A 57671-nucleotide genomic window follows, 5' to 3' on the forward strand; every position below is an offset into this window, starting at 1 on the left:
ATAGACGCCCCAAAATATGAAATTCCTCGACTAAGCATGTCGATCCAGCCATTTTTACGCATCGCCGCTAGCACGCCCAACGGGATACTCACTAGAATAGATAGCACCATACTGCTCACAGCCAATTCAAAAGTGGCGGGCAGCCGAACTTTGACCTCATCCCATACCGGCTTGTTGGTCAGATACGAAGTACCAAAGTCCAATTGACTGATTCTTTGAAGTGTATGCATATACTGCGTCAGCAAAGGCTGATCCAGCCCGAACTCATGTCTTTTCTGCTCCAGAATCTCTGGGGTAGGATAAATATGAGCAGCCGTCAAATAGGCCTCGGCCGGATCAACTGGTGAAATATGAATCAGTGCAAAGGTAACGAGGGTGGCAAAGAGAACAATAGGAATGACCGCTACCATTCGCTTCCCGATATAGCTGATCATAAGTTGTCCTCCTATCCTGTAAACGAACGTTACCCTTCGGTTTTAACTACTTCCCGATTTCAAGCCCACCAAACGGATTTTCATCCCGGTTGGCCGGGAATACAAAGTTCGTAATCTTTTTCTGATACACTGCCGTTTTCTTAATATACGAAATAGGCACAATGGCAGATTGCTCCTGAAGCGTCTTCAGAATCGAAGCATACAGCTCTTGGCGCTTGGTTTCATCTGTCGATGAGAGCGCCTCGTGTACTTGCTGATCCAGATCTTTCTTCATCGGAAGGGCGCTCAGCGTCTCGGAAATTCCGAAGCTCTTCTTGGCAATGACGTTAATAAAGGAATGCGGATCATAAGGCGCACCATAGTTATACCAGAAGTACAGATCAAACTGGTTGGATCTAAGGCGCTTAATTTGAACCGTCAGCTCCAGTCCGGTCAGGTTCACTTTGACACCCAGTTCTCCCCATTCAGCCTGAATGGTTTCAGCCATCGCCTTTTGGATTGGATCGGTTTTATCAAAAATCAGCTCAAAATCCAGCTGTTGTCCGTCTTTTTCCCGTACTGTACCGCCTGCGGGCAGCTTCCAGCCAGCCTCATCCAGCAACGCTTTGGATTTTTCCACATCATAGCCAACAGGCTGTAGGTTTACATTCGTATACGGATAGTTTTTGGATAAAACCGTATCCGCTTTTTCCTCCAGCCCTGAAGTCACACCTTCCACCATTGCCTGCTTGTTAAAGCCATGCTGGAGCGCCAGACGTACCCGAAGGTCTGCCAGCTTGGGATTGGACGAGTTGAGCAACAGACTTCTTGTTCCGACAGGCTCGGACAGCGTGGTAACATACTGATTCGTGTCGCGAAGCTGTTTGAAGGCATCCAGACTAATGACACCCTCTCCATAAATCAGATCCAGGTCGCCTTTTTCAAAGGCCATCACACGGGTTTCGCCATCGGGAATGATTTTTACCGTAATTTTATCCACCTTCGGTGCAGTACCCCAATAGTTCGGATTACGCTTAAAGGTTGCATACTCATCTTGCTTGTATTCATCCAGCATCCAAGGTCCTGTACCTACAGGTTTCTTGATTCCTTTGGACGTATCTCCATCATCCGGGAACCCGGCTTCACCCAGAAAACGGAACGGGCGAACGACAGACAAATCCTGAAGCACTGGGTAGTATGGCTCTTTGAGCGTCATTCGGAAGGTGCTGTCATCTACGGCTTCAGTTTTGTCGAGAACGCCTACTATACCAAGCCAGCTGTGCGTCTTCTCATTTTTCATGATAGCGTCAAAGTTCTTTTTGACAATGGCCGCATTAAATAGCGTACCATCCGAAAATTTCACATCTTTGCGCAGCTTAAACGTATATGTCTTACCGTCCTTGGAAATAGTCCAGGATTCAGCCAAAGCAGGTTCCAGCTTGCCTCCTTGCTTGTAGCTGACTAACGGCTCATAAACCATGGATTGTGCAAAAAGTTGGGAAGGATTGTATACATGAGGATTCATCGTGCCAATGTCACGCGGCCACGATAGCGTGATCGACTTTTCATTGGCAGCTCCGTCAGTAGAGGTGGATGCAGGTGTGTTCTCCTGCTTTGCGCAGCCCAAAACAACGGATAATAAGAGGAGCGCCACCAACATAAGGGTAGCAGTCTTGCGGTGTCGAACGGACATCAATGTATTTCCCCTTTTCTATATATGTGATAATGATTATCATAATCATATTTAGAATAGGTATCACGCTCAATTTTGTCAACACTATTCGACAAGCAACCCTCTTATTTCTTTTAAATTTGTGAAATGAGGATTTTGAAAAATCCTAAACTTATGGCTTAATTCGCCAACGTTTGAAATAGAGTACGCGTGTACTCATGCTGTAACAATTCTTCATCCCATTCCTTAAATATTTCCACAATCTCCCCCTGAACCATGACGGCAACGCGGTCACAAAACTGACGAGTAGATGGGAGATCGTGAGTGATAAATAGGTAGGACAACTGACGTTCCACCTGCATTCTCTTGAGCATGTCCAATACAGAAGACTGCGTTGTCGTATCCAGATTGGCGATCGATTCATCGAACAAGATAATATTTGGCTCCACCGCCAAAGCTCGGGCAATACATACCCGCTGCTTTTGTCCGCCACTCAGCTGAGCTGGGTATTTTTCCAGACTGTCAGCCTCTAATCCTACCGATTCCAATAGAGACAGACAAATATCCAGCGCCTGCGCTTTTCGCTCAGGGAAATAGTTGTGGATTGGCTCCATTAAAATATCTCGAATGGTCATACGGGGATGTAGCGAGGAGGACGAATCCTGTGCAACCAACTGGATTCGCTTGTACAGCTGAACATCCTTCATCTTTCCGGTGTGAATGGGCTGTTCATCCAGCCAAATCTCTCCTGAGGTCAACAACTCCAGCCCCAGAATACATTGTGCCAGCGTGCTTTTGCCACTTCCACTTCCTCCAACCAGTCCAAGACATTCTCCTTGTCGTAGCTCCAGACTCACCTTCTTCACGGCCTGTTCGCTATCTTGCGTGCTGAACCAACCTTTTCTCCGTTTGCGGACAGGGTATGCTTTGGTCACATTCTTCAATTCCAGCATCACTGGTGCATCCTTCCTTCCGGGCTCATCTCCAACACTCGATCTGCTATGCGACTCATACCCTGGCGATCATGTGAGATCAACACTATGGTGAGATCAAAGTCTTCTCTCAACTGTTGTAGCAATGCCAAGACCTTGTCGCGGTTGATCACATCCAGCGCCGTAGTAGGCTCGTCGGCAATAAAGAGGCTCGGACCGGAGCTTAGCATGGCAGCCAGCAGCACCCTTTGACACATGCCTCCACTTAGTTCAAAAGGATATGACGACAAAATATACTCAGGATCTGCAAACCCCACCTTGCAGAGCAGAGAGCGCAAATAGGCCTCCCGCACTGGATTAGCGCCTCCTCTGGCTATCTCCGAGACACGGCTCAGCATCTGCCGTATCCGTGGCAGCACGCCCAGTGGGTGGACTTGCTGGGGTGCATTGTGGGATGATGCAGCACCAGCGTGCTCCGGCTCCATCTGGTCATGCGGCATCCGACGCCGCCCGTGCAGTCTAAGCGTATCCATCAGCTGGGCGCGGACAGTCCGGATCGGGTTTAACCCGCTCAGCGATTGTTGAATGAGCAGGGCAATATCCTCTCGGCGCAGCCTTTGCCAGCGCCGTTCCTGGAACGGAAGAATGTCTTTCCCGTTATAGTAGATACGCCCATGCGTAACACCGATACCTGGCTCCAGCATGCCTGCGATTGCGTGTGCGGTCAGGCTCTTACCGCATCCGCTCGGTCCGGTCAGGGCCACAATCTCCCCTGAATATATGGAAAAGCTCACATCACACAGCAGTGGTTTGCTCCCGCTTCCGCTTGCTCCTACGCCTGTGCGGCAGATTTCCAAATGTTCCACGTGTAACAACGGTTTTCGCCCTGCCACTTGTTCTATCGTATCCTTGCCCCCAAGGGCTGTTTGATCCTCCACTATTTGGCCGCCTCCTTTTCCGAAAAACGGTCGCCCAAAAGCTGGCAGGCAAGTACGAATAGCATAATCGCCAAGCCTGGGAAAATCATGACATGCGGAGCCACCTGAAAATATGAGGTGGCATCATGCAGCATCACGCCCCATTCTGGCCTGGGCGGCTGTACACCCAGTCCAAGAAAGGACAGCCCAGCGATCATCAGCACCACGCGTCCGATATCCCATACCGCATAAACCAACAACTGCGGCAACGCTTGTGGCAATACATAACGGCTCAGTATACGTACGTGTGAATTGCCGGATAAACGGGCATACCGAACGTAGTCCTCCTGACAGGCTTTTTGAACCAGACTACGGATATACCGGACATAGCCCGCCCACCTTACCGCAATAATCGCAAAGGTCATGTTAACAAAACCTGGGCCCAAAATGCCCACAATCGCCACCGTTAAAATAATATCAGGAAAAGCCAGTACCCCGTCGATTCCTCGCATAACCAGCTGGTCCACGCGTCCGCGCACATAACCAATAAGCAACCCTATAGGCAGACTGAAGCACAACGTAGCTACAGTAATTGCACATGCGATTAGCACGCTCATCCGAATCCCGTAAATGAGCCGTGATAGCACATCCCGGCCCAGATGATCCGTACCGAAAGGGTATTTCCGACTAGGTGGTGCCAGGCGGTTCAAAAGATCCACTTGAAGAGGATCATGAGGAGCGACCCATGGAGCCAATAACCCAAGCAGCACGATCAGACCAAACAGTACGCCTCCTGCCAGCAAGCTTCCTTTAAAGGGAAGCCGTATCTTTTTCATTTTCAGCTTCCTCCTTAACGCAAACGCAGCCTCGGATCTATCGCCGTCTGGACCACATCCACCAAACACTGAACTCCTACAATTAAAAATACGGCAAAAATAACATACCCCTGAATCACCGGATAATCTCGCTGTGTAATCGCATCTATAAAATACTTGCCCAACCCCGGCCATGAAAAAATGGTCTCTACAATCACATTACCTGCCAGCATAAATGATAGATTGGTACCTAGCAGTGTAATTATAGGCAGAACCGCATGCCTAAATATCTCAAAAAACAGGATATGCAAACGTGAAAAGCCTCGAGCCTTCGCTGCTTTCACAAAATTCCGGTCACCCAGCTCCAGCATTTGAGCGCGCAGTACGCGTGCTTGCACAGCTCCCAAACCTGCGCCAAGAGTCAGCGCTGGGAGCACTAGATGTGTCCAGTCCTCCCTTCCCATGGATGGGAGCCAGCCCAAGCGAACGGAGAATAGATAGATCAACAGAAAACCAAACCAAAAAGAGGGGATCGACGATCCCAGCAGGGCGAACAGCCTGCCCAGACGATCCAGTGGGCCGCTGATTTTTAGCGAGGCAGCCAGCCCCAGCCCCAGCGTAAGCACCGTCATGACGGCGAAGCCCGCAGCAGCTAGCTCCACAGTAGCGGGCAGTCTGTTCCACAGTTCGGCTAGCACCGACTCCTTGGATACATACGAAGTGCCCCAATGCCCTGTGGACACATCCCGCAGCCAGTTCACATATTGAATATGAAGCGGTTCGTTTAAGCCCAGTTCCTTTCGTAGCGTCGTCAAGGCTTCCTCAGAGGCAGGGATATTATGCGCGGTGAGCAAAATGGTAGCAGGGTCTCCAGGGGCCAGCCGCATCAGTACAAAAGTCAGCGTGGATACCACGAATACAATGATAAGCAGCTGCGCCACACGTTCCAGTATAAAACGAATCATAGGATACGCAGCTCGTTATTCCGCAATATCGGATTGCGTCGTAATGTAGTAATACTCGATCGGATGGGGTGTAAAACCCTCCACCCCTTTTTTCACGCCAAACACATTATCAGGATGCACAATGAACGACTGTGGCAAATCCGTATTGATGATATCCAGCGCTTGTAGTGTCATGGCATTACGCTGCGCTGTATCCTTCGCCAGCTTCAGGCTGTTCAGAATACTCTCTAGCGGTTTGGAACTATAACGGCTTACATTGGCTTCGCTTTTCGAAGAATAAAACATGTCCATAAAATATTGCGGCTCTCCTGTATGAGCAGTAAGCATACTGTACATAGCAAAATCCCAATCGTTTTTGGTCAACGCCTCGTCGATATTTTCCACCTTGCGAATCTTGACCTGGATTCCCTCTTTCAGCAATTGGCTTTGGATGACCTCAGCCATAACAGAGAGCTCCGGACGCTGAGGGAAAGTCAGCAGCGTAACCTCGAACGGCTTGCCTTGCTTAGTCCATGTCCCTTGGGCGTCCTTCTGCCAGCCATCCTTCGTCAACAGTTGCTCTGCCGTTCCGTCCAGCGCTTTACGCTCAACTTTACCGAAGGGAAGAATGCTCGGGAACGGGCTGCTTGCCTCCGTACCGAAGTCCCTCATGACGGCGCTCACAATCGATGCGCGTGGAATCAGGCTGTCCACCACCTTACGGTTCGCCACATCCTTGAATACTGGCGATTCCATATTGTACACGATCATATGGGTGCGCAAGGACGGAGCTGACAGCACTTGCAGCTTGCCGTTCTTTTTCAGTACCTCTGCGTTATCAACCGGAATATCCGTCGCTACGTCCACCTCGCCGGATTGCAGCGCCATCAGGCGCGAATTCCCGTCCGTAATGAACTTCATCGTCGCTTCAGCCAGTCGTGCCTTCTCGCCCCAATATCCGTCATAACGCTCCACGACCAACGATTGGTCCTTGTTGAACGCTTTGATTTTAAAGGCGCCTGTCATCGCTGGGTAACTCTGTTCATCTTTCATCGATGCCACATCCAGTACAATCGTCGATGGATCAGCTAGATTAGACACCAACGCCGCATTCGGCTGGTTTGTCGTGATCTTCAAGGCCAGCGGGCCGCTTACATCAATGGACTTCACATTCAGTAAATCCTTCGCCAGATGGCTTTTCTCAATAGAGCGTAACAAAGACGCTTTTACACTTGCTGCACCCATACTTTTTCCATTATGAAAAGTGACTTTATCCTGCAAGCTGAACGTCCAAACTGTAGGGCTATCCTGCTTCCACTCCTTTGCCAGCCAAGCCACAGGCTCCAGCTTTTCATTCAAACGTACCAGTGTCTCACCTGCACCGGATCGCATCACATCCCAGCTATTATCTCCATGCGGGTCAACGCCTGACGGTTTCCATGTATACGCCATTACCAGCTTTTTATCTGTCGCTGTTTGTTGTGCTGACGCGTTTTCACCCTTGCCGGAGCTATCCGACGTCCTATTGCTGGCACATCCCGAAAGAGCCATAACTGCCAGCAGCAGCATCACCCCTGTACATATCAACCATGAACGCCTACTACGACTGCTTATCATTCGATGAATCCCCCTCTATCTTGTAAAATCGCATAAACCTAACGCAAAACGCGAAAAAAGCATTCCAGACCACTTAATTAGCAGTCAGAAATGCCTTCAATATAAAATGTCAGAACTCACCTCGAAGCCAACTCCAAAAACATAGAAGGGATCAGATCGGTTTCAGACATTCCGTATGCAGCACGCCTAACCACCTCCCCAGCATCCCGTGGGTCTGACAGTGATGTCAAAACAGGCAGGTCTCCTGACTCCAGGCGTATCTTTCAGGCCTTCCCGGTTCTTCACAATTCCAGTGGCTGTTCTGAAAGCTCCAGCAGTATCCTGCTGATGCCTGTATACAGTGGCGGGCCCGTGTCGGAATCAACCGAACTTCCCTTTTAAGTGAACATGCTCAACAACTATGTACATCGTCTCTACGAAACCCCATACATAGAGTTGTCCGGCTCACACCTGTTTTCTTCCTTTATTTCTTTTCATTACGATCTTATTTTGTTGTCACAGGCTTGTCAATAAAGGCTGCACAATAATTTAAATTTGAACGATAAGGTAGAAACAAGACATAACCTCCAATTGCGTGCACGCAATTGAAGTGTTAAAATTAGGTATAGAGTAAACCACCGTGTCCGTATACTAAAAAGAGTCTTCGCCGCGCCAACGGCAAAGACTCTTAGGACTTGAAAGGCTGTGGATCACCACCACGGCGCGCTGCATAACTAAATGTCAATGCAAACGAAACCCACCGTTAGGGGCCAACCTAATTACGCGGTGGGTTTTCGCTTGTTCCGAAATTTTCGACGTAGCCAGCGATAAAGTTTACGAATACTAAACGCCAGGCTTAGTAACGTAACCATCCAACGCAACACATCGTAGCACGACACAAGGTTGACCATCGGCTTCACCCCCTTTCGGGAAGCTGCACCGTGGTCCGAAAACATCCACCACTATTCAAAATCCATAAGGTAAATTATACCATAATATCGCCCGCTGCTCTAGCAAATTCTTCTAGTAAGTAAACTGGAAAACGCACCAAATTAGAGCTACCCATTTCATTCCGCAGTTTATCTATATATCCCCAGACAGCAAGGGGATATACTATCTGGATAACCCCATGCCAAACAGCCGGAAAAGAGGCATACGTCCTCTCTCCGGCTATCTTTATTTATTTCTAATCATCAAACCTTCTGTGGAACCTCCTGAACCGTCACGCTTTTGACCGATTCCCCTTGTTTTCTCGTCAAAACGATGTTCAAGACAATCGCTGTAATCGAGCCCGAAACAATACCATTTTGCAACAACATTTTGGCAAAGCTCGGCAGCTGGTCGAACATTTGTGGCAGAACGGCAGAACCTAGGCCCACAGCAATACTGCATGCTGCGATCAGCAGATTGCTTTCCTTTCGCAGATCCACTTCTGACAAAATAGACATGCCTGATGCAGCGACCGAGCCAAACATGACGATCATCGCCCCGCCCAGCACAGCGTTAGGAATCACTGTCGTTAAAGCAGCCAGCTTAGGCAGCAAACCGAGAACAACCATGATACCGCCCGCAGCAAAAATAACGTTCCGCGATTTGACGCGTGTGAGCGAGATCAGACCCACATTTTGCGAGAAGGCTGTATAAGGAAACGCGTTAAAAATACCCCCAAGCATAATCGCAAGTCCTTCCGAACGGAGTCCATTGACGATCTGCTTTTGCTCTACCTTTTGATCAATCGCCTTGCCTACTGCCAGATAAACACCCGTAGACTCGACCATGCTGACAATATTGACGATAATCATCGTACAAACTGCCATAATGCTAAACTCTGGCTTACCAAAATAAAATGGCTGCGCAACACTCACCCATGACGCATCTGCCACGGGAGCAAAATGCACCATTCCCATCGCATAAGCAACCACCGTGCCTGCAAACAGACCGATGAGCACGGAAATCGAGCGCATAAAGCCCTTTGCCAACCGATTCACAAGCAGAATAACCAATAATGTAACCAGCGCCAGCAGCAAATTACGCGGCTGTCCAAAATCCGCGCTGCCCTGGCCACCTGCTACATTGTTCATCGCCACCGGAATAAGGGATAGACCGATAATTGTAACGACCGAACCCGTAACGACCGTCGGGAAAAAGCGTAGCAGCTTGCCATACAGCGGTGCCGCAAGCACCACGAATATACCAGACAAAATAATGGCACCGTACGCTGTCGCCAAATTTGAGGTCGAAGCAATCGCGATGATAGGCCCTACTGCCGTAAACGTACAGCCTAAAATGACAGGCAGTCTACTACCGAAAAAGCGTGTGCCCATAATTTGTAATAACGTAGCAATCCCGCAAGTGAACAGATCGGCAGCCACCAAATAAGCCATCTGGGCTGGAGTCAGGTGCAATGCTCCCCCTACAATTAGAGGTACAGCAATGGCTCCAGCGTACATCGCCATGACATGCTGGAAGCCCAGTGCGAATAACTTTTGTTTACTTAACATCCCACATTCTCCTTAACAGGAGCAATTACTACGCCAGCTTCCTCTATAAAATCGACCTCGCCTGGTGCCATGGAAGCGATACGCGCAAGAGAACGTACGGCGATGCCTCTTTGCTCCAACAGTCCACGGCCTTCCTGGAAGCTCTTCTCAATCACACAGCCAACCCCGGCCAGCTCCGCTCCTGCTTCCTTTACAATATCCGTAAGTCCGACCAATGCTGCACCAGTTGCCAAAAAATCATCTACGATCAGCACATGGTCGCTGGCATCAAGGTATTTTTGGGAGATACTCACCTGATAGGTTTCCTGCCGAGTGAACGAATGAACCTCTGCGAAGTATACCTGCTCATTCAGCGTGATGGCCTTCTTTTTCTTCGCATAAATGAACGGGACCCCCAAGGCAATAGCAGTAGCCATTGCAAATTGAATACCACTAGCTTCAATGGTAAGCACCTTGGTGATCGGAGCACTGCCGAACAGGCGTGCAAACTCCTTACCAATCTCTAATGCTAATGCTGTATCTACCTGATGATTCAAAAATGAATCCACCTTTAATACGGTGTCAGATAAAATTTGTCCTTCTTGACGAATACGTTCCTCCAAAACTTTCATTATGCGAGTATCGCTCCTTCTGTACTTTAAAATAGTGAGGATTTTGCAAAATCCTGAACAGTAAAACCTGCCAAAACCAAAAAAGGACAGGCTCCCTTGAGTTGTTTCTCAAGTGAAGCCTGTCCTTGGGGTTATAATCCCTGACGGATTGGCGCACAAATAAATGCCCGCATTCATCCGAAGCCGATGCGCTATCACTCATAGTCGGACGATTACAGTGGTCATCCGGTAGAAACTTTTGGGCCATATCCCCAATATTATACGAGTCATATGAAATTGATATCTTGTATACTACACCCTCTGGCGGACGGTTTCAAGATTATTTTTCATACAGACAGCGGCTTTTGGAGAACCTTCCACAATTGGAATATCGTAAAATCACATCGACCTTTGTTGAAGGTATATATATAGTAGAAAACAGATGTTAAAAAACAAAAATACATACAAAACAACACTTAATTTTAATTATTATTTCAAATACAAAAATAAAACCACAAAATAGACTTCCGTTTCTGTTGACTACAAAGAAAAACGGAAGTAGTATGGAGTTAGTTAAGAAAACAAAAGGCAGACTTTCAGGCTGCCCGTATTTTATCCATGCAAGGAGATTGGATATGAATAATTATCTTGCTGTTGATATTGGAGCTTCAAGCGGTAGGCTCGTAGGGGCAACTCTGCAAGGTGACCAGCTACACTTACAAGAGCTTCACCGTTTCAACAACTCCTTTACCGAAAAGGACGGGCACGATTACTGGAATATCGAGGAACTATTGAATGAGATTATTCAAGGCTTGCAAAAAGCTAAGCAGAAGGGGATTCATTCCTGTACGCTCGGCATTGATACATGGGCTGTAGATTACGTGCTGCTTGATCAGAAAGGTAACCGCATTCATGAGGTATACGCTTACCGGGATGCACGTACCCTCCACGCACCCGACAGGCTGCACCAGCTCATCAGTCGAGAGGCTGTGTATGAGAAAACAGGCATTCAGGAACTAAACTTTAATACCCTGTATCAGCTGTTCGTCCATGATCGGGAACAGCTTGCCCAGGCGGATAAAATATTGATGGTCCCCGATTATCTGTACTATCGCCTGACAGGCATCATGATCAATGAAATGACGAATGCGTCCACGATGCAGCTTCTCAACGTGAACACCCGAGAGTTTGATGAAGACCTGCTGTCCCTGCTCCAACTGCGACGTAATCAGTTTTCAGAGCTCGCAGAACCTGGGCGGGTTCTGGGTTCTCTTTTGCCGGAGCTTGTTCAAAAATACGATCTTCCGGACTGTCAGATCATTCTTGCGCCTACTCACGATACTGCATCGGCCGTTGCAGGTGTCCCGTCACAGCGGGAAGAATCCTGGGCTTATATTAGCAGCGGAACGTGGTCACTACTGGGAATGGAACGATCCGAAGCCTTGAATACCAAGGCAGCCATGCAGGCGAACTACACCAATGAGTGGGGCGCTTACGGTACGTACCGTTTTCTGAAAAATATTATGGGATTATGGATGATTCAGGAGGTTCGAAGAGAGGGCGGCTTCGCACATAGCTTTGCCGAATTGGCCGAACTGGCTTCAGCAGAGGCACCATTTGTCAGTCTCGTCCTCTGTAACCAGTCATCCTTCTTAAACCCGGATAGTATGACCGTTGAAATCCAGCGATTCTGTGAAGAGACAGACCAGCCCATCCCCAGAACGCCGGGCTCACTCGCCCGCTGTATTTTTGACAGTCTGGCCTTAAGCTACCACGATGCCTTACACGAACTGCAATGTTTAACAGACGAAAAGATTACCAGATTGCACATTGTCGGCGGAGGCGCTAACAACGAATTACTATGTCAGCTAACCGCCGATCTCTTGGGAATTGAGGTTCAGGCAGGTCCTTCCGAATCTACGGCCATCGGCAATATTGTCGTGCAATTAATTAGCTCTGGTGTTCTTGAGGATCTCAAGGCTGCTGGCCGAACCATCGCCCGCTCCTTCCCGACTCGGCTATATGAGCCGCAATCGGTGGAAGGCGTGCAAGAACTTTTGGATCGCTGGGAGCACCTTAAGATACAAGCAACATCCTCTATTCACATATCTCAATAAAGGAGTAAAGCCATGAACGAAGCCATTGAAGCCAGTTATAACGAAGCGAAAAAGCTGTATGCCCGCCACGGTATTCAAGTGGACGACATTTTACGGAAGCTTTCACAAATCAAAATATCACTGCACTGCTGGCAGGGAGATGATGTTCAGGGATTCCTGTTCAAAGACAAACAGCTTAGCGGGGGGATTGCCGTAACGGGCAGCTACCCGGGCAGAGCCGGCACGCCGCATGAGTTACGTCAGGATTTAGAAAAAGCTCTATCACTCATTCCGGGTAAACACAAGGTCAATCTGCACGCCATCTATGCGGACACCACAGAACAAGTGGATCTCGATCAACTGGAGCCACGCCATTTTCAGAACTGGGTAGACTGGGCCAAACAGCAAGGGCTCGGGCTTGATTTTAATCCAACTCTGTTCTCCCATCCTAAAGCGGAAGACGGCTTCACACTGAGTCACAAGGATTCGGAAATCCGTGATTTCTGGATCACACACTGCAAAAAATCACGCAGGATTGCCGAGTATTTTGGCAAAGAACTCGGTCAGCCCTGTGTCACAAACCACTGGATGCCGGACGGCTATAAAGATACTCCGGTTGATCGGTTGGCTCCAAGAGAACGTCTGCGTGATGCGCTGGACGACATTTTCAGCGAGGAAATCAGCGAGGAATACAACATCGATGCGGTTGAAAGCAAGCTGTTTGGCATTGGCTCGGAAAGCTATGTCGTGGGCTCACATGAATTCTATATGGGTTACGCCCTGACACGCGGTAAATCTATCTGTCTCGATGCGGGTCACTTCCATCCAACCGAAGTCATTTCGAACAAACTGTCCTCTGTGCTGATGTTCACCGACCAATTATTGCTCCATGTCAGCAGACCGGTTCGCTGGGACAGTGACCATGTCGTGACAATGGACGACGAATTGCTGGACATTGCCCGTGAGCTGGTTCGCGGTGAATTGCTTTCCCGAACCCATATCGGTCTTGATTTCTTTGATGGCAGTATCAACCATGTGGCAGCATGGGTCATCGGAACACGCAACACGATTAAAGCGCTGCTTCGCGCTATGCTCGAACCGATTGAAGCATTAAAGCAGGCGGAAGAGGAACGAGACTTCACCACTCGTCTTGCTCTAGTCGAAGAGTTCAAATCGTATCCGTTTGGTGCGATATGGGATTACTATTGCGCTCAAAACAGCGTTCCCGTTCGTGAGGAATGGCTGGCCGAAGTTAAAAACTATGAACAACAAGTACTGTTGAAACGATAACTGCTGAAACGGTAACTACTGCACTGATAATGCTTATATTCATATCATCCAAAGGGAGAGATCATCCATGACTACTGTGCTGGAGAATCAAAAAGAACGCAAATCGGGACTGGATATCCCATTTGTTCGCGAGATGGCGGAAATTACACAAAACATGTGGAAATTCGGCTGGGATGAACGCAATGGAGGTAATGTAAGCTATATTCTGGATGAAGCTGAGGTTGCAAAATATATAGATATTCATCAGGTCATTCGGACGATTAAACCTGCTTTCCCAGTGAATGAACTGGCTGGTAAGTATTTTATCGTCACCGGATCAGGAAAATATTTTAAAAACGTAATTGCAGATCCAGAAGCAAACTTAGGGGTCCTTCGTGTCTCCCAGGATGGCGAACAGTTGGAAGTCTTGTGGGGCCTCAAACATGGCGCAGTGCCTACCAGTGAGTTACCTTCCCATTTTATGAGCCACATTGAGCGCTTGAAGGTCGATCCTAACCATCGCGTGGTGATTCATAATCATGCCACCCATGTTATTGCCATGACCTTCATTCATAGTCTGGACGAAAACCAATTCACCAAAACGCTGTGGGAAATGTGTACCGAATGTATTGTCGTCTTTCCAGACGGTATCGGTGTAATCCCTTGGATGGTACCGGGTTCCAGCGAAATCGGCCGCGAAACTGCAAAAAAAATGAAGGATCATCACGCTGTATTATGGCCTCATCATGGCATTTTCGGAACGGGCAGCTCCATTGATGAAGCGTTTGGTCTCATTGAGACGATTGAAAAAGCGGCGCAAATTTACATGCTCATTGCTCACCATGATATCCAGCAACGGATTACAGATCAGGAATTGGCCGATCTAGCCAAAGCCTTCAACGTTACTCCAAAAGAAGGAATCTTGAACGTATAAATATAGGCTAATCCCCATCTCATAATACAGAACTTAAAAGGCTCCACGGGTCATCTCAAACCGGCCATGGAGCCTTTGGCATACGCAGTTTTAATTATATAACCCTCAATTCCAATGAATTAACTTGTAATTGTGCTTTCCTTTATATACAATAAAATCAAAATTCCCTTATCTCCACCAAAGGAGAGGTGACAAGTTATGAAAAGAGCAAAAAATGAAGATCACTTCGACATCGTGGAAGACCATTATTTCACAGCTACCGAATTGGAAAAGTCCAGCGCCATTTGGCCTGTCAGACTGGGTATGGATATTTCGAAAACAAGCTGCCATGTCGGTCCCAAGGCTGTTCCTTATTTTTATTTGATTTTTGTGCTTGAAGGTCAGGCTGAGTTTATTTATAAGCAACAGAAGTACCGTGTCCAAAAGTCTGATTTATTCTGTTTTTTTCCGCATGTTGCCCATGAATATTACACCGATCACCAGCACCCTTTGCAAAAGGTATGGATTGCCTTTGAGGGACCCAAATCCCTCGCGCTACTGGAGCGGATCGGAATTAATCCCTCCACGCCATTTATGGCTAACGCCGTGAGTGAGGAAATCCTCGAACTTATCTCTAACCTGTTTTCCATCGTACACGACAACAACAGACAGGGCAGCGATCTGGCCCGCTTGATTATACTGCACCAGATCTTCGAGGAGTTGTCCCGCAACACATCTGACGTACTGCGCAACTTTGTATGCTCTGATTATTGGCTCCAGCAGGGGAAAGACTACATTGAAATGCATTATTGTGACCGTGTTACGATTGAGCAAATTGCCGAGCATGTAGGTGTGGATCGTGCCCACTTTTCACGTAAGTTCCATTCCACCTTCCTCATCTCTCCCGCCAAGTATTTGCAAAACCTTAAGATTAACGAAGCCAAAAGATTACTGGAGCAGACAACTTACAATTTGTCGATCATAGCCCAGTCCATCGGCTATACCGATATGTCCACCTTTTCCAAAGCATTTAAGAAAACAGCAGGGATTCCACCGCGTGAGTATCGCTTCCGACATCAGTCCCGGCAAGAGATTCGTACCGTCAATGCCTAGCTGGAATCCAGTAACGTTCAAGAGAGCCGCCGTATACGGTGGCTCTCTTTTTTTATGACCTGATCCTAATTAGTACTTGGTTCTGAGACCTTTCAACGTTATAATAAGCATCAAACCAACAGGAAAGGTACGTGAAATCCATGCTGCGATTCAATGCGATACGTACGGGCTATCTGCTGGGCATCTCACTGGTACTTGCCGCGATTATTTATTTTTTCGCCTCCAATTGGGGCGGACTGGATCGGACAGTCAAAATTGTACTGGCTGCTGCGCTTATTGTTCTGTTCTATGGCTTGTCTTTTGTATTTGCACGGATACGTGCTGTTCCCGGTCAACAAGCTTTTCTGTCAAATATGTTTTTGGTGGCTGGCTGTATAGCCTTTGGCGTTTCTGTGGCATTGCTCGGTCAAATTTACAATTCCCATGCGGACAGCTACGGGTTGTTTTTCATTTGGTCGGTGCCAGCTCTACTGCTTAGCTGGATTACTCGCTACAATCCTTTTTATATGCTGTCATATGTACTAATTCACCTCGGTTTGTGGCTTTATTTTTACCCTACGATGCAAAGTGCATCTTATAGCGAGCTGGAATCGTTGTCCATTGCCGGAGTGTTCGCACTGGTCAATCTGTTGTTGTTCCTATTGGCGTTCCTTCATCGTATACATTCTGCTCCACTACAATATATGAGCTTTACTGTTTTTCATATAGCGATGTTGGCGATGACCAACTCTTTTGCATTTGATGGGTATGGCCTGGTCATGAATATACCGCATATCGCTGTGATTGCTTTAGGATTTTATATATTTATCAAGGTACGGCTGAATAAAACACTACTGACCTTGAATGCATTGGCGCTCTCAGCGTTTGCTGTCTTTAAATTTATAGAGCTAGCAGAGGCTTACTACTCATCTCTGTTTTTTGTTTTTGGTTTGATTTTTGTGGCGCTGCTGCTGACCGGTAACGTGTGGTTTTTCCGTTATTTGAATCGTTTGGGGAAAACACCGCCGGAAACAGGGGAGATATTCAATGGGGAAAACGGGGATATCGCGAAAACCGATGTGGAAACAATCGTTCCCGAGGAACGTGGCAGTGAATGGATCAGCAAAACCGTATCCCGTGTAATCAAAGTGGTTGGGGTGCTGATCGGAAGTATATCTCTCATCGGATTGATTATGATTAGCACGAATGTAAACCACACCGAATATGTACTGTTGGTTGTGTCGTTGCTACTTATGATTTTGATGATTGTCATACCGGAATCCAAGCTGGATTCAGTCATACGTTATACCCTGCTAACCATCAGCTATATTACAGGCTTGGCGGCCATTCTATGGTCAGATCAGTCGCTGCTTTCGGTATTATTTCTGATCGTTTCCATCGCTGGATGGTTTCGCTCCAAGGGGAAAAGGCAGTTGTTTTTTGCCTACACCTTTGTAAACCTGAATCTGGCGACCATTTTATTTCAGCAGTATCAGGAGTGGGATGGTTGGAACTGGACCTATAAGTTCATCATCTTCTCTCTTTTCATCGTCAATGCCGTGTTATATGGGGTAAGTTACTTTATATCCAAGACGGAGTTAAAAGAACATCTGCGGAATAGCTCATTATTTTTCAGCTTGCTGTTCCTGTTTTGGGCGACGTTTTTCGAGGATGTCGTTCCACACTCTTATATGTTCATTAACATTTTTTATTTTGTTATCGTTACCGGGATGGTCTTTGCCTTTGCCCGTGTGAAACAAAAATCGGAGGCCATCATGGGCGTTGTCTTCTGGTTTATTTTTATCGGCTTCAAATACTATGATTTATTGTGGACGCTACTGTATAAATCTTTTACGCTGGCGTTACTGGGGATCATTGCGCTCGGAATTACCTGGTGGGCGGATCGGCGAATGGCCCATAGCGGAAAAGCAGCATTCGATGCCGATCACCGCAGCTTTAGCTTTATGCGCTTAAGCCCGTTACTCATTGCCATTGTCATCGTGCTACAGCTGGGGATCATCGGGTATCAGACGGTGAGAAGCGAAACCCTGCTCGCCACAGGGGCTTCCATTAAGCTCAAACTGGCTCCTATAGACCCGCGCTCCCTGCTACAAGGCGATTATGTGGCACTGAATTACGACATATCTCCCCCTCCTTCCAAGACCCCTCTTCAGGAGGAAGAATGGAGCCGAGGCAAGGTCAAAGTCGTTCTCACACCAGATAACCAAGGAGTATACGTCGCAGACCGCCTCTATCAAGATGGCGAAAAACTTGCCAGTCATGAGGTCATTCTAAATGGACAGTGGTATGGTTCTCGTATTGTGTACGGTATTGAGAATTATTTCATCCCTGAGGGAACCGGACGTACTGTAGAACAGAACGCACATTTTGCCCATATTCGGGTGAGCCGCAATGGAGACGCACTGCTGGAACGTTTGGCAGAAAGCTGACCAGATCGGCGCAGATAGTTAACGAAGCAGGCTGAACCAAGTTGCTCCATTACTGGAGCACAACTTGGTTCAGCCTGCTTGTTTTTTCGGACCATCGAGTTACCCTCTTATAGATAACCTTTATCCCTACACTACGCTTAACGCTTATCCCCGTTTATACATCTCTCGTCCATGAAGCTATTTCCTCAATATCCTGCGGCTGAGTCCGGCAACAACCGCCAATCAGACGAGCTCCCGCTTCATACCATTGGCGGGCACTTTGTCCGAACGTCTCTGTACAAGTGCTGCCATGCCATGTCTTGGTGACCGGGTCATATTCCTCCCCCAGATTGGGATATACCACCACAGGCTTATCCGTGTGGCTGCGTATTTCGTGAATAAGCGATGGAACGAAATTCGGCAAAGTGCAATTGACCCCTACAGCGGCCACTTGCTCATGCCCATTCAGCCACTCAGCACATGCAGCGGCAGACTCACCATTGCTGATATGCTGCCCATCCTTTGCGCTAAAGCTGATCCAGGCATACGTACCAGGGAATTCCTTCAGCAATCGGGCGATGGCCTTGGCTTCAACCAGACAGGGTATCGTTTCACAAGCTAAAATATCTGCACCCGCCTCAATCAGAGCTTTCATACGCGGCCTGTGAAACTCCACAAGCTGTTCCTCGCTCAGCTTGTAATCGCCGCGATACTCTGATCCATCTGCCAAAAACGCCCCGTAAGGGCCAACGGAGGCCGCAACTAGCGGCTTGGGACGATGTCGCTGACTTGCAGTAGCCGTCACGTCAGCCCAAAACTCATCTCGTGCCTGCACAGCAATCCGCACCGATAATTGAATCAGTTCCAGCGCCTCAGCTTCGCTTAAGCCTCGTTTAACATAGCCTTCAACGGTAGCCTGATAGCTCGCAGTAATCGCACAGTCTGCCCCAGCCTCAAAATAATCCCTATGTACACGCTTGATCGACTCCGGATGCTCATGGAGGATTTTAGCTGACCATAAGCTATCGTTCAGATCATGTCCATGACGCTCCAGCTCGGTCGCCATTGCGCCATCCAGCACGATCAGCTGAAATTCGTTCAGTATATGTTGTATCGGATTCATGCGGCCCCTCCTGCTCGTCTTTTCTATTTAACCCACTAATCAAGTAGGGTTTAATGATTTACATTATAGCACGGATGTTGATGAGCATTCACAAAGCCAAGAAATAATCATTTTGTGAAGTGAAGACGCCCCCTCTCGTTTCATTTGCTATCTGATGTAACGTATAAATTTTTTAAATTAGTTTCATAAGTTAAATTAATTAGATATTGTTCTTTTTTTCACAAAGTCATTTTACTATAAAGGTGCAAACCAACACTTTGGCCAAAAGATCATGGCATTGCATCGTCACATTCTGCATCGTCATATATGTGAAAAAAGGTACAAGAGAGGGTTTTATTTATGTCTTTACTAGAAATGATTACCGCGACCTTAACAGATAACAAAATTGTCAGTTCTATCGCTTCCACCGTTTTTATTATCCTTCTTGGTTTCTTTTGCCGCAAGAAGGGGATTTTTAACGCAGCAGTAGGAAAGATGTTATCCAAGGTTGTTCTAACCGTGGCTCTACCAGCGCTAGCCTTTAATTCTTTCATGCAGGATATCAATCCTACAATATTAAAACAAGGAATAAATGTTTTAATATGGGGAGTTCTAATTTATATTATTCTCATCTTTATATCTAAACCGTTCTTCCTGAGCTACAACAAGGATAAACAGGATGTTTTGCGGGTGTTAACCATTTTCGGTTCTACGACTTTCTTCGGAATTCCAATTGTCGGAGCCATTTACGGCCCTACCGGAGTGATGTACAGTTCCATTTTTAACATAGGGTACCGCATTTTCTTATACTCCTATGGCTATATCAAAATGAGCGGTCTGAAAATGGAGCTTAAAAATCTCAAAACCATGTTTATGAATCCCATTGTTATCGCCACGTTTCTAGGCTTGTTTGTTTGGTTGTTTCAAGGTTATTTGCCACAGATGAGTGTAGCTACAGAGGATGGGGCCATTCAGCAGTTCGCCTTTCTAAGAATTGATCAAACGGCTGTCTGGCTGTTCAAGCCCATGACCTACCTAGCTGGACTAGCTTCTCCATTAGCCTGGTTATCGATTGGCTCGACATTGGGGGAGATCAGCTTCAAGTCGGCAGCTACGGATAAGACCTCTTGGTATTACAGCATCGTTAAGGTTTGGCTTGTACCTATTGTTAACATCGTCTTGCTGGCTTTGTTGACTGTATCTCATATTCTGTCAGTCGATTCTGTCGCTTTAGCCACTATTGTCATCATGATGGCTACTCCTACAGCTACCGTAGCCGCAGCCTATGCCATCAGTTTTGATAAGGAAGCCATATTGACTTCTAATGCATCGCTTCTATCTACTATCACTTCTGTCGTCATGATTCCAGTGTGGATCATTACGCTCAATGTCATTGATAAAATTGGTATTTTCTAAATCAGGGGGAAAACAACATGTTAAAAATTATCTGCTACGGTGTCCGTTCTTATGAGAAACCCTATTTCGAGGATCTCAATAAATATAACTTCCAACTAACGCTGGTAGAAGAGTTGTTAACCACCAGCAATGCAGAATTGGCACAGCATCACGATGCTGTTTTGCTAAGAGGAAACTGTGCTGCCAATCGGGAAAATATCACAAAATTCAATGAATACGGCATTCAATATATTTTCACCAGAACAGTCGGAATCAACCACATTGATTTGGATGCCTGTAGCGAATTCGGAATGAAGGTGGCACGCGTCCCATCCTACTCTCCGAATGCCATCGCCGAGCTCTCCTTAACTTTGGCTATGATGCTGTTCCGCCACACCGCTTATATGACTACCAAAAGCTCTTTCAAAAATTTTATTGTGGATGAGCATACATTCAGCAAAGAGATCCATAACTGTAAAGTTGGGATTATCGGGGTTGGACGCATTGGTCTGACAGAGGCTAAATTGTTTAAAGGATTAGGAGCTTCTGTTATCGGCTTTGATGTATACCAATCCGACGCAGCCAAGGAAGTCATTCCATTCACAACCTTGGATGAGCTACTGGCAGAGAGCGATGTTGTTAGTGTGCATGTTCCTTATCTGCCGGGACAGAACGACCAAATGATTAATGCTGGCTTTTTAGCAAAAATGAAAAAGGGATCTATCCTCATCAATACCTCACGTGGAGAATTACAAGATAATCAAGCCATTCTAGACGCTTTACTCAGTAATCATTTGGAGGGATTTGGGACAGATGTCTTCCCTAAAGAGGAAGAACTATTTTTCAAAGCGTTTGAACCATGGCAAATGCTCCCGGACCCAACGATCCAGAAGCTTGTGGAGCTGTATCCAAGAGTTTTGGTAACGCCTCATGCTGGCTCGAATACCGTTACGGCGTTATCCAACATGATTGAAACTAGCTACGACAACTTCCATGATATCGTTACAACTCATTCTTCGGATAACCTGGTCCCACTTCCTGTCCTCTCTATGAAATAATTAGGAAGCTCGGTACTCTTGTTGAACAAAAAAAGAACCGCTATTTCCAGATTACAATGGAAATGGCGGTTCTTTTATATCAGGATTCAACTGATAGAGCATTAGCGGTCTGCCAACCTTGTGGTATTCTATCGATTCAACGAGAAATCCATCGTCCACCAGGAACTGAATATATTTTTTGACCGTGATACGGGACAAGTCCACTTCTCTAGCTAACGTTTCAACTGAGAAGGGTCCGTCCAGCTCTTGAATACTCTTCAGTATTGTGGTCATGGTCAGTTTGGACAAATTTTTAGACAGGTTTTTCGATACATTATGCGGTGGATGTTCAACAGGTTTTTTATTTTCCACACCCGTGTGCTCTTCTTTATTAAAATAATGGTCAATAACAGCTTGATTAATTCCGTTCCCTTCCTCCATCACCGTGGCCAGACGCTGGATTTTCTCAACAGCCAGTCTAAAGCGTTCGAATGTAAAGGGTTTAATTAAATAGTCTGCAACACCATAAAAAACAGCTTCCTTCACCGTCTGAATATCTTTTGCAGCCGTAATTAAAATAACTGAAGCATGATATTGATGCTCCTGCATATGAGATAATAAAGTTAATCCGCTTTTTCCAGGTAAATAAACGTCCAGTAATACCAGATCCGGTGACCATTTTTGAAGACAGTCCTGTGCTTTCTTGACGGTATCTGCCTTACATACAACATCCAAATTGTCCATGCGCTCGATAAACTGTTGATTGAGCTCAGCAACCATCGGATCATCCTCAACGATTAGAACTTTCATTATTTGTCACCTCCAATGTACAGGGCAACTCTACATATATACTTGTTCCCAGACCCGGTTGGCTATCAAGCTCAATGATTCCTTGATGATTTTCCACCATGGTTTTAACCAGATTCAAGCCGTAGCCTCTGTCTTCTCCTTTGGTTGAAAAGCCATGCTCGAATATCCTTTTTTGCATCTCAAAATCAATCCCCAACCCATTATCTTTTACTTTCAGAATGAATACATTACCCTCACACTCATAGTTCAATTTAAGCTCAATTTTGCCGGGTTCTTTTTTTTGTAAGATGGAATCTATGGCGTTGTCAAAAAAATTGCCCAGGATGTGTATGACATCATGAACGATATCCTGCATCTCCACATTAGAGACATCCGAGCTTTCTGCAAGAAGAACCGAAATATTCTGTTCGCGTGCTTCGTTGATTTTACCCATAATAAAACCTGCTAATGCCGGAACTTTAATTCTCTCCGTCAAAAAGCCTACCTCATCTTGATACCGGTGATTTAACTGATGAATATATTGACTGACCTCCGCATATTTCCTCATTTCAATCAGCCCGGATATTACGTGCATTTTGTTCATAAATTCATGGGTCTGTCCGCGAAGGGAGTTAATATAATATTTTGTACCACTTAACTGGTTGCTGAGATGGATCATCTCGGATTGGTCGCGCAGCGTTGCAACTGCCCCAAAAAATTCATTTTCAATATATATAGGGGTTACTGTCGCAATGACCTCTATACCATTCACATAAAATGAGCGATCCTTGATTTTCTTTTTATCATCGAACACTCTCTTGAAAAGCACGTTATAAAAGTTGGTATCTAGCTGCTCGCCAATCGGGGCTTTCATTTCTTGGTTTGCCAGTTGATACTTGGCCTGAGCTTCTTTGTTCATGAGCATAATTTTCTTGTCAGCCGAAATGGCTATAATTCCTTCAGCGACCTCATTTTCAATAATTTCTTTTTCGCGCAATCGTGTTGCTATCTCTTGCGGCTCAAGCCCAAATAAAATGGTTTTGATTTTCTGAGCCAGAATGATCGCACCCAAAACTCCACTAAAGAGCCCCAGCATCAGCCCCCCAAAAATGGTATACTGCGCCTGCATCAAATCATGATTTAGGGTTCTCATGGTTAGTCCTACACATACAATGCCAATGACCTCATGCTGTTGATTAAATATCGGCGTAAAATATCGGTAACCTTTGCCCAAAATACCTATATTCTCAGAAAAATGTCCCTGACCGGATAGCGCTCTTCTGGCATCATTCAAATCAGAGAACGGTTTGCCAACCATCGTTGCATTCGGATGAGATAGCCGAATTAAATCGTGGTTCAGAATGACAACAAAATCCACATTAACGTTATGCATGACTCCAAGCGAATAGTCTTGGATCTGCTTCACAGGAATTCCCTGCTCGACATTACGAATAACATCGTTGTCACTTGCAACCATCTTGGCAACACCCGAGAGTTTTTCCTTCGTATTATCAAAATGCTTGTTAATCACGAAATTACGAATGAGAAGCAAGGATATAATTAAGGAAATAATGATAACTAAAACAACCAAAATAATAATCATGAATTGTAGCGAAACTTTGAATTGTCGTCTCGGTTTCGACTTACTTTTTGACCGCAACCCCATCACCCAATTTCTATATCAAGCTCTCCATTGGGAAGAAGAGCCTATCTATTCCCCTATAATTCCTTTTTATTCGACATTGTTTGACAATTTCCTTCTTATTTTGCAAGATTTACGCGCCTCATGATCCTTTACCTGAAATAAAACTTTATGCTGAATAAGGAAAGATCAAATCTCCATAATAAGGACGTATACCTAACGAAAGGGAGGATCACGGATGATTGACAATCTCGAAAGCAATTACGACTGCGCTCACGCAGGACAAGACCTTCATCAGCTCAAACAGGAGCTTGCCGCGCTCCAGGCACAAGGGGCCAACGACCAGGCATCCAAGGAAGCCATTCATCGGCTGGAAAATCAAATTTCGTTCATACTGAACAAATGCGATATTAACCACTAGTGGCGTTTGCTGTTTGGTCAAATAAAAAACAAAACCGACTTGTCTTTAAAAGACAAGCCGGCTTTATATCAGGATTTTGCAAAATCCTCATATGAATTAGTGTATGCAAAATGGTTCCAAATTTACAAAATTCCCCGTATCTCATCCAATGACTGCACCTTTTCCCGCTGCATCCATTGTTCAAGGCCATGTACCAGCTCGGCCCCTGCATGTAAATGGACAAAATTGTACGTTCCTACCTGAATGGCAGCGGCACCTGCCATGGTGAATTCAATAATATCTTCCACAGAGCTAATCCCGCCCATCCCGATCACCGGAATCGACACCGCCTGTGCCACCTGATGAACCATACGCAAAGCAATCGGCTTAATTGCCGGGCCGGAAAGACCTGCATACGTGTTGGCGAAGACACTGCGACGCCGGCGTATATCAATTTTCATCGCAGAAAATGTATTGATCAACGAAACTCCGTCTGCGCCTTCTTCCTCGCACATAACCGCCATCTGCGTGATATTCTCTGCGTTGGGAGACAGCTTGACAACCAACGGAAGTGCCGTCACATTGCGCACCTGACGCACAACCTCCCGCGCTACCTCCGTCTGGATACCAAATTGCATTCCACCCTGCTTCACGTTGGGACATGAAATGTTCAATTCCAGCATATCAACGCCTCTGCGGTTCATCGTGCGACGCTTTTGTGCATTTTCCGTAATCATCGCTACGGCCTGAACATATTCCTCCAGATTGGAACCGCCCACGTTGGCAATAACAGCCGTGTTCCAGTGAGTCATGTCATCCAGTTCATCCTTCAAAAAGGCGGCAACACCCGGATTCTCCAGCCCCACACTATTGAGCATGCCGGATGCTGTCTCATGTATTCGTGATCCCGTATTACCAGCCTTCGGATGCAGGGTTAGTCCCTTGCCGACGATGCCGCCCAATAATTCAGGAGAATAAAATTCCGCATACTCCCGTCCGAATCCAAACGTACCGGAAGCCATGATGATCGGGTTCTTGAACGGTACACCCGCAATATTACACGCCATGGAGATCATCGAACTCCACCTCCTCCACCGGGAATACAGGCCCTTCTTTACATACCCTCCGATTGCCTCCACGGGTACGCATCGTACAGCCCAAACATGCGCCAATACCACAGGCCATGTGTCTTTCAGTTGAAATATATAAGCGGGACGACGTATCCACCGTTTTTATAGCGAGTGCTTGTAACATCGGAGTTGGCCCGCAGGAAAACATATTTGCATAGAGCGTCGGATCGATCTGTTCGACGATACTTCCCCCTACCTTGACCTGTACAGATGCCGCCACAGCTTCGAACGCTTCAACCCCGAAGGCTTGCTGTGCAAACCCTAGATAAACATGCGCATGCGGGTAATACTTTGCAGCCAACAGCAACGGAGCTGTACCCATGCCACCGCCGATTAAAGCCAAACTGCCCTCTACCTGCGGAAAACCGTTTCCGAAAGGTCCTTCTAACTGAATTTCCTGACCAGGCTGTAATTGGGAAAACAAATTTGTCCCCTCTCCAACAACCCGATACAAAAAGGAAATACTCTCTTCCCCGATATCATAAATGCTGATGGGTCTGGGTAGCAGTGGGTAACCTGTCCCGCTGCGCAGCATGTAGAACTGCCCCATGTTCCCTTTAAACTTTCCCTCTATTTTCATCACATAAATGCCCGGAACGAGCGCCACATTCGAAATTACGTTAGCCATATAACCCCTCCACTAACCACTCACTATAACGTAAAAGCAGCAACTATTACGTGACTATTTTCACATTTCTGGGTAACGTTTCGCCCTACGGCTCGTGATATAAAAAAGCGTACTCCTGTTAGAGAGTACGCTTGTGTATTTAACTAATGGCTTCGCGCTCCGCATTGCGGCTACCCTTGGCATCCTTGCGGATTTGTTTGCTGCGTAGCTGTCCGCAGGCTGCGTCAATATCGACTCCATGCTCCAGCCGAACACTACAGCTAATACCTTGTTTCTTCAGCACATCATAGAAGCCCGTAATCGACTCCGACTCACTCCGCTGGTATTGGCTATGCTCATCTACTGGATTGTACGGAATGAGGTTGACATTGGCCAGATTACGACGATGGCCCACCAGCTCAGCCAGTTCGAGCGCATGCTCCTTACCGTCATTAACATCCTTCAGCAAGATGTACTCCAGCGTAATTCGACGATTTGTTTTGTCCAAATAATAATCAATCGCCTGCATGAGTTTCTCAATCGGAATCGCCCGGTTGATCTTCATAATGCGAGTACGAATCTCATTATTCGGGGCGTGGAGGGAGATCGCCAGATTGACATGCAGGTCTGAATCTGCAAATTCAATGATTTTATCAGCCAATCCGCTTGTGGAAACGGTAATATGCCGCGGCCCAATCGCTAGCCCTTTGTGATCCTTAATCACCCGAATGAAATCGGACAGGTTCACGAAGTTATCAAACGGTTCGCCAATTCCCATCACAACAACATGACTGACCTGGTCGCCCGGGCGTTCCTGATCCAGATACAGCTGGACCTTCATAATTTGCTCTACAATCTCACCACTGGATAGGTCGCGGCTCTTCTTCAACAATCCGCTCGCACAGAAGCTACATCCAATATTACATCCTACCTGTGTAGTCACACATACGGATAAGCCAAACTTATGCCGCATCAATACCGTCTCAATCAAATTACCATCCTGAAGCCGGAACAAGAACTTGACCGTCCCGTCTGCTGACTGTTGCTTCACGTGTTCTTCAAGTGTTTCAATGGAAAAGTGCTCTGCCAACAGGCGTGTACAATCCTCATGAACCTCTGCCATCGCTGCAAAATCAGTAACACGCTTCCGGTACAATGCGTCCCATACCTGCAATGCCCGGGATTTCTTATGCCCATGCTCGATGAGCCATGCTGTCAATTGATCTAGCGTTAATCCATAAATGGATTCTTTTTTCATGTTCGATCCTCTTTTCAAAACAATCAAATTCGTATTTCTATATATAAACCCTAGCCATCACGACTCGTCTCAACGATCATTGCATCATAGCATGTTTAAGCAATCTGCGCTATTTAAACGTCTCTTTCATTGTCCCAAATTTTAATTATGAACACAAGGGGGCAGGCACATTGTTTTTCCTGTTCAACAAGAGCACGCAAAGACAGGATTACAGATACTCCTAATGATATGATTACAACCAAGGAGGTGATGCGGTTGGAATGGTTGCTTCGGATCAAGAACGCACTGGATCTGATGGAAGAGAGAATGCAGCAGCCACTCGATATCGATGAAATTGCAAAGGCAGCCTATTCGTCTCCTTTTCATTTTCAGCGAATGTTTCATATGCTAACTGGCTTCACGGTAGCAGAATATGTGCGCAAACGTCGATTGACCTTGGCTGCTCAGGAATTGAGTCTTTCTTCCGCCAAGGTGCTGGATGTAGCGTTCAAATACGGATATGATTCCCCCGAATCTTTTTCTAAAGCGTTCCGAAAGATACACGGTATTTCTCCCTCTGAGGCCAGAAGCCCTGGGGTGAACCTGAAAGCCTTTCCACGCATCACCTTCCATCTATCGTTGAAGGGAGATCAGGAAATGGATTACAAAATTGTAGAGAAAGCGGCCTTTACGGTCATTGGCAAGTCCATTCAAGTCACCACTAAGAACGGCGATAATCTTCGAGAAATCCCAAAATTCTGGAACGAACTAAATGCGGATGGTACATCGGATCGGATTCATGCCTTGGGAACAGGCGATGATATACTCGGTATATGTTTGGACATGAAACATGGAGAGGAGACGTTTAGCTACTTAATCGCCGCAGAAGGCAGCGAAGACGTAGCGACCGCGAATGGGCTGGAATCCAGAACCATTCCGGCTTCAACCTGGGCAGTGTTTACATCCATCGGCCCTATGCCTCACTCGATCCAAAAGGTATGGCAAAGAATTTTCCAGGAATGGTTCCCTGCCAGCAATTATGAGCATTCAGGCGGCCCGGAACTGGAAGTGTATACTATGGGAGATTCACATGCTGAAGACTACCGGTGCGAGGTATGGGTTCCGATTAATAAAAAGTAAACCAATGAACCGATTGCCCACAGCAGTCGGTTTTCTGCTGTACTGCATTTACATCATATGGTGACAGAAAACACAATTCCCTGATACTCGTTACTCTAGCTTAATGGTCGCATGCAATCCCCCAAGCTCCTGCTTCAACACAGAATATAGCCTTGAACCTGTCGACTTTAGCGGATAGTCTGTTGCTTTGCAGAGAAGTCCGAAGGTCATATCAATCAGGCTGCCGCTTAATTCCCTCACCGTTGTTCCTGCCGGGACAGAACTGACCAGAATTTGTGGCACAAGTGCAATCCCTAAATCGCTTTCCACATAAAATTTCAGAGCCGTCATGCTGCCAATTTCCATCGTATTTAACGTGGTTATTCCATATTCCTTCATGACCATTTCAAGTTTGCGACGATAGGGACAGGTAGCCGACGTAATAAGCAACCGCTGCCCCTGTAAATCCTCCGGCCCAATGTTTTCTTTTTCCGCAAGCGAGTGATTTTCAGGCATTAAAACTACAAATTTCTCCCTAAATAAAGGCTCAAAATATAGCTCTGTGCCCAAATCTGGTGTGGAACACAGCGCTAAGTCAATATCCCCCTTGAGAATACGCTCGCTTAAGGTAGGGGTATTTCCAAACTCAACAGAAACCCGAATGTTCGGATAATGGGTTAAGAAACGCTTTAGAATTCCTGGTAGTCGATAACTGGCAGTCGGTTCGGTCACTCCTATACGAATGTCGCCTGCGGTCCCTCTTTGCAGATTGTCCATATTTTCCTGCAATTGCTCCATATCCTTTACAATATGTAGACTTTGCTCGTAAAACATCCTGCCCGCTTCAGTTAACTTTATTTTCTTGCCCCGTTCGATCAGTTGAATTCCCATATCGGACTCCAGCTTCTGTATTTGCATCGTCACGGTAGATTGTGCATAATTCAACTCTTCCGCTGCACGCATAAAACTTCCGTAATTCACAATCATTTGAAATGTTTTGAGTGTTTTAATGTCCATTATCAGACTCCTGTATAAACAATTGATTCAATTTTATCGAATTGTAAATTTATTTAATTCAATTATACAGAATACAATACCTCCTCTACAATGATACATATCAGATCTTATTATTTTTCAGACGCAAATGAACTGGATGGAGAAGGAGCGAATTTACATGGATTTACATCAAAAAGTAGCATTGGTTACAGGTGGAGGTACAGGAATTGGGAGAGCCGTGTGTATGGCCTTGGCAGATCGAAAAGCTACGGTAGTCGTAAACTATTCCCGCTCTAAAAACGATGCAGAGGAAACTGTACGTATGATCCTTGAAAAGGGCGGACGTGCTATCGCATTACAGGCAGATGTTTCCCGAGATCAGGAAGTTCGAACTATGGTTGACCAGATTGTCCAGCAATTCGGTACGATTAATATACTCGTGAATAACGCTAGCATTACACATCACATTCCGATGGATGATCTGGAGGCAGCCACGGAAGAGGTATGGGATGATCTATTTGATGTAAATGTAAAAGGCATGTTTTACTGTGCCAGAGCCGTAGCTCCTTTTATGAAGCGTAGTAAACAAGGAGCTATCGTCAATCTGGGAAGTATAGCAGGGCAAACAGGGCTAGGTTCTTCGCTTCCCTATGCGGTATCCAAAGCGGCCGTCCACGGGCTGACCAAATCTTTAGCACGGGCACTTGCGCCGGATATTCGCGTCAATTGCATCGTGCCGGGAGCTGTAGCGACAAGATGGTGGTCAGGCAGGGAAGAGCAAATGAAAACATTGGCTCCTCATTTACTCCTACAGCGCATTTCCACGCCCGAAGATATCGCCAGCATGATCTGCTCTGCTTTGGAACAGGAAGCCATGACAGGCCAGATTATTACGGTAGACAGCGGACAAACACTGTAAAGATATTGGGACTTCTGAGTAAAAACAAGCCGCCTTCTCAGACAGAAGGCGGCTTTTGAGCTATCGTATACCGTCGTTAAACTACGTTTTAGCTTAAAGATACCGCAATTCGTGTACCTTTCACGAATTTAGCAAATAAGTACCGAACAAGCGGCCCTACAATTAAGAGCTGCAGAGGGAAAGCAAAAATAAAATTCTTAAAAACTAAAGATAAGTAATTTTTAAATAATGAATCTCCCGAAAGACCATTAAAAAAGTAAGCTGTCCCCAATCCATAAAGTGACATACAGAGAACCATTCCAATGACCATACAGCATGAAAGGGACAGAATCACAAATACCTTTTTGGATTTATCGTATGGTAATGAGAAGGCTATTTTCTTTGCTAATGGACCGACAATAAATAGTTCCAATACGAAAGCAATGATAAAACATAAAATAAATTGAAAAACCATTACTTTTAGAGAGATTGTGCCAATCAAGTCATTTGTATATAGATTATAAAATGTCATGAATACGACCATCCCCAAGCACATCATGAAACCAAAGTAAAAATCTTCTTTCTTCGTCGTTGGCAATTCCATCATCCCTTCTGTGTACCTTGGTAATTATATAAATAGTCGAAACCTCCACATAAGTGAACTTTCTGTGAACTTTTTGGCAAACGTTTTCTTTTTTAGAATATAAGAAATAGGCATCGTTCAGCTCAACGATACCTTGGAATGTTGCAGTTCATATCCCTCAATGATCTGCTTTTAAATCTAAGCCAAATCTCTTCAGCTCAATAAAAACACCTTCAAGTCGCTTCCCTTTTTCCGTTAACGAATATTCAACACGCGGGGGAACCTCGGCATATACCTTTCTCTCTAACAGACCGTTATCTTCAAGCTCTTTCAGGCGTAGGGAAAGCGTTTTGGGACTAATCCCCTTCATGGACTTCTGAAGTTGGCTGAATCTCAGTGTTCCTTCGATAAGCAGGTCACGGATGATTAAAAAAGTCCATTTCGTTCCGATCAAATCAAGTGTTTGGGCAATAGGGCACGGCTTGCCGGGTATTCCTTTGGTCAATTCAATAGGTTCTTGGTCGTGCATAGGAACTCCCCCAAAAATTATCTGTTAAATCCAATGATATCACAATAGTTCCTTAGGGAAACTATATGAATTAAATATCACTACTTCCCTAAATAAACTTACTACATATACAATATCGCTGTAGCAACTAACGTTTTCTCTAATACAAGGAGGTGAAGAGATGAAAAATATACTAATCATTAACGGTCATCAAAAATATGATTCGTCTGAAGGGAAATTGAACCAAACATTGATAGACAATATGGTGCGTCTCTTAAGTGAAGAGAACAAAATCAAAATAACGTCTGTTCAAGACGGCTATACCCTCAGCGAAGAACAAGAAAAATTTTTATGGGCGGATGTAGTCATTTACCAAACCCCCATCTACTGGTTCAGCGTTCCTGGATTATTAAAGACTTATATGGATGAAGTCTATGCTTACGGTATATTCTTCACGGGTGCTCATGAATATGGGAGCGGAGGTTTATTAACCGACAAGAAATATATGTTCTCCACAACTTGGAATGCTCCGGAAAAAGCCTTTAATGATCCAACTCAATTTTTTAATGGGGCTAGTCTAGAAGCTGCACTCCGTCATTTGCATTCTGCGCATACATTTCTCGGTATGAAGCCCTTGAAAAGCTTTGCATGCTACGATGTTATTAAAAATCCAAATATACCCAAATTTATTGCTGATCTTGATACACATCTACAAGCCGTATTACATGATTAACAAATCCAGATGAATACTAGGAGGGAATCCATTTGCAAAACCAAAAGATTGTCATTATTGGTGGAAGCTCAGGTATTGGTTTAGAAACAGCTAAGCAAGTCATTTCGCTTGGAGCGGAAGTGGTAATCGCCAGCCGCTCGGAGGATAAATTGCACAAGGCCAAGGAAATGCTGGGCCCTCGTGCTGTAATACATGTGCTGGACACGTCAGATGAGCAGCAGGTAAAATCTTTCTTCGAAAAAGTCGGCCCCTATGATCATCTTATCGTTAGCGCGGCAGAAACATCAGGTGGGTCATTCCTTCAGTCGGAGACAGATCAAGCCCGCAAGCTATTCGAAAACAAATTTTGGGGACAGTATTATGCAGCTAAATACGGGGCTTCCCAACTCTCAGCCGAGGGTTCCATTACCTTATTTTCAGGAGTGGTGGCTTACAAGCCGATGATCGGCTCCTCTGCGCTCGGTGCTGTGAATGCAGCCGTTTCGAATCTTGGTCAAACCTTGGCGTTAGAGCTTGCTCCCATCCGCGTGAATGTCGTCTCACCCGGCATTATTGACACACCTTCCCGTAGCAAAATGCCTGAAAATACACGCAATCAATTCTATGATACGGTCGCGCATAAGCTCCCTGTGAAGCGAGTTGGACTTGCGGAGGATGTTGCACGAGGCGTACTTTATTTGATTCAAAATCAGTTTGTGACCGGAACAGTCCTTCATGTGGATGGCGGACACATTTTAACATAAAAGCTTCGTCCTAAATCTGTCAGTCATTTACCAAAAAAAACGGAGAACGCTCCCGCACCTTGGCTTGGGCGTTCTCCTCCTTTTCTTATCCATGAATGATTTCACAAACTTTATCCTAATGATGTATACGACGTTTGTTTCTCAAGATGTTGCGAATCATCTTGTGATTGGGGAGCTGCCTGAACAACATATGTCCGGGATGCGGATTGGCCTCGATAATCCAAATTTGGCCGCTCTTCTCAATAGCAAGATCGATGCCCAACTCGCGAACCGGATGATTTTTATCTATCGTGTCGGCAATGATTCTAGAAAGCTCGGTGACCTGGTCCAGAATCTCTTTCATTTTTGTTCTGTCATTTTTAAAGACCCTTAAAAGCACTTTGGACAACGGCGCCGCATGTCCTCCCTTCCGATAGTTGGTAACGACTTTTCGAGGTGCAGCGACACGGCCGGTTATTCCTGAAATGACCCATTCCGATTCCGGCTTCTGCATATACACTCTGGCATCAAAAATCGAACCTTTGTACTTGGCTAACTTAAGTCCTTGCTGTACCAAATAGCGGCGATGAGGTCTTCGATAGGTTCTAACTGCTCTTCTTACGGCGTGAGATCTAACGATTCTGCGACTGGAGCCACAACGAACCTCATATTTCCTCCCCAGCTTTTTCGCACGTATGATGCCAGTCCCTCCACTCCCATAATTAGGCTTGATGAAGACTGTGCGATAGGTATCCAGCATCCGTAAAGTCCTTGCATTACTGATCCAGCGGGTTTCGGGCAAGTGAGAACGTAAAATGGGATGTTGTCGCATTTCCTTGTATTGAATCATCTTTCCAATGGGCACGAATATCCCTCGATTCTGTTGGGTTTTTGCACACACTACATGAATATGCATCTATATTCTATCTTGGTAACGGCGAATGCCACAGTTTGCTATGAAGAGGCAAATCTCCCACTTTCTCAAGTCGAGTCTTCTTTGGTTTCAAGAGAGAGATGGACAATGTGTCTTTACATGACAAGATTATTGCAAATACCTATAAGGTTGATTCCAATAATATATTAGACCAATAACAATTCTGGATATATGATGTATTAAAAAATAACGTGAGGAGGAACGTTAACATGTCTATTTATGATTTTCAAGCAACCTCAATTAATGGGGAACCGATTGAACTCTCAGACTATAGAGGTAAGATTCTCCTTATTGTAAACACTGCCAGCATGTGTAGGTTCTCCAGTCAATTCACTGATCTGCAAAAGCTCTACGAAAAACGGAGGGAACAAGGTTTTGAAATCCTTGCATTTCCTTGTAACCAATTCAATAAAAAAGAGCCGGGTAGCAATTCGGAGGTTCAGGGAATTTGCCAAATTAACCATGGAGTAACCTTCCCACTATTTGAGAAGACGGATGTAAGAGGCTTATCTCTTCATCCTTTATTTCAATATCTGACCCAACAGGCACCGTTTCAAGGCTTCGATATCCAGACCAAAGACGGTCAATGGATGGAGGATTTCCTGCGGGATAAGTATCCGGATATATACGCTGGCGACGGTATCAAGTGGAATTTTTCTAAATTCTTGGTCGATCGCGATGGCCATGTGCAAGGGAGATTTGAAGTAACAACGGAGCCCTGGGCCATTGATCCCGTCATCGAATCGTTATTGTAGTATTTCTGTTCACTTCTTTGGATTCTTTAAAAAAAGGGTATCAAATGACAAAAACGTATATTTGTCATTTGATACCCTTTATGTTATCCTGACTTTAAGGAGGTGACTCACACGGCACTTGACCGTGTCTCTATGGAAAAATCCTCAGATGTGCTAACCAAGGAACAGATTCTTATCGCTACAGAAGACACACTTAGGCGTTTTGGTATAGCCAAAACCTCCGTGACCGATGTTGCCAAAGTATTGGGAGTAAGTCATGGTACCATTTACCGACACTTTAAAAGTAAAGCCGAGCTTCTTGAAGGTGTGACCGAAAAATGGCTGAATGAAAAGATTATCGGCCCGTTAACGGAGGTCTGTCAGAATTCATCTATACTGGGAACGCCACATTTAAAACGATATATACAGACCTTGGTCGAACTTAAGCAGTATTATGCCCGCGACGACGAGGAAATGTTTGAGATGTATACGAGGGTCACCGAGCAAGCGGCTGATTTAATCGACCAGCATATCGCCCACATTGTGGATCAGCTCGCTGATATCATTATACGCGGAGACATCACATCGGATCAGCCAGCCCAACTGGCGCGTACCCTTTTCTATGCCACAGCCCGTTTTCATCATCCCGCTCATGCTTACGAATGGAAGAATCCCGTGATTAATCGGGAGTTTTCGGATGTGTGGATGCTTTTAGAAAAAGGAATCACTTAAAATTGATATGGAAGGAAGGTCCAAACACATATGAAGCATTTGGACGGAAAAACAGCAATTATCACCGGGTCCTCTAGAGGAATTGGACGTGCCATTGCCGAACAACTGGCTGATCTGGGCGCTAATGTAGTCATCAATTATGCCAGCAGTCCGGACAAAGCTCAAAAAGTCGTGGAGAGGATTATTCAAAAAGGCGGCAAAGCCATAGCACTTCACGCTGATCTGGGCAAAATGAGTGATATTGAAGCATTATTTACAAATACGATTGCTGAATTCGGTAAAGTGGATATTCTGGTTAACAACGCTGGGCTGATGATCACCCAACCTCTGGCTGAGGTAACCGAAGCTGACTTTGACAAACAATTCGCACTGAATGTAAAGGGCACCTTCTTTGCCTGTCAGCAAGCCATGAAATATATGGAGAACTACGGAAGAATCGTGAACCTGTCTACATCCGTGATCGGACAAATGTTCCCGACCTATAGCGTATACGCAGGTACCAAGGGCGCAGTGGAGCAATTTACCCGTCAGTTAGCCAAGGAATTCGGAAGCAAACAAATTACGATCAACGCCGTGGCTCCCGGTCCTGTGAACACCGAGCTTTTCCAAGCTGGAAAAACCGAGCAGCAAATCGAAGGCATGAAAAAAATGAATGCTATGGGTCGGCTCGGCGAACCGGAAGATATCGCTGATGTGATTGAGTTTCTGGTCAGCGCCAAATCACAGTGGGTTACCGGGCAGACAATCCGCGTCAATGGCGGGTTCATCTAAAAAGCTGGAATACATGGAATGGAGGTTATTACGTTCATGATGTTACACAAAGGTGAGACCTTATTTCGACAAGGAGAATCTGGCCCTTTATATCACCTCAAGAGCGGCTTGTTAAAAATTGTCCGAGTCCATGAAGACGGCTCGCAAATTTTAGTTAATGTGATTGTGCCCGATGAAATCATCCCGCACCACTCCCTGATCAGCCCCAATCCTTATTATGGTACAGCAGTCGCGCTGGTAACCTCTGAGGTTGAGGTTCTGTCACAAAAAGAATGGTATCAGGCGCTGGAGCAAGACCCGACTCAATGTCGGGCTATCGCTTTACAGCTACAGGATAAGTTGCGCATGATGCAGCAACGAATTGACCAGCTCACCGAGGTGTCACCTGCCGAAAAGCTTCGGAAGCTTCAACGCTGGTTCCACTCCTACATCGCACCCGCCACGTTAACGGACGTGCTGACGCAGGAGGAAATCGGCCAGTTTATCGGGCTACGCCGGGAGACGATTAATCGGCTATTGCGTGCTTCAAGCGCTCCTTCTGCAAAAGATGATGACGATAATGCATCTCGATGAGCGAAAACCACTCTCCAGCATTCAACGCGCCGAATCTGGGATGAGAGACGGTAGAAAGCCCTGTTGATTTCCCAACGATCGGCTCAATCTCTCTCATTTTACGGATCACAGCATTTAAACCCTCCACAATTTCTTCTTTGCTCGTCGGTTGTGGGGGAGTATACTGCGGAGATGGTGGAACTTGGATACGTATGGGCGGAAACCCTCCTAGATTAAAAACGGCCGTACCCGCCTCCGTTTTAACCCCTGTCTCCCCATTAGGCTGTAGACAAACATCAATGTTCTTCAGGTGCATATACAGAGCAGAGTTCACCAAATGAAGATACATTTGTCCAAGCGACCATTGGTCCTCCTGCGGTGTGTACTGCAATTGCTCCAAGCTAAAGCTGTCCAATTCAAGAAGATAGTGTTGTGCCGTTTCTTCAAAACGCTGCAATGTTTCGGTAGTATTCATATATTAGTAACTGCCCCTCTCTATTAAAGTAGCTTTACTATACAAAAATGCTACTGACAGCATTATGTCAGTAGCATTTCAACATTTTTTCCACTTCCGCACGTATCCGCTCCCGGAGCGACTCAGGCTCCAGCACAACCATATCCGCGCCCCAGCCAAGTATCCATTGCAGTAATTCCTCCGGCTGTCTGACGCGGAAAAGTATATGCAATCCATCTGCACGCTCCTCTATAGCCTCCATATAAAAGTTGTTCGCTTCCTTCACCTTATCTGCGATATCGGAGCGTGCTAGTATGCGAACAGTCACATGACGGTCATCGGTTTGCTTATAATCCTGCAAATGAAAATCGACAGGCAAATGAAACCTATCCTCCAGTACCATAAGCTCGTCCATACGTGACAGACGGAAATGGCGAAGCTGCTGCCGCAATTCACATTGCCCGATTAATACCCACGAACCACGAAGCAATACCAGACCATAGGGAGCGACCACACGCACACTTTGACGATTCCCGTCAGCCTCTGGCATTCTTTTGGAGTAACCAAACCGTACCATTCGTTTTTCCAATACAGCAAGACGCAGCGTTTCCAAGTAGGTTTTCTCTCTATGGTTTGCCCCTTCACCCACAGCGAGTAATCTCATGGTTGTACGCACCCGGGAAACTTCCCTGCGGACGCTCTCTGGTAAAATGGCTTCAATTTTCCTGCGGGAGGTTTGCGCCTTGATACCGTAGTCTGTATCAAATTTTTGTTCGATAAAATCCGTCCCGATTAGCAACGCCACAGCCTCTTCTGCGGTAAAGCTCACTGGGGGCAGGAAATACCCCTCCATCAAGGAATATCCAATGCCCGGTGCTCCTACAATCGGTACGCCCGATTCGCTTAGAGCCTGAATATCCCGATAGATGGTTCTCACACTCGTTTCGAATATAGCTGCCAAATCCTCAGCTCGTAAAATATCCTTACGCTGTAACTCTAGCAAGATCGCTAGCAAACGATCTGTTTTGTTCATACCATGGCCCCTCTCTGGAAGGATCTAAAATGCAGAAATACAAAAAAGCAATAAGGGCAGTACAGTCACTGCGACTTATTGCTCTTTTTTTCATACGGAAGTTACTCCATTACTTAAAAAATACTTTTTCAACGTTATATTTAGCCTTTTGTGAATTGATAATGTAGGTTTCATAAATTTCTCGCTCTACCGCATCTTCTACAATACAAACCTCGATAATCGCAACCTCATTCCGCTTGTCCTTGATCGGCGATACGTTATCTTCAAAATGCTTTTTGATTCTTGGTCTTAGCTTTCTTGCTTTACCAACGAACAGCAGTTCCTCCTGCGCATTGTAAAACATAAAGATACCCGCCTTATCTCTAGGGATCAGGTGAAAGTCGGTAAACCCGTAAATATGGCTGAGCTCAGGGTTAACCTGTTTGGTAATCGTGATATCCGGAGTTGGAATTGTTATATTAATCACTATGTCACTTCCTCATTCTATATAGGTGTAAATATTATCACAAATCCTGCGGTAACACCATTCAAGATAATCAGGGAGTGTCCCCTGGAACAGGCTTCGTCGTTTTCTCAACGATTCTTTCCAGTACCCAGACAAGTACCCCCACTGCAAGGCTGGCGATGACCGCCATAATCGCCGATCCGCCAGCATGTAGCAGCAACACGGGAACCCAAAGCAATCCGAGCAAACGGTGTACGGTCCGCATCCACTTGTTACGAACTTTGTTAATGAAGAAGCCATACCCGGCGATCGCCAGCAGAATGACAAATCCCGCAATCCCGGTATAGGTTTTGTTATCTTGAAGCTTGGTTATCAAAAAATAAATACCATGAGCGGCAATCAGGATCAAGGTCGCCCAACCCAGAAGTTTATGGAGGGAATGTAACAACCGCCCGGCTCTTCTAACCAACATTGATGGCGATCTTAGCTTCTTCTTAAACCAGAACCAAGAGAAAGCGGCCGCACCAAGAAATACGGAAATCGTACCCAAAGTCTTGAATATTTCCCCGTTGCCCCCACGCCCTTCTCCACGAGGATGTACGCCCACAGGCCCTGTAGACCCACCTTCTGATAGCCGTGGGCCAGGTCCACCGCCGGAGAGCGATGACATGTAGTAATAGTAGATGACGAGTAGAACTGCTACCGTAACTGCAATCATAGCTGGAATCCAAACGGCCCTTTTCGTCTTCATTTGTTATACATCCTTCCTAGGAAAATTGCCTTGAGTGTACCTGGTCAAGCTTAAAACAAGATTAAAGCAAGCTGAAAGTATTCCTTTTACCTCAGTCAGTATCGAGGATGGTCGTAATAACGTTAATACAGGCACCGTAATAGATAGAAATCTATGAATTCCCTACTATGCGAGCACGCCGGTTTCCGTTACAATATGTCAGTGTGATTCTGGCATCGGCAGATTGACGCGTATTTGAACATTATTGGAGGCTTCTATTTTTTCATGCAAAATGAATCTCATGCTAACGTAAAAATCATAACGGCCGATCCGAGTGCGATCGGCCTGTTTGGCTTGGCTATTGTAACACTTGTAGCTTCATCCCAAAAGCTTGGTCTCACTGAAGGCTTGAGCTTTATTATCCCTTGGGCTATTTTCCTTGGTGCCTTTGCACAGCTGTTTGCCTGCATTCAGGATGCAAAGCATAACAATACCTTTGGCATGACGGCATTTGGTGCTTACGCCTTCTTCTGGTTAGCCGTAGCTAGTAGCTGGATGATTAAAATGGGCGTATTCGGCTCAGAGCTAGCATCTGCTGTAGATGGCAAACAGCTCGGCTTTGCCTTTGCCGGCTATCTCATCTTCACGCTCTTCATGACCATTGGAGCCATGGAGACGCACAAGGTCCTATTTTTTATTTTCGTGTTGATTGATTTTCTATTCCTCGGCCTTAGCTTCGATGCATTCGGCATCGCCCCAGAGGTATTCCATACCATCGCCGCTTATGCTGAAATGGGCATTGGTCTACTCTCGCTGTACGGTACAGGAGCTGCCGTTCTGAATGCACATTTTGGCCGAACATTTCTGCCCGTAGGACGTCCTTTCGGCATTTTTAAACCACGTCCTTAGCTGCATATTTAAACCCACAAAGCCTCCTTTCGCGCCGATCCGCGTTAAGGACGGCTTTGTTTCCTTTCCATCACTCCCCCCTGTATCAAAAAAATACTAAAGAGAGTCGTTCAGTGAATATAAAACCCCACAATGATAACAATATACATAAATTGTATTCAAAGGGGTTTTTGTAAAAATGACACAAAGCAAATCTCGTATCGCATTTCCGCAATTTCCCGAATCGTATTGGTTAGCTTCCACTGACATCCCTAACTTCCCCAAACTTAGTGAGGATATTCAGGTGGATGTTGCCATTGTAGGTGCGGGGATTACCGGTATTACCACTGCTTATTTACTTTCTAAAAAAGGATTAAACGTCGCCGTCGTCGACGCAGGGCGGATACTTCATGGGACAACCGGTCATACTACCGCCAAAATTACCGCACAGCATGATTTGATCTACAGCGAGTTTATTTCCCATTTTGGCAAGGAAAAAACCCGGCTCTATTACGAAGCCAACCACAACGCTCTTCAATTTATCAAACAAACGGTAGAAGAGTTTAATATTGATTGTCAATTTACAGAAGAAGATGCCTACGTTTATACATGTGAAGATACGTACGTTGGAAAAATCGACGACGAATATAAAGCTTACGAGCAACTTGGCATCCCGGGAAGTTATGTCGAACAAACGCCTCTGCCGTTTTCAACTAAAGCAGCTATTAAGATGAAAAACCAGGCCCAGTTTAATCCTGTACCTTTCTTAAGATATTTGGCAAACCAAGTCATCCGTCAGGGCGGGGAAATTTATGAGCAAACCACCGTTGTAGATGTGGAAAAAGGAAATCCTGCCATCATTACAACCAGCGACGGAAAGAAAATTACCTGCAACCATGTCGTATCCTCCTCACATTTTCCATTCAATGATCCCAACGGTCTTTATTTTGCGCGATTGCATGCCGAGCGGTCTTATGTACTCGCGGTCAAAACCGATAAAATCTATCCAGGTGGTATGTATCTAAGTGCAGAAACCCCAAAACGTTCACTTCGCTCCGTAATGGTAAACGGAGAACCAATGGTTATCGTCGGTGGGGAAGGTCACAAAACAGGACAAGGAATCTGTACTTTCCAGTACTATGAAGCTTTACAAAAGTTCGCGGAGCAAACATTTGGATTAAAGGAGATCGTTTATCGCTGGTCGGCCCAAGACTTGTATACGCTAGACAAGCTCCCTTATATTGGGCAGGAACTATCCAACACCTCTAACATCCTCGTTGCTACGGGTTATAGAAAATGGGGGATGACCACAAGTGTAGCGGCAGCCTTATTAAATACGAATCTGATTACCAGAGAGGAAAGCCCCTACCAGGATCTTTTCTCCCCTTCAAGGTTTCATATGGACCCCGACATTAAAACATTTGTAACTCAAAATGCAAATGTGGCTAAACATTTGATTGCTGGAAAGTTAGACATCAGCTACAAAAAAGCCGAAGAACTGGAACACGACGAAGGGTCGGTCATCCGGGTAAACGGCAAAAGAGCAGGCGCATACCGAGACCCACAAGGAGCATTGCACCTAGTGGACACGACATGCACCCATATGGGTTGCGAAGTCGAGTGGAATGAAGCGGAAAGAACATGGGATTGCCCTTGTCATGGCTCTCGCTTTTCATATCAAGGCGAAGTCATTGAAGGACCGGCCAAAAAAGCACTTGGCAAGGTTGAAGCCGAATAGCACGATCCTTTCGAATAAACCTAGTTAGGCTGGATAACATACCTTTGAGAAACATAAGAGAAAGGTGATCCGATGATAAACCAACAGTCTACATTAGCGGCGCATGAGTCCTTAGAAATCCACGAAGCGCTTAATTTTAAAACGTTATGCTTAGCCAAGTCCAAATTAATGCAGGGCTTGGTATTCGATCAAGAGCTAAAGGATTTAATGGAAAAAGATGTTCAGCAATCTATACAAGCTATTGCCGATTTGCAAGCATTGTATGTTAAAGCACCGTTTCAGGCACCTGTTCCAGAATTCCGACCAACACCAATCTTAAATTGAGGTGAATGATGTGACATTAGATCAGACCCAGTCCGCTAAAATGGATTATGTGGATCCAAAAAACTCATTAAACATGCCAGAAATGGCAGACACGACCTTAGCGATGGATTTTCTGATTCGCGTCAAGGAAGGAGTTCGAAATACAGCCGTAGCCTTGACGGAAACCGTCTCTCCAGATGCCAGAACTCTGTTGCGCAATCAACTGCATCAAGGCATCGCTCTTCATCAGGAAATTACTGATCTTATGGTACGAAAAAAATGGTTTCATCCCTATGATCTGCAAAAGCAGTATCAATTGGATCAACTATCAGCCAACAAGACGGTGGACATCAGTAAAATGAAACTGTTCCCAGACGATACCACCCGCAAGGGTATGTTTGATCGCACGCCGGACGAACATATGGGAGGAAACCAGGCATGAAAGCAGTGACCTACCAAGGTATCAAAAACGTTGTGGTTAAAGAGGTTCCGGACCCAAGTATTCAAAAAGCCGACGATGCGATTGTCAGACTGACGACAACCGCTATTTGTGGTTCAGATCTGCATCTCATTCATGGAATGATTCCGAATCTACAGGAAGATTATGTAATTGGTCATGAGCCGATGGGGGTTGTAGAGGAAGTTGGCAGCGGCGTAACCAACTTAAAAAAGGGAGACCGCGTGATCATTCCGTTCAACATAGCGTGCGGTGAATGCTTTTATTGTAAAAACCAATTGGAAAGTCAATGTGATCATTCTAATGAGCATGGAGAAATGGGCGGTTTTTTCGGCTATTCAGGAACAACTGGTGGATATCCGGGTGGACAAGCTGAATATTTACGTGTGCCTTTTGCCAACTTCACTCACTTCAAAATTCCGGAGAGTTGTGAACATCCTGACGAGAAGCTTTGCCTGATTGCTGATGCCATGACTACTGCATTTTGGAGCGTCGATAATGCCGGAGTAAAGAAGGGGGATACTGTCATTGTTATTGGCTGTGGACCGGTAGGTCTGCTAGCCCAGAAGTTCGCCTGGTTCAAAGGGGCAAAACGAGTCATTGCGGCAGACTACCTGGATTATCGTCTGCAACATGCGAAGCGTACAAATCATGTGGAAATTGTTAATGTAGAATCGCAAGAAAACGTCGGCAACTACCTCAAAGAGATAACCAAAGGAGGCGCAGACGTAGTTATTGACTGCTCCGGCATGAGCGGTAAAATGTCTCCGCTGGAATCTCTCGCTTCCGGTCTCAAGCTTCACGGCGGAGCTTTAGGAGGACTAGTCATAGCTACACAGGCTGTGCGCAAAGGTGGCACCATTCAAGTTACCGGAGTCTACGGCGGACGATATAACGGTTTTCCTTTGGGAGACATTTTTCAGCGAAATGTTAATTTACGTACGGGACAGGCTCCCGTTATTCACTATATGCCATATATGTATGAGCTGATTGATACGGGAAAGGTGGACCCAGGAGACGTTGTTACACACGTCATTCCGTTAAGCGACGCCAAACGTGGATATGAAATTTTTGATACCAGACAGGACAATTGCATCAAAGTTGTACTTAAACCTTAACTATATATTGGAGCATTGGAGGTAAACGTCATATGGTGTATGGCCTGCACGAAACACTTGAAGTCCATGAATTGTCAGCGTTCAAAACAGTGTGTCTTACCAAGTCTAAAACCATGCAAGCATTAATCTCTGATCCAACTCTCAAAGCTATATTACAGCAGGATGTTGACTTATCGACCCGCCAATTACAAGAACTCGGTACCCTCTTAGATCAAGCCATCTCACAGGAGGTTAAGCCATGAATACACTGTTGGAGCATTTGACCGGACTGCATACCTTAACGGACCAAGTCATTGCAGCCGATTTTCTGAACGCGGCCAAAAGCGGTGTGAGAAATTACGCTATGGCCGTAACAGAAGCGGGAACTCCAGAAATTAAGGCAATTCTTACGAAGCAACTGGATGAGGCTATTGATATGCATGAGCAGATTTCAACATACATGATCGAACGTGGCTGGTATCACCCATGGAACGTAAAAGAGCAGCTTACGATGGATCTACAAAATATCAATACTGCATTGCAAGCCCCTGTTTTATAAAGATAGGACGCTCACTTCGGTCGTACATTCCTGACCGTAGGACGTCCCTTGGGAATTTTAAAAGCACATCCTTAGCAGTATATGTAAACCCACAAAGCCGCCTTTCACGTCGATACGCGTTAAGGGCGGCTTTTGGGATTAACATGTTATCTTAATTATTCGGCTTGCCAATTCGGCATCCGTTCTGCAGGATAACGAAGACCCGCTGCCATTCCTTTTGGAATAATTGCGTTAATAGCTTCCATTTCCTGTGCGGATAAAACAACATCGACGGATCCTGCATTTTCCTCTAAATACGTAACCCGCTTGGTTCCTGGAATCGGTACAATTCCCTCTTGCGCAAGCAGCCATGCCAACGCCAGTTGAGAAGGTTTGACCCCTTTTTGGGCGGCAAGGTCCTTAACATGCTGCACGAGATCCAGATTTTTCTGGAAATTCTCAGGTTGAAAACGTGGCACAGAGCGACGGAAATCATCTTCTGCAAAATCATCAAACTTCTGAATTTGTCCGCTCAAAAAGCCGCGTCCAAGTGGACTGTAGGCCACAAACTCGATGCCTAGTTCCTTACACGCCGGTATAACTTCATCTTCTGCTTCTCGGCTCCATAAGGAGTATTCCGTTTGCAGCGCTGTAATCGGATGTACCTTGTGAGCGCGTCGAATGAGCCCAGGAGAAGCTTCGGACAGCCCCAAATAGCGGACTTTTCCCGCTTGAACCAAGTCACTCATCGCACCAACTGTTTCCTCGATAGGCACATTCGGATCAACACGATGCTGGTAGTACAGATCAATTACATCTACACCCAGTCTTTGCAGGCTGCGATCACATGCCTCTTTTACGTATTCGGGACGGCCACTTACACCCATAAATGCGCCATCTTCCCCACGCATAATGGAAAATTTAGTGGCTAATACGACTTCGTCGCGGCGGCTCCGCAGGACTTGGCTAATCAGTTTTTCATTTTCCCCCACACCATAGACATCGGCAGTATCCCAAAAGTTTATCCCTAGCTCCAGCGCACGATGAAGTGTTTTGATCGACTCCTGCTCATTCAACTCACCGTAATATTCGGACATTCCCATGCAGCCCAGACCCAGTGCAGATACTTGAAGGTCACTGTTACCCAGTTGTTTCTTTTTCAATTTCTATCACTCCTAAATTGTCAGAATAGTCATCGTATTTCCTAAGCACCACGTCACATTCCGTATGTTACTACTTAAAGTTAACTTGAAGTCAAGCATTGTCTCGTTTTGAAACGAGAATTATTATGTATGAACAGAAGCGGTCGGTAGCTTCTGGACGGTAGGGAGATTCACTTACAGAGCTAAAGCCTCTTCCGTAATCTTCTTGATATCAATGGATGAAGGCGTTTCTTCCTTGACCATATCGGGCAGGATATTTTCCAAAAAATACTCAACGCAGTGTAATTGAATATTCTTGATTTTTACAAGTGCATTACGGTACATGACTATAAATTCTTTTTCCGTATTTCCCCGCTGAAGTTCTGCAAATGCTTCGTATACCTGATCCATCTTGTCCGCAACTTCAAGGATTAAACCTTCTACAGAATCATCTTTACCTTCCCTTAGCTGTTTGCGAAAAATAGCCTTAAAATCCTCGGGAATATTCTCTTCAATAAAATACTCAATCATACCCTCTTCGACCTGTTGGATTAATAATCGTAGTTCCTTAGAGGAGTGCTTAACTGGCGTTTTGATGTCTCCAATAAAAATCTCCCCGTAATCGTGACTGCTCGTAATCTCGTATAGCTTTTTCCAGTCAATACGGACACCATTTCTCTCTTCAATATCAGCCAGCGTTTTGGCGTATTGTACGACTTTCCAAGAATGTGCCGATACGCTGTGTTCCTCGAATTTAAACTTACCCGGACAACGGATGATTCTTTCCAGCTCATTTAGCGACCGAAAATACGTGTGAATCCCCATCATTGCATCCATCCTTTAATATATATATGAGATAGTCAATCTAAATCCCACTATAAACCTCAACTATTAACAGCAGATTATCGCAATATCAAGTGGAATTCACACATGTAGCATATACACAATTTTTGCTATACACTTTATAAAAGAGGAATTTGCAAAATCCTGAAAAAAATATAAAGTGGTGAATTCGTTGTTCAAAATCTTATTAATTGAAGATGATGAAACTTTGTTCCATGAAATGAAGGATCGGTTAACTCAATGGAACTATGATGTGTATGGCATCCAGGACTTTAATAAAGTCATTCAGGAATTCACAACGATAAAGCCTGATCTGGTCGTGATAGATATTCAATTGCCGAAATTTGATGGGTTTCATTGGTGTCGAATGATTCGATCCCACTCTAACGTCCCCATCCTCTTCTTATCTTCACGGGATCATCCTACGGATATGGTGATGTCGATGCAGCTTGGAGCGGATGATTTTATCCAAAAACCGTTTCATTTTGATGTACTCATTGCCAAATTACAGGCGACACTCCGCCGCGTATATAATTACAATACAGAACCTGTCTCCCTTAAAACATGGTGTGGCGCAACGGTCGACTATGAAAAAAATGTAGTAGCCAATGAGACTGGCTCCATCGAATTAACCAAGAACGAGATTTTTATTTTGAAGCTGCTGATCGAACAAAAAAATAAAATTGTTGCACGTGAGGAATTAATTAAAAGCCTCTGGGATGATGAACGTTTTGTCAGCGACAATACCCTGACCGTCAACTTGAACCGCCTGCGCAAAAAATTGGACGAGCTGGATTTGGGCCGTTTCATTGAAACGAAAGTCGGGCAAGGCTACATGGCTACAGAAGAGGCACCTGCCTATGATTAAAAAATACCTTATAGAGAGGCGGAGCTGGATTCTACTGTTTGTGTGTCAGCAATTCCTGATCCTGTTCATTGCTTATGTGGATGCAGCAATTCCGTTAATGCCGATTCTTTATATCGTCTTCTTATCTATGATGATTTTCTTGGTTTTTTTAATCATTCGTTATCCCAAGGAAACCAAGTTCTATACCACACTAGAAAAATGGGAGAGTTCTCTTGAACTAACGGGTATAGGCGAACCGGAGAGTCCGTTTGAGCAAATCATTGAACAAAAAATCACGGGCCAGAACGAACGGTTACAACAGATCATCTCGCAAAATCAATTGACACTTGAACATGAAAAAGATGAACTATTATCCTGGATTCATGAGGTAAAAACACCTTTGACCACCATGCATTTGATGATTGAGCGGTTGGACGACAAGTCCCTAAAAGCTCAGTTAACCTATGAATGGCTACGAATTCACTTACTGCTGGATCAGCAGCTCCATCACAAACGAATATCTTTTATTGAAAATGATCTGTATGTCGAGCAAGTGGATTTAAAATCTCTGGTTTTTAAAGAGATCAAAGCATTACAGTCATGGTGCATCCAAAAGGGGATCGGTTTTGACATCCAACTTGAGCACATGGAAGTGCTGAGTGATGCCAAATGGCTGGCTTTTATCATCAGACAGCTCTTAACCAATGCCATCAAATATAGCGATGCCAGTGATATTATCATTCACAGCTATGAACAAAGGGATCGAATACAGCTTGAGGTTCAAGACTTTGGACGCGGTATTGATCCGAAGGATATACCGCGTATCTTCGAGAAAGGTTTTACCTCCACAACCCAACATTCTGATCACACTTCAACGGGTATGGGGTTATATTTAACGAAAAAGGCAGCACAAACCTTGCTCATACATATAGATGTGCACTCCAAACCGAACGTAGGTACAACCTTCACTTTAATTTTTCCCAAACGAAATGATTTCGTGAGTGTGGTAAGCATGTGACAGAGATGTCACATGCTTTTATGTATTGTTCGCCCAATCAAAGGAAAAACATCGGCTCTATTTTTATAATAAGGCTACAAGAACAATAAGGAGTGCATCGAAGTGAACATTTTAGAAGCTCATAAAATCCGTAAAAGCTACGGTAATAAGTTCAATATGCAGGAGGTTTTGAAGGGAATAGATATCCTTATTGAAGAAGGGGAATTTGTCAGTATTATGGGAGCCTCCGGTTCAGGTAAAACCACATTGCTGAATGTTCTTTCCTCTATTGATAAAGTGAGCCAAGGTTCCATTAGAATCAATGATATCGAAATGACGAAAATGAAAGAAAAGCAACTGGCTGAATTTCGAAAAGAGCATTTAGGCTTTATTTTTCAGGAGTATAATCTGCTGGATACGCTAACGGTGAAGGAGAACATCCTCTTACCGTTATCCATCACCAAAACGCCTAAGAAAGAAGCCAACCGAAGATTTCAGGAAGTGGCTACAGAATTGGGGATTTATGAGTTGAAAGATAAGTATCCCAATGAAATTTCGGGTGGACAGAAACAGCGTACATCAGCGGCCAGAGCGTTTATTCATGAGCCCAGTATTATTTTTGCCGATGAACCTACGGGTGCACTGGATTCCAAGTCGGCTTCCGATTTATTAAACAAGCTGGGCCAGTTGAACCAAAAACGCAAAGCAACCATTATTATGGTCACGCATGATCCTGTCGCTGCCAGCCATTGCAGTCGGGTTATTTTTATTAAGGATGGGCAAATGTATACGCAGCTTCACAAAGGCGAGCAGGAAAGACAAAGCTTCTTCCAGGATATCATGAAAACCCAAGGGGTCTTAGGCGGGGTCCAATATGAACATTAATCTGCTCATTCTAAAAAATTTGAAAAAAAACCTGAAAAATTATTACCTTTATGTTTTTGCCCTCATTTTCAGTGTTGCACTCTATTTCGCTTTTGTCACACTACAGTACGATCCCTCCATGGACGAAGTGAAGGGGTCTGTTAAAGGTGCAGCTTCCATACGGGCAGCTTCCATTTTACTGGTCGCTATTGTCTGCATTTTTCTTATGTATGCCAATAATATTTTTATAAAAAGACGAAGCAAAGAAATTGGCCTATTTCAATTGATCGGAATGACTAAAAGTAAAATTTTTCGCATCCTGAGTGCTGAAAACCTAATTTTATACTTTAGTTCCCTCTTCATTGGGATTGGGGTTGGATTCTCCTTTTCCAAATTAGTGATTATGATTTTATTTAAGACGACGGGCGTCGAAGCCATTGCCACTCTATATTTCTCTAACCAAGCACTGACTCAAACACTCATCGTTTTTGTTGTCATCTACCTGCTGATCATGCTCATGAATTATTCTTTTATCAAAAGACAAAGTATTTTGTCCTTGTTCAGAGTGACCTCAACCACCGAAGGGAAAATCAAGAAAATATCGATCTTTGAGATGATCATCGGGATCATTGGCATCTCTCTCATCGCTTTAGGTTACTATGTTTCCTCCAAATTATTTGGTGGAGACTTTACATCCATAAATGAATTGTTTATGGCTATGGTGTTTATTTTGGGCACTGTCATCATCGGAACACTCCTTTTTTATAAAGGATCTATCCGCTTTATTTCCAATATCATCAGAAAGAGTAAAGGCGGCTATTTGAACATTAATGAGGTGCTATCTCTCTCATCCATTATGTTCCGCATGAAGTCCAATGCTTTGTTGTTGACCATTATTACGACAGTATCAGCACTTGCCATCGGTTTACTTTCCTTAAGCTATATCGCCTATTATTCTGCGGATCAAGCAGCTGAGGAAAATGTACCTTCCCATTTTGCCATGACGAATGTACCGGATGCGGAGAAATTCAAAGCGTTACTTCATGAGCATGATATAAAGTATCGTGAAAAGAAAATTGAAGTGATTCAAGTCAGTGTGAAGACAGCGCAAATTATGGAGACTCCTATGGAACAATTAAATGATGGTACGGATTCCATGACACTGCCTGTCGTAAGCGACCAATCTGTGGAGGGTACGGATGTAACTCCAGGCCAAACGGTTTTAACGGGCTATAATGATATGTTACAGAAATTCATGTCCTTGAAAGACTTTGGCCCCTTGGATTTGAAGGGGAAAACAGAAGTCATACCTCAACAATATGTGGGTCTAAAAAAGGATTATGTCATTCCCTACTATTTTGCAGCCGGGGGAGTACCCACTGTCATTGTAGACGAAACCATCTTTGAGCGGTTAAAGAAAGATGTAAATCCTGAGATTCAAAAGAAATCATCCTTATATATTGGAATTGATATGATAAATGCAGAACAGATTGAAGAAGCCAATCGTCTCTTTGCAGCTGCGAATTTTAATGATCAACAAACATCCCGCCTTGAAATGAGCAGCAATCAGAAGCGGAACATGGGAGTGATCATGTTTGTAGTTGGCTTTTTGGGACTCACCTTTCTCATTACATCAGGCTGTATCCTTTACTTTAAGCAAATGGATGAGAGCGAAGATGAAAAAGCCAATTATACGGTGTTAAGAAAGTTAGGGTTCACCCAAAGTGACCTGCTTCGAGGCATTAAAATAAAACAGCTCTTTAACTTCGGCATTCCATTAGTGATTGGCCTATCACATAGCTATTTCGCCGTCCAATCCGGCTGGTTCTTATTTGGAACCGAAATTTGGATGCCTATGATCATCGTTATGGTGCTGTACACCGCCTTATATTCCATTTTTGGAGTGCTATCCATTCTGTATTATAAAAAGGTCATTAAATCAGCATTATAACCGGCAAAAAGTCAAAAAAAGCCCTCAGCATAAGTGCCGGGGGCTTTTCCAAATATTTGAGCATTTTTGTTCCTGCGTGTACAATAAAATAACTACCATCGTAACCCCAAAGGGGGAGAGCTTATTTTATTATTAATCATCAATGGCATCGGCATCGTGGCCAATATCATACTCGGTTCCTTTATAGGCGCAGCTATTTTTATGGGAATCGTTTTTTTCCTGATTGGCTTGCCTGAGTTTAAAAAATCGCCGAAACTTACGAAAAAGGCTAAAAAAGATATCGCCTATATTATGTCCACATTGTTAACCCTTGTTGTATTCATGGTTATCGTTTTCTGGAATATCCGTGCCTCAGGTGATTTGATGCTAGCAGGTCCGCTAACACCGCAAATGAAGTTTCACTGGGGACAAAAGGTGTTGATGCTAGGGTTACTGGAGGGCTTATGGTCTGTCATCACCCTAAAATGGCTATTACCCATCTTTTTTGATCCGCTGGATCTCAGTAAGAAGCAAATCCTCGTTCTAGTGAGCGGGATTGTATTTAGTGTGGGTTCAGGAATTTATGCCATACTTGGAGCTAGTTAATGGTTCGCCTCTACAGAGGCTCGTGTGAATGCTTAACGCAAAGGTTCAAAACCCTCTGCTTGCTTAAGAATCCGCTCAATTTCCGCGCATGTCTCCGGTTGCAGCGTCACTTCGACTGCTTTTACATTTTCCTCAATTTGTGCCGGTTTAGTAGCCCCAATAAGTGCAGCGCTGATACCCGGTTCTCTCAGAATCCAAGCAAGCGCGAGCTGTGACAGGGTAACACCCAAATTCTTCGCCAGCTTATCCAGCTCCTGGACACAGTTCAGAACGGTATCGTTCATGTAACTGCTGATGACATTATTGACAGAGGCATCAGCCCCGCGGCTACCCGTCGGTAAAGGTTGTCCAGGCTTGTATTTCCCCGTGAGGACCCCTTGGGCCAGAGGCGAAAATACAATTTGGCCGATGCCTACCTGCCCGGATACCGGAAGTACCTCATGCTCGATGTAACGTTCGAACATATTATAGATCGGCTGATTGGCAATCAGCGGGCGCAGATTCAGCCTTTTTCCAATCCCATAAGCATCCATGAGCTGGGCAGCACTCCATTCGCTGACAGCAGCGTACAGAATCTTACCCTGAGCCTGAAGGTCATCGAGCGCTCGCAGCGTCTCTTCTAAAGGAGTGTCTGGATCATAACGATGACAAAAGTACATGTCGATATAATCCGTACCCAGACGCTTCAGACTCGCTTCACATTGCTCCATAATGTGCTTGCGTGACAGTCCCCTGTCATTGGGACCGGTATCCATAGGGAAGTACACCTTGGTAGATAATACATAGCTATCTCTTCGATAGGACTTCAAAGCAGCTCCCATAGCCTTTTCGCCTTCTCCCCGGTTATACGCGTTCGCGGTATCAAAGAAATTAATCCCGAGTTCAAAGGCTTTGGCAATACAGGTATGAGCTGCTTCCTGCTCGGCGGCTGTACCGTACGTCAACCAGCTCCCCAAGCCGATTTCACTAATTTTAAGACCACTGTTGCCTACATTTCTATATTTCATATCTACTCCTTCTTTCATAAGAGAATTATATTTTTATATTTTAACATGTAAACCCTTTCATAAAATCATTGATAAAGGATTCATGGAGTTACATGAAGGATATCTACCACCCTGACTGTTAGGGTGGTAGATGCTTTAGTTTCACAATTTCAAATCATGTCTACTTGCTTCCTACAGGAAAAAGCGCATCATATGCAGGACAAGGCAGTTTGTCGAGAAACTCCTGAAGCTGCTTCGGTTTATTTTTGTAAATATCCTTTAAGGATGTTCCATCATAAATATTGCCGATGACCACAGGATGGCATAGCTCACAGATCAGAATGTCCCCGTTCCCATGCAGATGGAGCTGTTTTTTACCATCAACACAATTGGAAAAATACACACCCGGCTGCTCCTGAAAGCCCAGCGCTTCTGCAAAACGATCCATGCAGGTAAAATACAATACAGTATCATCTTTTTTATGTGCAATCAGGTCATGAACGGAACGGACGAGCGCTTCCTTGGTGGAAATAGCGTTCCAGTTGGTATGATCCATCACAATGCTGTTTTGGATTTCATGGATGCGCACACCGAGATCATATACCATTTCGCTAATAGCTGGCATGTTGTTTTGTGTCTCCGCAAACAGCAACGTCTCCAACACCGTTTCCAGCTTGGCCTCGGTGCATAACCGGATATTTTGAACAATTTTCTCATACATGCGAGGATGAACATGATAATAGGCTGCATATTTATCAGCATCCGTGAAGTTGAAGGAGATATGAATGTTGGAAAGACCTGCATCACGCAGTTTCTCAATTCGTTCAGGGCTGAGCAAGCTGGCATTGGTGTTGAGCTGGGTAGCGATTCCTTTGCTCGAACAGTGAGCCACAATGTCCAGACAATCCTCATACTTCAGGGTCACTTCTCCCCCGGACAGTCGCACACGTTTTAACGTTGGAATGTCATCAATAATATCAATGACCTCTTTGCTGCTAATGCATTGCCCATCGTTCCGCTGATATGCGCAGCAGTAATCACACTTGAAGTTGCAATTAGAGGTGACCCCGACTTCCAGTCCCTCCAGCTCGTAGATGCCCGGCTTTTCCAGTTCAAGTGCTTTATATTTGTTCTCTATACTCACTTTCTCATGATCCTCCCGATCTCAGGCTTGTGTCTTGAATTCCCCTTGAGATTATACAGAATGGGACGGTTTGTAGATATGACATTGGTAACGGCGAACCGTTGCATAAGTAGCGTCATGTTTTGGGTAGGGAACTGCAGAAAAAGCGCAGAAAAGGATTGGCAGCATATTGTTAAATAGTAAAAAACTCAATGTTAGAGGGTTACAACCGCCTAGCTTATGAAACAGTAACTTATACTATTCCCCGTTTTTTTTCTTCCCTCAATACATATACTATATCTCAAAATTGTATTCTTAGGGGGAGAGATGCGAAGATGAAAAGGTTAGTTTATGCATGCATGCTTTCTTTACTTCTTATGACTCCGATACAAATCGTGGGAGCAGCTATAAATACAGCGGAAGCTAGACTAGTTAAACCAGAGTTACTAAGTTCTCTTCGTCAGGGTGGATACATTCTGTTCGTTAGGCACGGTGAAGCAACGCTAGGAGAAGATCAACCTAATCTCGTCTTCGGCGATTGCTCACTCCAAAGGAATCTTTCCGAGGAAGGTAAAAGACAAGCCTTACTTTTTGGGGAAAGGATAAAGAGCTTACAAATCCCCATTCAAACCCCAGTTATAGCAAGTCCCTTTTGTCGAACAAGGGAAACGGCAGAATTAGCTTTTGGAGCAGAAAATGTTCATGTAGATCCCTTCTGGGTTAGAATTTACAATCTAAGTGGTGATGTAACCGCAGCAGAGAAGGAAAGTACATTAGCCGAACTGACTTCTGTGTTAGAGAAAGTTCCACCTTCTGGGACCAACAAAGTTATCATTGCTCACAGTTTCCCTCAAGGCATTGGTTTGGGCGAGATTCCGAACTTGGGTACTGTAGTTGTGAAGCCAAGAGGACAGGGAAACGGTTTTGATATTGTAGACAGGATATCTTTTGCTGAGTTGTCGAGTGTGCCGTGAGAAAAATTTGCGGCTTCAGACAACACAGTGAACCATGCATAGTTTTCATTTCCAAATCCATACTGAATATATCTGTTGGTAATGGAGGCGGGAATTGTGGATAAAAGGATGAATCTGCTTATGTTCAGCGGCGATTATGATAAGGCAATGGCTGGACTGATTCTGGCAAATACAGCGCGGGAATTGGATGTGGATGTGACGATGTTTTTTGCGTTCTGGGGATTATCACTGGTTCGTGATCCCGAGAAGATGACGCTTGAGGATAAGACGATTTACGAGAAACTCATGGACTTGATGACGCCCAAAGGGCCTGAATCCTTACCGCTGTCCCATATGAATTTTAGTGGTCTGGGCAAACTGATGCTAACGGAAATGTTGGAAGACAATGAAGCCCCAAAGCTGATCCACTTCCTAAAAGGTGCCCGGAAGAAAAACGTCAAATTTTATGCCTGTAAGCTATCGGTGGATATTATGGGTTTTAAACCGGAAGAATTTATACCTGAACTGGAAATTATCGAGGCCAAAACGTATCTAAAAGATGCGCTCGAATCCGATATGCAGTTGTTTATATAGCATAGACTTGCGCCTTATCCGGCTGTTGGATGAGGCTTTTATTGTGACTAAATGATGACACTCGCCTATTTTTTTTAACCCATTCGGACCTACTTACGTACCCTAAGAAGACAGAACGACTTGGGAGGCGCCGTATGCTCATGGCTCGAATTGGAAGCAGTAATTGTAGGTATCAGCCTTCTAACGAGGCTTATTTCCAAAGGTATCGTGAAAGTACAATCGGATATCACCAGACCTTTGAATCTCCATATGGACAAAAAAAGCTGATTTATGCGGATTGGGCAGCCAGTGGCCGTCTGTATGGACCCATCGAGTCGAAAATAGCTCATGAATTAGGCCCTTTTGTGGCGAATACGCATACGGAGTCTAATTTGACAGGAACTCTGATGACCCAAGCCTATGAAGAAGCGAAACAAATCATTAAGGGCCACGTTCATGCCAATGAACATGATATCATCCTGTTCGCCGGGTCAGGTATGACAGGTGCAGTGAATAAGCTTCAGCGGCTATTAGGATTGAAAATACATGAAAAATTAAAGCCCCTCTACCCCATCGCCAAAAAAGAGCGCCCCGTTATTTTCGTTACACATATGGAGCATCATTCCAATCATATTTCCTGGGCAGAAACCGTTGGAGACGTTGTATGTCTTCCTCCGGGTCCCGGCGGGATTGTCGATCCAACTCATCTCGAACGACTGCTGCTTCAATTCCGGCATCGCCCTATCAAAATCGGCGCCTTTACCGCCTGCTCTAATGTTACAGGGTTCGAAGTACCGATTTACCAGCTATCTCGCAAAATGCACGAACATGGCGGCGTTTGTTTCATTGATTTTTCAGCAAGCGCACCTTATGCCGAGATTAACATGCACCCCACAGATCCTCTCGAGAAACTGGACGGGATTGTATTTTCACCCCACAAATTTCTTGGGGGTCCCGGTACAAGCGGCGTTTTAATTATGGATTCGAGACTATGCCTTAGTTGTGCTCCGGATCAGCCCGGAGGGGGTACAGTTAGCTGGACCAATCCTTGGGGTGGATACGAGTATAAAGATAATACTGAAGCCCGTGAGGATGGAGGAACCCCTGCCTTTCTACAGGCCGTTCGAACGGCGCTCTGCATTCGGCTGAAAGAACAAATGGGATACAACCGCATGTTGGAGCGAAAAAAGGAACTGACATCATTATTACTAAAAAGCTTGAGTACCATACCAGGACTACACATTTTAGGAGGAAGCAGCCAAGAACGAATGGGAATCGTTTCTTTCGTTGTCGGTCCTATTCACTATAACCTGATCGTAAAACTATTGAATGATCGGTTTGGTATTCAGGTCCGGGGCGGCTGCTCTTGTGCAGGCCCCTACGGACATTATTTGCTGGGCATCGACCCCCAAACGTCTAAACAAATGACAGACCTGATCGATGCAGGAGACTTATCTCGAAAACCGGGCTGGGTGCGTCTGTCGCTCCATCCCATGATGACGAATCAGGAAGTCTCCTATATCGCCTCTTCCATACGGGCAATCGTAGAAAACATCGTGACCTGGCAAAAAGATTATACCTATCAACCAGAATCAAACGAATGGAGATCTATAAATGAACATAACAAAATAGACATCAGCAAATGGTTCAATTTTAGCGATTAAGAGACTCGTGTCCGTTCCCTTCTTTCAAAACTCTCATAGAATACTCTGTAGGATTACTATATGAGGAAAGAAGTGACGACAAATGGGTCTCAATTTTCGCAACAGTACCAATGCGGCTATCTTTGTGGTCTTTGCCTATCCGGACTTCAGCTGTACTCCTGTTAACTATTCTAAAGCAGGCTGGTACCGTGTTAACCCTGGACAGACTATTCAGGTTTGGAGCGGCTTCGCAGGAGGGAATACGTTCTTTTATTACGCTGAAGATGATTTTGGACGCGAATGGCGGGGTTCATATTTCACTCAAGTTCCTGAGAATGCCTTCAATTGGTGCTGGGATACAGGCTGTACCACTTGTAGAAGCGTGGGACTGCGGAGAATCGCAGTTAGTCCGTTCGTCTTGGACTACACCATCAACTTTGTAACGAGCAGCAGTCAAAGAAAACCTGCATCATCCACACTCCGCATGACATTGCCTTCCAAGGCAATCCAAGAGAAACCTATCCTGCGCAGAGTCCCTGCTAAACCTAAGAGACTAAAACAAGGTAAAACCCTGTTGCAAAAGCGCATCACGCATAAAAAACGGACAAAATAAAAAATGATCTGATCAGCTCATATATAGATTATTTTAGAGTTAAGAAAGGAGCGGCCATATCGCTCATG

59 protein-coding genes and 2 riboswitches (1 of these 61 only partly in view) are annotated in these 57671 nt (G+C 45.1%); of the genes, 32 read left to right on the forward strand and 27 right to left on the reverse strand.

Annotated elements, in window-relative coordinates; translation table 11 throughout:
* The 9 genes from nikB (MKY98_RS25675) to MKY98_RS25715 all read right to left on the reverse strand — a co-directional run.
* Nucleotides 1-434, reverse strand: partial view of a nickel ABC transporter permease subunit NikB gene (nikB, locus tag MKY98_RS25675; RefSeq protein WP_069012269.1) — the 5' portion only. It extends 511 nt beyond the left edge of the window; only the first 434 of its 945 coding nucleotides appear in the window; its start codon is at nt 432-434; the stop codon falls past the left edge of the window.
* 46 nt (nt 435-480) lie between these two features.
* Nucleotides 481-2106: a nickel ABC transporter substrate-binding protein gene (nikA, locus tag MKY98_RS25680; RefSeq protein ID WP_069012270.1), complete on the reverse strand. Its 1626-nt coding sequence runs from the start codon at nt 2104-2106 to the stop codon at nt 481-483.
* Nucleotides 2107-2264: 158 nt separating this feature from the next.
* On the reverse strand, nt 2265-3041 hold the full coding sequence (locus MKY98_RS25685; RefSeq protein ID WP_069012271.1) for an ABC transporter ATP-binding protein: 777 nt from the start codon (nt 3039-3041) through the stop codon (nt 2265-2267).
* On the reverse strand, nt 3038-3955 hold the full coding sequence (locus MKY98_RS25690; protein ID WP_069012272.1) for an ATP-binding cassette domain-containing protein: 918 nt from the start codon (nt 3953-3955) through the stop codon (nt 3038-3040). The genes MKY98_RS25685 and MKY98_RS25690 overlap by 4 nt, the downstream gene beginning before the upstream one ends.
* A complete protein-coding gene (locus MKY98_RS25695) occupies nt 3955-4770 on the reverse strand; it encodes an ABC transporter permease (protein WP_069012273.1) in 816 nt (271 codons plus the stop codon). The genes MKY98_RS25690 and MKY98_RS25695 overlap by 1 nt, the downstream gene beginning before the upstream one ends.
* 14 nt (nt 4771-4784) lie before the next feature.
* A complete protein-coding gene (nikB, locus tag MKY98_RS25700; RefSeq protein ID WP_069012274.1) occupies nt 4785-5714 on the reverse strand; it encodes a nickel ABC transporter permease in 930 nt (309 codons plus the stop codon).
* A 15-nt stretch (nt 5715-5729) separates the two neighbouring features.
* Entirely contained in the window at nt 5730-7310 is a 1581-nt protein-coding gene (locus MKY98_RS25705) for an ABC transporter substrate-binding protein (protein WP_069012275.1), read from the reverse strand.
* Between the two features lie 217 nt (nt 7311-7527).
* Nucleotides 7528-7725, reverse strand: a riboswitch (cobalamin riboswitch).
* A 757-nt stretch (nt 7726-8482) separates the two neighbouring features.
* Entirely contained in the window at nt 8483-9790 is a 1308-nt protein-coding gene (locus tag MKY98_RS25710; protein ID WP_029518809.1) for a nucleobase:cation symporter-2 family protein, read from the reverse strand.
* A complete protein-coding gene (locus MKY98_RS25715; protein ID WP_069012276.1) occupies nt 9784-10401 on the reverse strand; it encodes a xanthine phosphoribosyltransferase in 618 nt (205 codons plus the stop codon). The genes MKY98_RS25710 and MKY98_RS25715 overlap by 7 nt, the downstream gene beginning before the upstream one ends.
* Before the next feature lie 181 nt (nt 10402-10582).
* Nucleotides 10583-10686, reverse strand: a riboswitch (purine riboswitch).
* Between the two features lie 329 nt (nt 10687-11015).
* Here MKY98_RS25715 and rhaB point away from each other — a divergent pair.
* The 5 genes from rhaB to MKY98_RS25740 all read left to right on the forward strand — a co-directional run bounded on the left by rhaB (nt 11016) and on the right by MKY98_RS25740 (nt 18200).
* On the forward strand, nt 11016-12497 hold the full coding sequence (rhaB, locus tag MKY98_RS25720; protein ID WP_069012277.1) for a rhamnulokinase: 1482 nt from the start codon (nt 11016-11018) through the stop codon (nt 12495-12497).
* Nucleotides 12498-12509: 12 nt separating this feature from the next.
* On the forward strand, nt 12510-13766 hold the full coding sequence (gene rhaA / locus MKY98_RS25725; RefSeq protein ID WP_069012278.1) for an L-rhamnose isomerase: 1257 nt from the start codon (nt 12510-12512) through the stop codon (nt 13764-13766).
* 67 nt (nt 13767-13833) lie between these two features.
* Nucleotides 13834-14679, forward strand: a complete 846-nt coding sequence (gene rhaD, locus MKY98_RS25730) for a rhamnulose-1-phosphate aldolase (RefSeq protein WP_029518813.1) — start codon at nt 13834-13836, stop codon at nt 14677-14679.
* Nucleotides 14680-14877: 198 nt separating this feature from the next.
* The gene (locus MKY98_RS25735) at nt 14878-15771 is read left to right on the forward strand and encodes an AraC family transcriptional regulator (RefSeq protein ID WP_069012279.1); all 894 of its coding nucleotides are present in this window, start codon (nt 14878-14880) and stop codon (nt 15769-15771) included.
* A 140-nt stretch (nt 15772-15911) separates the two neighbouring features.
* Nucleotides 15912-18200: a GDYXXLXY domain-containing protein gene (locus tag MKY98_RS25740; protein WP_176715752.1), complete on the forward strand. Its 2289-nt coding sequence runs from the start codon at nt 15912-15914 to the stop codon at nt 18198-18200.
* A 154-nt stretch (nt 18201-18354) separates the two neighbouring features.
* Here MKY98_RS25740 and mmuM read toward each other — a convergent pair whose 3' ends face one another.
* Nucleotides 18355-19302 carry a homocysteine S-methyltransferase gene (mmuM, locus tag MKY98_RS25745; RefSeq protein WP_069012281.1) on the reverse strand — a complete coding sequence of 316 codons (948 nt, stop codon included), beginning with the start codon at nt 19300-19302 and terminating at the stop codon, nt 18355-18357.
* A 339-nt stretch (nt 19303-19641) separates the two neighbouring features.
* Between mmuM and MKY98_RS25750 the strand changes: the two genes are divergently transcribed.
* The gene (locus MKY98_RS25750; protein WP_341011392.1) at nt 19642-20697 is read left to right on the forward strand and encodes an AEC family transporter; all 1056 of its coding nucleotides are present in this window, start codon (nt 19642-19644) and stop codon (nt 20695-20697) included.
* Between the two features lie 17 nt (nt 20698-20714).
* Nucleotides 20715-21734, forward strand: coding sequence for a 2-hydroxyacid dehydrogenase (locus MKY98_RS25755; protein WP_069012283.1), 1020 nt, complete (start codon nt 20715-20717; stop codon nt 21732-21734).
* A gap of 51 nt (nt 21735-21785) precedes the next feature.
* Here MKY98_RS25755 and MKY98_RS25760 read toward each other — a convergent pair whose 3' ends face one another.
* Both MKY98_RS25760 and MKY98_RS25765 read right to left on the reverse strand, forming a co-directional pair.
* A complete protein-coding gene (locus MKY98_RS25760) occupies nt 21786-22523 on the reverse strand; it encodes a response regulator (RefSeq protein ID WP_069012284.1) in 738 nt (245 codons plus the stop codon).
* The gene (locus tag MKY98_RS25765; protein ID WP_256026109.1) at nt 22504-24168 is read right to left on the reverse strand and encodes an ATP-binding protein; all 1665 of its coding nucleotides are present in this window, start codon (nt 24166-24168) and stop codon (nt 22504-22506) included. The genes MKY98_RS25760 and MKY98_RS25765 overlap by 20 nt, the downstream gene beginning before the upstream one ends.
* A gap of 214 nt (nt 24169-24382) precedes the next feature.
* Here MKY98_RS25765 and MKY98_RS25770 point away from each other — a divergent pair, with 214 nt between their 5' ends.
* Nucleotides 24383-24565, forward strand: coding sequence for a hypothetical protein (locus MKY98_RS25770; protein ID WP_063207447.1), 183 nt, complete (start codon nt 24383-24385; stop codon nt 24563-24565).
* Between the two features lie 122 nt (nt 24566-24687).
* Here MKY98_RS25770 and MKY98_RS25775 read toward each other — a convergent pair whose 3' ends face one another.
* The 3 genes from MKY98_RS25775 to rlmN all read right to left on the reverse strand — a co-directional run bounded on the left by MKY98_RS25775 (nt 24688) and on the right by rlmN (nt 27539).
* Nucleotides 24688-25620, reverse strand: a complete 933-nt coding sequence (locus MKY98_RS25775) for a dihydroorotate dehydrogenase (RefSeq protein WP_025719854.1) — start codon at nt 25618-25620, stop codon at nt 24688-24690.
* Nucleotides 25601-26302: a dihydroorotate dehydrogenase electron transfer subunit gene (locus MKY98_RS25780; RefSeq protein WP_029518821.1), complete on the reverse strand. Its 702-nt coding sequence runs from the start codon at nt 26300-26302 to the stop codon at nt 25601-25603. The genes MKY98_RS25775 and MKY98_RS25780 overlap by 20 nt, the downstream gene beginning before the upstream one ends.
* Nucleotides 26303-26441: 139 nt before the next feature.
* Nucleotides 26442-27539, reverse strand: a complete 1098-nt coding sequence (gene rlmN / locus MKY98_RS25785) for a 23S rRNA (adenine(2503)-C(2))-methyltransferase RlmN (protein WP_023991003.1) — start codon at nt 27537-27539, stop codon at nt 26442-26444.
* 249 nt (nt 27540-27788) lie between these two features.
* Between rlmN and MKY98_RS25790 the strand changes: the two genes are divergently transcribed.
* Complete coding sequence (locus tag MKY98_RS25790; RefSeq protein ID WP_069012285.1) at nt 27789-28658, forward strand: AraC family transcriptional regulator; 870 nt, start codon at nt 27789-27791, stop codon at nt 28656-28658.
* Between the two features lie 90 nt (nt 28659-28748).
* Here MKY98_RS25790 and MKY98_RS25795 read toward each other — a convergent pair whose 3' ends face one another.
* Complete coding sequence (locus MKY98_RS25795; RefSeq protein WP_069012286.1) at nt 28749-29654, reverse strand: LysR family transcriptional regulator; 906 nt, start codon at nt 29652-29654, stop codon at nt 28749-28751.
* A 157-nt stretch (nt 29655-29811) separates the two neighbouring features.
* Here MKY98_RS25795 and MKY98_RS25800 point away from each other — a divergent pair, with 157 nt between their 5' ends.
* Entirely contained in the window at nt 29812-30552 is a 741-nt protein-coding gene (locus MKY98_RS25800) for an SDR family NAD(P)-dependent oxidoreductase (protein WP_029518825.1), read from the forward strand.
* Between the two features lie 88 nt (nt 30553-30640).
* Here MKY98_RS25800 and MKY98_RS25805 read toward each other — a convergent pair whose 3' ends face one another.
* Nucleotides 30641-31129, reverse strand: a complete 489-nt coding sequence (locus MKY98_RS25805) for a hypothetical protein (RefSeq protein ID WP_069012370.1) — start codon at nt 31127-31129, stop codon at nt 30641-30643.
* A 163-nt stretch (nt 31130-31292) separates the two neighbouring features.
* Nucleotides 31293-31643 carry a winged helix-turn-helix transcriptional regulator gene (locus MKY98_RS25810; protein WP_029518827.1) on the reverse strand — a complete coding sequence of 117 codons (351 nt, stop codon included), beginning with the start codon at nt 31641-31643 and terminating at the stop codon, nt 31293-31295.
* Between the two features lie 160 nt (nt 31644-31803).
* On the opposite strand from MKY98_RS25810, the gene MKY98_RS25815 reads away from it, so the two are divergent.
* Both MKY98_RS25815 and MKY98_RS25820 read left to right on the forward strand, forming a co-directional pair.
* The gene (locus MKY98_RS25815; RefSeq protein WP_069012287.1) at nt 31804-32355 is read left to right on the forward strand and encodes an NAD(P)H-dependent oxidoreductase; all 552 of its coding nucleotides are present in this window, start codon (nt 31804-31806) and stop codon (nt 32353-32355) included.
* A gap of 32 nt (nt 32356-32387) precedes the next feature.
* Complete coding sequence (locus MKY98_RS25820) at nt 32388-33098, forward strand: SDR family oxidoreductase (RefSeq protein WP_069012288.1); 711 nt, start codon at nt 32388-32390, stop codon at nt 33096-33098.
* Nucleotides 33099-33213: 115 nt separating this feature from the next.
* Here the strand turns inward: MKY98_RS25820 and MKY98_RS25825 are convergent, their stop codons facing one another.
* Nucleotides 33214-33942, reverse strand: coding sequence for a YheC/YheD family protein (locus MKY98_RS25825; RefSeq protein WP_029518831.1), 729 nt, complete (start codon nt 33940-33942; stop codon nt 33214-33216).
* 278 nt (nt 33943-34220) lie between these two features.
* Between MKY98_RS25825 and MKY98_RS25830 the strand changes: the two genes are divergently transcribed.
* The 4 genes from MKY98_RS25830 (at nt 34221) to MKY98_RS25845 (ending at nt 36821) form a co-directional block, all read left to right on the forward strand.
* On the forward strand, nt 34221-34766 hold the full coding sequence (locus tag MKY98_RS25830; RefSeq protein ID WP_069012289.1) for a glutathione peroxidase: 546 nt from the start codon (nt 34221-34223) through the stop codon (nt 34764-34766).
* A 132-nt stretch (nt 34767-34898) separates the two neighbouring features.
* Entirely contained in the window at nt 34899-35477 is a 579-nt protein-coding gene (locus tag MKY98_RS25835) for a TetR/AcrR family transcriptional regulator (RefSeq protein WP_029518833.1), read from the forward strand.
* 30 nt (nt 35478-35507) lie between these two features.
* Complete coding sequence (locus tag MKY98_RS25840) at nt 35508-36248, forward strand: SDR family oxidoreductase (protein WP_029518834.1); 741 nt, start codon at nt 35508-35510, stop codon at nt 36246-36248.
* A 36-nt stretch (nt 36249-36284) separates the two neighbouring features.
* Complete coding sequence (locus MKY98_RS25845) at nt 36285-36821, forward strand: Crp/Fnr family transcriptional regulator (protein WP_029518835.1); 537 nt, start codon at nt 36285-36287, stop codon at nt 36819-36821.
* On the opposite strand, the gene MKY98_RS25850 is transcribed toward MKY98_RS25845, so the two are convergent.
* From MKY98_RS25850 to MKY98_RS25865, 4 genes are all read right to left on the reverse strand, one after another.
* Nucleotides 36754-37275, reverse strand: a complete 522-nt coding sequence (locus tag MKY98_RS25850; protein WP_080658672.1) for a DinB family protein — start codon at nt 37273-37275, stop codon at nt 36754-36756. The genes MKY98_RS25845 and MKY98_RS25850 overlap by 68 nt on opposite strands.
* Before the next feature lie 67 nt (nt 37276-37342).
* Nucleotides 37343-38287 (reverse strand): helix-turn-helix transcriptional regulator, encoded by a 945-nt coding sequence (locus MKY98_RS25855; RefSeq protein WP_029518836.1) that lies wholly within the window; start codon nt 38285-38287, stop codon nt 37343-37345.
* Between the two features lie 109 nt (nt 38288-38396).
* Nucleotides 38397-38753, reverse strand: coding sequence for a nucleotide excision repair endonuclease (locus MKY98_RS25860; RefSeq protein ID WP_069012290.1), 357 nt, complete (start codon nt 38751-38753; stop codon nt 38397-38399).
* Between the two features lie 70 nt (nt 38754-38823).
* Nucleotides 38824-39483, reverse strand: a complete 660-nt coding sequence (locus MKY98_RS25865) for a hypothetical protein (RefSeq protein ID WP_029518838.1) — start codon at nt 39481-39483, stop codon at nt 38824-38826.
* Between the two features lie 264 nt (nt 39484-39747).
* On the opposite strand from MKY98_RS25865, the gene MKY98_RS25870 reads away from it, so the two are divergent.
* The 7 genes from MKY98_RS25870 to MKY98_RS25900 all read left to right on the forward strand — a co-directional run bounded on the left by MKY98_RS25870 (nt 39748) and on the right by MKY98_RS25900 (nt 44504).
* On the forward strand, nt 39748-40371 hold the full coding sequence (locus MKY98_RS25870) for an acetate uptake transporter (protein WP_029518839.1): 624 nt from the start codon (nt 39748-39750) through the stop codon (nt 40369-40371).
* 178 nt (nt 40372-40549) lie between these two features.
* Nucleotides 40550-42088: an FAD-dependent oxidoreductase gene (locus MKY98_RS25875; protein WP_069012291.1), complete on the forward strand. Its 1539-nt coding sequence runs from the start codon at nt 40550-40552 to the stop codon at nt 42086-42088.
* A gap of 72 nt (nt 42089-42160) precedes the next feature.
* Nucleotides 42161-42412 (forward strand): hypothetical protein, encoded by a 252-nt coding sequence (locus MKY98_RS25880; RefSeq protein WP_039271973.1) that lies wholly within the window; start codon nt 42161-42163, stop codon nt 42410-42412.
* 40 nt (nt 42413-42452) lie between these two features.
* Entirely contained in the window at nt 42453-42833 is a 381-nt protein-coding gene (locus tag MKY98_RS25885; RefSeq protein ID WP_039272188.1) for a spore coat protein, read from the forward strand.
* Nucleotides 42830-43966, forward strand: a complete 1137-nt coding sequence (locus tag MKY98_RS25890) for a zinc-dependent alcohol dehydrogenase (protein WP_029518843.1) — start codon at nt 42830-42832, stop codon at nt 43964-43966. Before MKY98_RS25885 ends, MKY98_RS25890 begins: the two co-directional genes overlap by 4 nt.
* Nucleotides 43967-43998: 32 nt before the next feature.
* Nucleotides 43999-44208 (forward strand): hypothetical protein, encoded by a 210-nt coding sequence (locus tag MKY98_RS25895; RefSeq protein WP_029518844.1) that lies wholly within the window; start codon nt 43999-44001, stop codon nt 44206-44208.
* Nucleotides 44205-44504, forward strand: coding sequence for a spore coat protein (locus MKY98_RS25900; RefSeq protein WP_029518845.1), 300 nt, complete (start codon nt 44205-44207; stop codon nt 44502-44504). Before MKY98_RS25895 ends, MKY98_RS25900 begins: the two co-directional genes overlap by 4 nt.
* A gap of 155 nt (nt 44505-44659) precedes the next feature.
* Here the strand turns inward: MKY98_RS25900 and MKY98_RS25905 are convergent, their stop codons facing one another.
* Complete coding sequence (locus tag MKY98_RS25905; protein ID WP_029518846.1) at nt 44660-45646, reverse strand: aldo/keto reductase; 987 nt, start codon at nt 45644-45646, stop codon at nt 44660-44662.
* A 174-nt stretch (nt 45647-45820) separates the two neighbouring features.
* Nucleotides 45821-46450, reverse strand: a complete 630-nt coding sequence (locus MKY98_RS25910) for a YfbR-like 5'-deoxynucleotidase (protein ID WP_029518847.1) — start codon at nt 46448-46450, stop codon at nt 45821-45823.
* A gap of 190 nt (nt 46451-46640) precedes the next feature.
* On the opposite strand from MKY98_RS25910, the gene MKY98_RS25915 reads away from it, so the two are divergent.
* The 5 genes from MKY98_RS25915 to MKY98_RS25935 all read left to right on the forward strand — a co-directional run bounded on the left by MKY98_RS25915 (nt 46641) and on the right by MKY98_RS25935 (nt 51712).
* The gene (locus tag MKY98_RS25915) at nt 46641-47336 is read left to right on the forward strand and encodes a response regulator transcription factor (protein ID WP_029518848.1); all 696 of its coding nucleotides are present in this window, start codon (nt 46641-46643) and stop codon (nt 47334-47336) included.
* Nucleotides 47329-48333 (forward strand): sensor histidine kinase, encoded by a 1005-nt coding sequence (locus MKY98_RS25920; protein ID WP_029518849.1) that lies wholly within the window; start codon nt 47329-47331, stop codon nt 48331-48333. Before MKY98_RS25915 ends, MKY98_RS25920 begins: the two co-directional genes overlap by 8 nt.
* Before the next feature lie 102 nt (nt 48334-48435).
* Nucleotides 48436-49197, forward strand: coding sequence for an ABC transporter ATP-binding protein (locus MKY98_RS25925; RefSeq protein WP_069012292.1), 762 nt, complete (start codon nt 48436-48438; stop codon nt 49195-49197).
* Entirely contained in the window at nt 49187-51127 is a 1941-nt protein-coding gene (locus MKY98_RS25930; protein ID WP_069012293.1) for an ABC transporter permease, read from the forward strand. Before MKY98_RS25925 ends, MKY98_RS25930 begins: the two co-directional genes overlap by 11 nt.
* Nucleotides 51128-51328: 201 nt before the next feature.
* Complete coding sequence (locus tag MKY98_RS25935; RefSeq protein ID WP_069012294.1) at nt 51329-51712, forward strand: hypothetical protein; 384 nt, start codon at nt 51329-51331, stop codon at nt 51710-51712.
* A gap of 32 nt (nt 51713-51744) precedes the next feature.
* Here MKY98_RS25935 and MKY98_RS25940 read toward each other — a convergent pair whose 3' ends face one another.
* Together MKY98_RS25940 and MKY98_RS25945 are read right to left on the reverse strand one after the other, a co-directional pair.
* Nucleotides 51745-52719, reverse strand: coding sequence for an aldo/keto reductase family protein (locus tag MKY98_RS25940; protein ID WP_069012295.1), 975 nt, complete (start codon nt 52717-52719; stop codon nt 51745-51747).
* Nucleotides 52720-52879: 160 nt separating this feature from the next.
* Nucleotides 52880-53842: a radical SAM protein gene (locus MKY98_RS25945; RefSeq protein WP_069012296.1), complete on the reverse strand. Its 963-nt coding sequence runs from the start codon at nt 53840-53842 to the stop codon at nt 52880-52882.
* Between the two features lie 314 nt (nt 53843-54156).
* On the opposite strand from MKY98_RS25945, the gene MKY98_RS25950 reads away from it, so the two are divergent.
* From MKY98_RS25950 to MKY98_RS25965, 4 genes are all read left to right on the forward strand, one after another.
* Nucleotides 54157-54795 (forward strand): histidine phosphatase family protein, encoded by a 639-nt coding sequence (locus MKY98_RS25950; protein WP_069012297.1) that lies wholly within the window; start codon nt 54157-54159, stop codon nt 54793-54795.
* A 96-nt stretch (nt 54796-54891) separates the two neighbouring features.
* Nucleotides 54892-55368, forward strand: a complete 477-nt coding sequence (locus MKY98_RS25955) for a DsrE/DsrF/DrsH-like family protein (RefSeq protein ID WP_029518856.1) — start codon at nt 54892-54894, stop codon at nt 55366-55368.
* A gap of 134 nt (nt 55369-55502) precedes the next feature.
* Nucleotides 55503-57011 (forward strand): aminotransferase class V-fold PLP-dependent enzyme, encoded by a 1509-nt coding sequence (locus MKY98_RS25960; protein WP_069012298.1) that lies wholly within the window; start codon nt 55503-55505, stop codon nt 57009-57011.
* An 82-nt stretch (nt 57012-57093) separates the two neighbouring features.
* A complete protein-coding gene (locus MKY98_RS25965) occupies nt 57094-57603 on the forward strand; it encodes a DUF1036 domain-containing protein (protein ID WP_029518858.1) in 510 nt (169 codons plus the stop codon).
* The last annotated feature ends 68 nt before the right edge of the window (nt 57604-57671 follow it).

Source organism: Paenibacillus sp. FSL M8-0228 (assembly GCF_038007385.1).
Lineage (GTDB): Bacteria > Bacillota > Bacilli > Paenibacillales > Paenibacillaceae > Paenibacillus > Paenibacillus polymyxa_D.

Excerpts from the sequence above, each read along its gene's own strand:
- nikA (WP_069012270.1), bottom strand. The coding sequence starts at position 2,106 with ATGTCCGTTCGACACCGCAAGACTGCTACCCTTATGTTGGTGGCGCTC.
- MKY98_RS25695 (WP_069012273.1), bottom strand. The coding sequence starts at position 4,770 with ATGAAAAAGATACGGCTTCCCTTTAAAGGAAGCTTGCTGGCAGGAGGC.
- nikB (WP_069012274.1), bottom strand. The coding sequence starts at position 5,714 with ATGATTCGTTTTATACTGGAACGTGTGGCGCAGCTGCTTATCATTGTA.
- MKY98_RS25705 (WP_069012275.1), bottom strand. The coding sequence starts at position 7,310 with ATGATAAGCAGTCGTAGTAGGCGTTCATGGTTGATATGTACAGGGGTG.
- MKY98_RS25710 (WP_029518809.1), bottom strand. The coding sequence starts at position 9,790 with ATGTTAAGTAAACAAAAGTTATTCGCACTGGGCTTCCAGCATGTCATG.
- MKY98_RS25715 (WP_069012276.1), bottom strand. The coding sequence starts at position 10,401 with ATGAAAGTTTTGGAGGAACGTATTCGTCAAGAAGGACAAATTTTATCT.
- rhaB (WP_069012277.1), top strand. The coding sequence starts at position 11,016 with ATGAATAATTATCTTGCTGTTGATATTGGAGCTTCAAGCGGTAGGCTC.
- rhaA (WP_069012278.1), top strand. The coding sequence starts at position 12,510 with ATGAACGAAGCCATTGAAGCCAGTTATAACGAAGCGAAAAAGCTGTAT.
- rhaD (WP_029518813.1), top strand. The coding sequence starts at position 13,834 with ATGACTACTGTGCTGGAGAATCAAAAAGAACGCAAATCGGGACTGGAT.
- MKY98_RS25735 (WP_069012279.1), top strand. The coding sequence starts at position 14,878 with ATGAAAAGAGCAAAAAATGAAGATCACTTCGACATCGTGGAAGACCAT.
- MKY98_RS25740 (WP_176715752.1), top strand. The coding sequence starts at position 15,912 with ATGCTGCGATTCAATGCGATACGTACGGGCTATCTGCTGGGCATCTCA.
- mmuM (WP_069012281.1), bottom strand. The coding sequence starts at position 19,302 with ATGAATCCGATACAACATATACTGAACGAATTTCAGCTGATCGTGCTG.
- MKY98_RS25750 (WP_341011392.1), top strand. The coding sequence starts at position 19,642 with ATGTCTTTACTAGAAATGATTACCGCGACCTTAACAGATAACAAAATT.
- MKY98_RS25755 (WP_069012283.1), top strand. The coding sequence starts at position 20,715 with ATGTTAAAAATTATCTGCTACGGTGTCCGTTCTTATGAGAAACCCTAT.
- MKY98_RS25760 (WP_069012284.1), bottom strand. The coding sequence starts at position 22,523 with ATGAAAGTTCTAATCGTTGAGGATGATCCGATGGTTGCTGAGCTCAAT.
- MKY98_RS25765 (WP_256026109.1), bottom strand. The coding sequence starts at position 24,168 with ATGGGGTTGCGGTCAAAAAGTAAGTCGAAACCGAGACGACAATTCAAA.
- MKY98_RS25770 (WP_063207447.1), top strand. The coding sequence starts at position 24,383 with ATGATTGACAATCTCGAAAGCAATTACGACTGCGCTCACGCAGGACAA.
- MKY98_RS25775 (WP_025719854.1), bottom strand. The coding sequence starts at position 25,620 with ATGATCTCCATGGCGTGTAATATTGCGGGTGTACCGTTCAAGAACCCG.
- MKY98_RS25780 (WP_029518821.1), bottom strand. The coding sequence starts at position 26,302 with ATGGCTAACGTAATTTCGAATGTGGCGCTCGTTCCGGGCATTTATGTG.
- rlmN (WP_023991003.1), bottom strand. The coding sequence starts at position 27,539 with ATGAAAAAAGAATCCATTTATGGATTAACGCTAGATCAATTGACAGCA.
- MKY98_RS25790 (WP_069012285.1), top strand. The coding sequence starts at position 27,789 with ATGCGGTTGGAATGGTTGCTTCGGATCAAGAACGCACTGGATCTGATG.
- MKY98_RS25795 (WP_069012286.1), bottom strand. The coding sequence starts at position 29,654 with ATGGACATTAAAACACTCAAAACATTTCAAATGATTGTGAATTACGGA.
- MKY98_RS25800 (WP_029518825.1), top strand. The coding sequence starts at position 29,812 with ATGGATTTACATCAAAAAGTAGCATTGGTTACAGGTGGAGGTACAGGA.
- MKY98_RS25810 (WP_029518827.1), bottom strand. The coding sequence starts at position 31,643 with ATGCACGACCAAGAACCTATTGAATTGACCAAAGGAATACCCGGCAAG.
- MKY98_RS25815 (WP_069012287.1), top strand. The coding sequence starts at position 31,804 with ATGAAAAATATACTAATCATTAACGGTCATCAAAAATATGATTCGTCT.
- MKY98_RS25830 (WP_069012289.1), top strand. The coding sequence starts at position 34,221 with ATGTCTATTTATGATTTTCAAGCAACCTCAATTAATGGGGAACCGATT.
- MKY98_RS25835 (WP_029518833.1), top strand. The coding sequence starts at position 34,899 with ATGGAAAAATCCTCAGATGTGCTAACCAAGGAACAGATTCTTATCGCT.
- MKY98_RS25840 (WP_029518834.1), top strand. The coding sequence starts at position 35,508 with ATGAAGCATTTGGACGGAAAAACAGCAATTATCACCGGGTCCTCTAGA.
- MKY98_RS25845 (WP_029518835.1), top strand. The coding sequence starts at position 36,285 with ATGATGTTACACAAAGGTGAGACCTTATTTCGACAAGGAGAATCTGGC.
- MKY98_RS25850 (WP_080658672.1), bottom strand. The coding sequence starts at position 37,275 with ATGAATACTACCGAAACATTGCAGCGTTTTGAAGAAACGGCACAACAC.
- MKY98_RS25855 (WP_029518836.1), bottom strand. The coding sequence starts at position 38,287 with ATGAACAAAACAGATCGTTTGCTAGCGATCTTGCTAGAGTTACAGCGT.
- MKY98_RS25865 (WP_029518838.1), bottom strand. The coding sequence starts at position 39,483 with ATGAAGACGAAAAGGGCCGTTTGGATTCCAGCTATGATTGCAGTTACG.
- MKY98_RS25870 (WP_029518839.1), top strand. The coding sequence starts at position 39,748 with ATGCAAAATGAATCTCATGCTAACGTAAAAATCATAACGGCCGATCCG.
- MKY98_RS25875 (WP_069012291.1), top strand. The coding sequence starts at position 40,550 with ATGACACAAAGCAAATCTCGTATCGCATTTCCGCAATTTCCCGAATCG.
- MKY98_RS25880 (WP_039271973.1), top strand. The coding sequence starts at position 42,161 with ATGATAAACCAACAGTCTACATTAGCGGCGCATGAGTCCTTAGAAATC.
- MKY98_RS25885 (WP_039272188.1), top strand. The coding sequence starts at position 42,453 with ATGGATTATGTGGATCCAAAAAACTCATTAAACATGCCAGAAATGGCA.
- MKY98_RS25890 (WP_029518843.1), top strand. The coding sequence starts at position 42,830 with ATGAAAGCAGTGACCTACCAAGGTATCAAAAACGTTGTGGTTAAAGAG.
- MKY98_RS25895 (WP_029518844.1), top strand. The coding sequence starts at position 43,999 with ATGGTGTATGGCCTGCACGAAACACTTGAAGTCCATGAATTGTCAGCG.
- MKY98_RS25900 (WP_029518845.1), top strand. The coding sequence starts at position 44,205 with ATGAATACACTGTTGGAGCATTTGACCGGACTGCATACCTTAACGGAC.
- MKY98_RS25910 (WP_029518847.1), bottom strand. The coding sequence starts at position 46,450 with ATGGGGATTCACACGTATTTTCGGTCGCTAAATGAGCTGGAAAGAATC.
- MKY98_RS25920 (WP_029518849.1), top strand. The coding sequence starts at position 47,329 with ATGATTAAAAAATACCTTATAGAGAGGCGGAGCTGGATTCTACTGTTT.
- MKY98_RS25930 (WP_069012293.1), top strand. The coding sequence starts at position 49,187 with ATGAACATTAATCTGCTCATTCTAAAAAATTTGAAAAAAAACCTGAAA.
- MKY98_RS25935 (WP_069012294.1), top strand. The coding sequence starts at position 51,329 with ATGGGAATCGTTTTTTTCCTGATTGGCTTGCCTGAGTTTAAAAAATCG.
- MKY98_RS25940 (WP_069012295.1), bottom strand. The coding sequence starts at position 52,719 with ATGAAATATAGAAATGTAGGCAACAGTGGTCTTAAAATTAGTGAAATC.
- MKY98_RS25950 (WP_069012297.1), top strand. The coding sequence starts at position 54,157 with ATGAAAAGGTTAGTTTATGCATGCATGCTTTCTTTACTTCTTATGACT.
- MKY98_RS25960 (WP_069012298.1), top strand. The coding sequence starts at position 55,503 with ATGCTCATGGCTCGAATTGGAAGCAGTAATTGTAGGTATCAGCCTTCT.
- MKY98_RS25965 (WP_029518858.1), top strand. The coding sequence starts at position 57,094 with ATGGGTCTCAATTTTCGCAACAGTACCAATGCGGCTATCTTTGTGGTC.